We start from the raw sequence: 57,671 nt of genomic DNA, 5'->3' as shown, positions 1-57,671 counted from the left end.
CCTCGATCAGGCCGTCGCGTGTCAGGATCTCAAGGGCACGCCGCAAAGTCGTCCGACTCACGAGAAACTCGTCGGCGAGGATTCTTTCGGACGGGAGCTTGTCCGTCCACTCACCGGTCTCGATCCGTTCGCGGATCAATTCGGAGAGCTGGGCGAACTTGGATTGCGGCAGGGCGGGCATCCGGAGAAGGGAATGGGAAGTCTCGTGATCCGGCACACGGTGGCAGATCGTTGACGCTGCGGAGACGGCGGATTCTTGGTCTGGAAAACAGACCAGCCGCCGTGGGGCGGGCCCTCGATGTGCGGCAGATCCGGGCCTAGGAAACTGGTTGGTGAATCATACCGGTTGCGTGGGCGGCGGGAATCAGGCATATGCGGAAGCATGTCGGAGCATTGGATGCCGGAGCGGGGGAGTTTGGTGGCGGAGTGCGTGCGGGTCATGCAGCTGCGCATCGAGGCCGGCGAGTGGCCGCAGCATCTTCCGGGCGAGCGGAGGTTGGCGGAGCTTCTGCAGGTCGGACGCGACACGGTCCGGCTGACGCTTTCGGAACTGGAGGCCGGCGGATGGATCGAGCCTGCCGCGGCGGGCTGCCGGCGGAAAATCGGAGGCGATCGGAAGTCGGAGGAGGCAGGGCGTTCGGAGCGGTTGCGAATCGGAATGCTGTCGCCGTTTCGCCTCGAGCGACTGAGCCAACCGATGCTGCTCGAAGTCGACCACATCCGTCGCGCGCTCGCGGAAAAGGGCGGGAGCTTCGAAGTGATCGCACCCGGTTGGTTCGAGTCGAAGCAACCTTCGAAACGCATTGCCGACTTCATCGCATCCGAGCGTCGGAGCGCATGGATCCTCCATCGCTCGAGCCTGCCGGTGCAGCGATGGTTTGCCGAACAGCGCATCCCGTGTCTGGTGCGGGGTACGCCTCACGAGGGAATCACGCTGCCGTTCCTGGACGTCGATTGGAAAGCCACCGCACGACACGCCGCCGGCATTCTTTGGCGGCTCGGTCACCGGAAGGTCGGCATTCTTTCCCCGCCGGACCAGCTGCGCGGGGTGGATGCGGCGTTGCGGGGATTGCGTGAGTTGACCGACGACGGATTCGAAGTGGTCGAGTTTGTCGAAGACGGAACCACCGCGGGCGTCGAGAAGGTGTTCCGTCGCGCGATGGGGTTGAAGGTGCGGCCGACGGCCATGGTCACCAACCGGCCGCGGCAGGCGGCGACCTTGCTCAGTTGTGCGGCTCGGGTCGGACTGCGGGTGCCGGAGGATCTCAGTCTCGTCTCGCTCGCCCGTGAACCTTTCCTCGAGCATCTGGTGCCGGAGATCACCGGCTACCGTTCGGATCCGGCATCGGTCGCCAAGCAGGTCGTTCGTCGACTCGAGCAGATCGTCGCGGGCAATGTCGCACCCGGAGGCGACCCGTGGCTGATGCCCGAAGTCGTGAAGGGGGCTTCGGTCGTGCCTCCTCCCTGAAAAGGAAAACCCGATGGAGTCGAAACTCCACCGGGTCCACTGCCTTATCGGTGACTAGCCGATCAAGGGGTTTGCGTGGCCGTCGCGCGCAGGAAGAGGCGCGTGGTCGGTCCACCGGAAATGGTGGCCGTCACCTCAACGGTGTCGTTGAGCGGTGCGGCTTGGTCGTCGGTGACGACCGTTGCGATGGTGACCGTGACGCCATTGCTGTCGGTGTCGCCGGATCCGTTCCAGCTCTGCAGGTCGGAGGACCACTCGTAGCCACCGGTGACATCGCTGGCGGGGTCGTTGGTCTGGGTGTGGGTCGCGGTCAGGCTGTTGGCCGTCGATCCGGTCACCGTCAGGCCGGCGTTGAACTCGTCCGGCGCGGTGCCGAGGAAGTTCTCAACGCCGTTGCCGATGCCGTCGCCATCCGGGTCGGCATCGAAGCCGATGATCAGGGGGTCGGCCTCTCCGGGGAAGAAGCCGTCGATCCAGTTCGCGTAGTTGTCGGGCGATCCGGGCGTGTAGACCAGCTCCACCGAAAGCGAGTCACCGCTGAGCTGGGCCGCCCACGATCCGGCACTGCCGGTGGCGCTGGCGAACGCGCTGTCGTCGATCGCGATGCCTGCCGGGTCGAACACCGTGATCGGTGCGGCCGACGTGGCGATCGTGAAGGTGGCGGGAGCCTCGCTGAAGTTCACGACCGACAGAGGGGAGATCACGATCGTGTTCGGGTTGGTGTCGGTGCCCTCGAAGTCGATCGAGGCTGCCGTGAAGGTGTCGTAGCCCGCGCCGGCCGACCCGGTGAAGTCGCTGATCTCCCATGTGTAGCTGGAGTCGGCGACGAAGATCACCTCGTCACCGAAGGCCAGCGTGCCGACCGAAGCGCCGGGAGCGAGATTGCCGTAGACGAGTGTGGAGAGGGACACCGTGCCGGTGCCGCCGAGTGTGCCTTCCGGATTCACGTCCACGAACGAGTTCGGGAGCGTGCCGTTGACCAGCAGCGTTCCGCTCTCGATGTCGGTGGTGCCGTCGTAGGTCTTCGTGTTGTCGGCGATGGTGACCACCTGGGTCGAGGTGTCACCGCGGTTGGCGGTGGATGGCATACCGATCCGAACAGCTCCGATGCCGCTGATGGCCGAGTCGATCGTGTGGGCGTCGGTGCGGGAGAAGGTGAGGATGCCGTCATTGACCACCGTCGTGGTGCCGAGCGAGCCGAAGCTGTCGGCATCGAGTCCGGTGCCCGACACGTCCACTTCGCCGGGAACGCCGCCGATTCGGACCGGTGCGCCGACATCGATGGTCAGGGTTCCGGTGAGGGTCACGTCGTTGGTGATGACGAACCCGCGGTTCGCATCATTCATCGCCGAGGTGGCGTCCTGGAAGGTCAGATTGCCCGCACCGGAGATCGGTCCCTGGAGTTTCAACGAGCGGTCCGCGCCGGCCGAGCGGTTGATGATGGCGTTGGCGGAGCCGACGGCCACGATCGGATTGGTCCACGTCCAGTTGCCCTCGATCGGGGAAAGCGCACCGCTGCTGCCGCCGTCACCGAGGATCAGCGAGCCCGTGCCGCGACCGGTCGCGCCGTTGCGGATGGACTGAAGTTCGGAGCCGTTGACGATGGTGATGTCGCCCGAGAACCCGGCCCAGGTGTCGGCCGAGTTGAAGTCGAGACCTCCGCCCGGGTAGATCCACAGCAGTCCGCCACCATCGAGAACGATGTCGCCGTCACCGGAAACGTCGCGCAGCTTCTGGGTTGCTTTGTAGTCGAGGTCGTCGGAGCGGGAGATGGTGAGGGAGCTTCCTGTGGCGAGGGTGACAGGGCCTTCGCCAATTTCGCCCGCGGTCGCACCGTCACCGGCAGTGATTGTTCCACCCTCGATCGAGGTTCCGCCAACATAGCCACAATTGGACGCGAGAGTCAGGGAGCCTGGTCCTTGCTTCGTCAGGGTGGCGATACCACCGACCGGGTCACCGCTCAGGGTGTAAGCCAGCGCATCGTTGTTCACGGTCACGGAGTTCGGGCTGACGCTGCCCGAAACCACGACAGCTCCGGTGGCGCCGGTGTCGTCGAACGTGACGTTGTCATCGTCGGTGAATGTCGAAGGAGTGGTATCGGGAAGCTCCCAGTTCACCGTCGTGTCGATGTCCCACGCCGAGCCGTTCGCTCCCGTCCATGTAAGGTCCTGGGTCACCGGATCAGCCACCTCGAGCGTGACTTCGTTCCAAACAGTCGATCCTTGGGAAGGGCTGCCGGTCGCGCCCCACACCACGCGGTCCTGTGTGCCCGTGCCTGAGGTCGCGACCACCCTGTTGCCACCCAAGCTGTCGGTAAGCGTCGCGACACCGCCGGAGTAGGTCAGGGTAAAGGTGATGTAGTTGGCCAATGGAGAGCCGGTGCCGAGTTCTTCGCTCAGTTGGCTACCCGCCACTGTGATTGCGTGGGATGTGGTGCCGTCGTTGATGAAGATATCGTCATTGGCATCCACCGTGAGCAGCAGGATGAACCGGAGGCCGCTGGCCAGTTCGATCCACATTGCGTTGTTCGCCTGACGACCGTTGTTCGGAGCGGCATAGTAGTTGTCCACGCCGCCACCGGCCTTGCTGGCTGCATCGGCATTGACGGCGACCGTCCAGCTTGCGGTCCAATCACGGACCTGCATGGCGGATGCGCCGCTTCCCGGAATGGCAGCTTGGTAGAATGCGGTTGTTCCTCCTCCGGTCGAGCCGTCGGTGATGCGCCAGCCACCCAGGGTGGAATCTCCCCCGTAGACAAAGTTGTTTGTGGTCGCCCCGAAGTAGGTCCAGCCCTGCGCGGTCGGGTCCGCTGCGCCGGTGGTTCCCGCGGTAGGAGTGACACCCGAAAGATAGGTCACAAGAGTTTCCCCGCTGGCCGGGACCGCCAGTAGGATGAGGGTGGGTAGTAGGAGCTTTTTCATCGTTACGGACGAAGAATCGTCCGGCTCACTCCAATCCACAACCGGTAGCAGCTGGATGGGTTGGCAAACCAGTTTGGCAACCGGTTTAGCGAAGCGCCCGAACCCTGACGAAGCGTCTTGGATCACCCGTGAGGGGAATGCTCGTCGCAGTCAGGTTCGACGTCGCTTGAATCCGCTCGAAACCTGCGACGTCCTGCCATGCGCCGAGCGTGGTGCTTTCCTCAATGGCATAGGAACGACCGGGAACGCTGTGCCACTCGAGGTCGATACTCCCGCCCACTCCGTAGGACGAAAGCGCGAAAAACGATGAGGCATCGAGGGGGTGGGTGCCGGCTTCGTGTTCGAAGGCATTGGTCTGTCCGTCGCCATCGGGATCGAGTAGCGAGTCGTCGGTCGCCGGGTCGAGTCCCATGAGGATTTCCCAAGAGTCCGGCATGCTGTCACCATCGCTGTCGGTCGCGGGATCCAGCAGCCACGCTTCCTCGACACGGGCGAAGGTGATGCGGGTGTAGTTGTCCTTCTCGAACAGGATTCCGATCGAGCGATCGGGAAGGATGCAAAGCGACGAGTAGGCGGAGGATCCGCCGTAGAGCAGTCGCGACACCGGCCACGAGTCGCCGCCATCGGCGGAAATACGGAGAGTATAGTTGATGCGCGAGCTTGAACTGCCCGGGTTTCCGAACAGCACCCATTCGGACGGGTCGCCCCGGTGGGTGCTGGTCCACTGGATCACGCTGCCCTGACAGACAGGGTCCGGAACGGAGGGGAGCCGGAAAAGGCTTTCCCACGAGCCGTCGCGCATGGGCGTCGCACCACCGGGTTGATAGCGGATCCATGCACGCTGGCCGTTCGATCCCGCGGGGGTGCGCATGGAAAAAAGGAGTCGTCCGTCGTCGAGTTCGCAGACGGTGTTCTCGTTGGTCTGTGGCGAGCTGGTTGGCACGCCCGAGCCGAAGTCCCAGGTGGCGCCGTGGTCGGTGCTGAAGACCGAACAGACGCGGACCGTCCCGGAGGCGTCGCGGTACTGGGAAGGGAAGACGAGCGTGCCATCGCGCATGGCGAGGCCGTGCCCGGGGCCTTGGAAAATGAGACGCCAGTTCGGGTCATCTTTCACGGGGACCGTGATGTTGATCGGCGCCGACCAGGTCGCGCCTCCATCGGTCGATTTGGTGAGAACGTATTGTCCGGTGTCGGCCGGATCGGTGCCCGGCCCGGAGCCGTTGTAGCCGTTGTTTCCGAACGACCACAATGCGGCAACCCACAGGGTGTCGGTGATCGGGTCCCAGAGAATGCACGGGTCGCCAACGCCGTTTCCTGCGGAACCGGGGACGCTGGAATCATAGTCGAGGATCACCTGTGAAGCTGACCAGGTCGCGCCGCCGTCCGTGCTGCGGGCGTAGCCGACATCGACGTCGGCCGGCAGATCCGAGCCACCCGCGTAGCGATGATCGTAAACGGAGTGCAGAACCCCGTCGCCGTCGCAGACGATACCCGGGATCCGGTAGGTGTTCACTCCACCTTCACCGCTGGTGCGGACGTCGGAGAAGAGCGGAACAAGGGCGAGCGTGAGTTCTCCGGCGGGGTCGGCGTTTGTCGGAACCAGCGTGCCGGCGTTGCTTCCGGAAAAGGTGAGATTGATTACGGAGGCATCGAGAGTGGTGCCGAGCGCGGCGTAGCGTTTTGGTGTGACCGCGATGCGGACGGTTTGCAGTTCGTCCGCGAGGACGAGTGACGGCGAGAATGTCAGGAGGTCGGTGGCCGGCTCGGAGATCGTGCCGAGCAAGGTGCCATCCTCGCCGACCAGCGATACATCCGTGACCGACTCGCGAGTGCCGGGGCTCAGCTGAATCTCGACTTGCTCTAGCGTGGTCGAGGCTGCGAGGTCGTTTCCGATTTCGATCTCCAGCAGGTCGTGTTGGCCGAATCGTGCCACATCGCGCGGGTTCTGGCTCACCGAGGCGGAGAACGGAGGGCCGGCAATCTCGCCCCAGCCGGTATCCCAATCGGTGGTGAGTTCCGCGATCGCTGCGGCGTCGAGTGCGGTGTTGAAGATCACGACCTCGGCGATGTCGGTGGACTTCCGCGTGAAAGGGGAGCCGCCGTTCGATCCGAGAATGAAGCCGCCGAGATTCGCGCTCTGGGAATCGTTCAGGGTGGCGACTTGGGCACCGTCGATCCAGTGCGTGATGTCGGTGCCGCCCGATCCGTCGGAATCGTAGGTGAAGACGTGTTGCTGCCAGACGCCGGTGTCGCGGGCGACGGAAGTTTCCTCCGCGCCGTTCCACGCCATGCCGGAAGTCGAGCAGCCGACTTGCCAGTTCCCGGCGTCGACCTTTGCCCGTGTCTTCCCGGTTCCTGTGCTTCCGTCGAAGAGAAAGCCACCATCTTCGGACGTGACGCGACAGAGGATGGCCACGCTGCGTGGACCCGCGATCGTGCCAAACTCCGTCGAGGAATTTGCCCAAAGGTCGTTGGTTCCGTCGAAACGCAGGGCCTCGCGTGGTCCGCCTGCACCGCTGGTGACGGGGCGGGGCGCCGGAGGAAGCCCGACCGTGCGTGCGAGATCCCGGTTGCCGGAACCGTTGCGCAGGTTGCCAAGACGGGCGACCGTTCCATTACCTGCAAACTCCCGCCCATGATCGGCGACGAACCAGGCGTGAACATTCGCCCATGCCGGCAGCGGTGCCGGCAGCACTCCCATGTCGAACGCCTCCGCGGCCGTACGCGCGCCGATGAGGAGGAGGCTATCGGCATCGTAGTGAATCTCGAGGCCGTCGATGTTGTGAGTGCTCGCTCCCGATGCGCTTGCGAAACCGATGTCGCTTCGGGATGCGGCCAATGAGGCGAGGAGAGAGCGGGTCGTGTCACGATCGCTGCCGCTTCCGGCGATTTCCCCGATGATGCCGGTCAGGGTCGAAGCGCCGGAGATGTCGGTCTTCAGATTGTCCAGCAGGTCCGAGAATCGCGCGTCGGCGGCCGCTGCCTCGCTGCTGTCGTTGTCTTCGCCCTGCAGGTAGATCAGCGAGCGGAAGGTGAGGCCCTCAAAGTCGCCGGGCGGCGAAGACGATGCGGCGGTCGCGACCGAGACGAGCCCATCGTAAGCCGTGCCTGCGGGGTCGCCCTGGATCCAGAGCGTGTTGCCGCCACTGGCGACCGCGGATTTCACGATGCCGAACTCGCGGGCTCCCGCATCCCAGAGCATCCGGGCGAAGCCGATTTCAGGACCGAACGATCCGTCCGGGGCGTTGGAGAGGGTGCTCCATCCGGACCCATCGTGAAACCAGACACCTCCACTTTGCTCCGCCGGGTGGGATCCGACGGGTGTGGAGTTCAGAACCGTCGTCGATGGGCTGCCCAGTGCATTGCCGGCGCCCGCGATCAGGAAGACCGGGAGATTCGAGGTCAGGGTGTCCGCGACCAGCGGGTCGGTGCCGTTCTGGAACTCCTCGAGGTTGCCCGAGCCGTCGTCATCGGGGTCGCCGTAAGGGTCGGTGCCGGTGAGGTTGGAGAAATACTGATACTCCCAAGCGTCGGGCATACCATTGCCATCCGTGTCGACTCCGGCCGGCAGCCACGTCCCCGGAGTAAAACTGACATGGTCGATGGTCGTATCGAAGCCGTTGCCGAAGGTCCCGCTCGTGTAGTCGCCGAGGATCAGACGGTTGTCCGTGGCGGTTTGGTCGTAGTCCACGCCTTCCAGCGGGGTAAGGCGTACGTTGTCGTGAAAGACATGGTACTTCGCCGCATCGGCATCGTGGATCACGCGGAATGCGTGGAAGGCACCATCGATGTTGTTCTGCGCGACGTTGAAGGTCTCGCCTCCGTTGTCCTGGGTGCGATCACCGTGGATCTCGATGATGATCCGCTTCGACCCGGTTCCGAGCCAGAGCGCGAAACCGTTGGCGTTCGAGTTGAAGTTGAGTCGCGCTTCGAAAGTCCATGATCCCGCGGCGGCGGCCGACCACCCGGCGTTGGTGCCTTCGATCCAGCGGCCGTTGGTCGATGGGTGGATGATGCGGAGGTCGGTGGCGGTTGGGAGCGACTCGGTCAGGGTGCCGGTCCGCGACCAGTTGTTGACGTAGCCGCTTCCGTCCCAGATTTCGTTCCCCTCGAAGGTGGTGTCAAAAGCCGACGAGTCCCGCTCGAGGTGCGGCGGGAGCGCGCTGGCGGATGGCATCGGGCTTTCGATCACACCGAGCGCGGCCGCGATTCGATCGCCCACATGAACTTCGCCGGCGGCATTCGGATGGACGTTGTCGTAGGTCATGGTCACCGGGTCGAAACCGGTGCTCGCGTCGATGATCCACACGGGTGATGTCGCCGAGGATGCGTTCTTGGTGTCGGCAAGCGACTGGAGTTGTCCGTTCACCGCATCGACTCCATCGCGCATGGCCTGGGTCTGGTTGGTGTGGAGCAGTTGATGGATGAAAATCCGAACATTCGGATTCGCCGACCGGAGCTGGTCGACCAGCGTGCCGATGTCGGCGATCACTTGGACCGCGGATGACGGGTCGTCGCCGAGATCATTGATGCCGATCATGATCGAGACCGTGTCGGGCGTGTAGGTCGTGCCGGTGTTTCCTGTTCCCGTCGCGGTCGGGTCGGGGTAGGCGACCGTGAGGTCGGGTCCGCTGATGCCGTAAGTCTGCGGCGCTGCCTGGCCGGTCCAGTTGAGCAGCGTTCCCTCGCCCCGGTTGTTCGAACGGCGGTTGGCGGGTAGCCGGATGCGGCCGTTGATCCACGACGCGCGCCAGCCGTAGTGGCCGTCGTGGACGTTCTCGAAGGTCTGGCCGTTGACGTCGGGGGTGGTGAGCGTGGGGGTCGTCTGCGGCCCGGTCACGGACCCGGTGAACCGGTAGCCGGTCGCGGCATCGATCGGCACGCCCTTTTCCGCCAACCTCTTGAAGACCAGATAGCGGTAGCTTGGGTGGTCGCCGTTGCCGCCCTGCGTGATCGAGTCGCCGATGAAGGTGAGTTTCCCGTAGCGCCGATCCACTGTGCCGTTGTCGAGGAATGCCTGGGCGAAACGCTCGCCGATCCGGAGTTTCGCGGCCTTGTTGAAATGCAGGCCGTCGGTGACTTCGGCCTGAAGATCCAGATTGGGGAAGAAGTCGATGTAGGAGGTTGCGGTCGCGATCGCCTCGTGGCGCGCGCGGACGGTGTCCCGGGTGCCTCCGGATGCGGCGATGCCGCCGATCACCGCACGCATGCTTGCGGCGTTCGGAAGGTCGGTCCGGAGGTTGTCGACGAGTTCCTTGAAGCGGGTGCCCGCGACGTCCGCCTCGCTGGCGTTGTCGCTTTCCCCCTGCAGGTAGAGCAGGCCGGCGATCTCGAAGGTGTGTCCTTCGCCGCTCAGTGCGGAGGTCGCGGTGCCGACCGTGCTGACGACATGGGAGTACATGTGGCCCGTCGCGGCCTTCGACCAGTTGGTGTTTCCGCCGCCGCCGCGGGACGCCTTGATGATCGCGACATTCTCCACTCCGGCCCGGACAAGCGTGCGTCCGAACCCGATCTCCGGTCCCCAGTGAGTGCTACTGCCCGGATAGTAGCCGCCTTGCTGCGACTGAAGATCTGAGAACATTCCGCCGGAGTCACCCAGTGAGGTCGAGGCATCGGCAACGTTGTGCCAGAAGAACCGCAGCCGCGAATCGGCAGGGTCGGTGCCGGGAGTGACGTCGGCTTCCGACCCGTTGGTCGTGCCGAGGGAGTTAGATTGGCCGGTGAGAACGAAGACGCGATAGTGCTCAGCCCGGACGGCAGAACAGACGGTCAGGCAAACGGCAAGGGTGAGGGCGGCGAGTGGAGCCGGTCGGCGCAAGCGCATGTTGAAGAGTCGCATCGCTCTCAGGTCTCCGCCAGTGACGGGCGCCGGTTGGTTTTCCAGACCGGACGCCGTTCAGCGCCGGCGCCGGAGAAGGGCAAGCACGCCGATGGCACCCAAGAGGATAATTCCGGGCTCCGGAACCGGCGCGGCTGCGGTGCCCGCATCGTAGCGGATGTAGTCGACTTCCCAGTCGCCGGCGATGCCGCCGGAGAAGTCACCCATGAACCAACTGCCGCCCGTGTTGAAGCTTCCGTTGCCTCCCGCGAAGCCCGTCGAGAGATCCGTATTGAGAAGGGTGTCGTCAATCCACACGAAGTAGCTGTCGGACCCCTCGTAGGCGATCCGCATCGTGTGGAACTCGCCGTCGGCGAAATTGATCCCGAGGAGATAGTCGGTATTGGTGGGCGAAGTCCGGTAGCTGACCCGGTCATCCTCGAAGTTCACCCGGACGGACTGGCTCGCGCCCGGGTTCTGCATCGCGACGCCGAACCAGCCGTCCGCGCCCTGCGTGCCCCCTGTCTTGCGCACGCTGACTTCGACCGTCCACGGACTGTTGGCGTTGGCGAGGGTGTTGCGGGTGATGCTTCCGCCGTAGTCGGTCCTGAAGAGAGTTTCGGGGGTGCCTGCCGACTGGTTGGAAACCGCCACTCCACCAGAATACGTCTGCGGGATCGTCAGTCCGTTGGCGGTCGCGTTGAACCAGTCGCCGGTGGAGTTGCCGTCGAGATCCTGCCCCGACGGGTTGGTGGACATCTCGTAGAGGTATCCGAAGTCTCCGGAATCCTTCGTGACGGTGATCGCGCCCTTGGCTACGGGGGAAGCGGTCGCCAAGAGAATGGAGCCCAGCACCGGAAGATTACGAAACCTCATCAATCGCAATCTGAGAAATAGCCTGGCCGCCGGTCATCCTTGCATTGATGGTCGGTTGATCCAACCAGTTTGGCGGTGCTTGCTGTTCCGCTTCAGGCTGTGTGGATTGGCTCCATGCCTCACAAGCTCGGTCTTTTTCTAGCGGCATTCCTAGTTTTGCCCGTTTCCGCTTTGGAATTCGGCCGGCCCTTCGGCTCCCACATGGTGCTCCCGATGGAGAGGCCGTTCGAGGTTTGGGGAGATGCGGAGCCGGGAGCGGACGTCACGGTGGCTTTGGGAAAGAACGAGATTTCGGGGAAGGCGGGTGACCAAGGCAAGTGGCGGGTCACGATGCCGTCGCTTCCGGCCAGTGATGCGGCTGCCGTTCTCAAGGTCACCTCCGGGGGCGAATCGGTGGCTCTCGAAGACATCCTCGTAGGTCAGGTATGGCTGTGCTCCGGCCAGTCGAACATGGATTTTCCGCTGGGCCGTGCGGTGGGCGGCGCGGAGGAAGCGAAGACGGCAGGGGAGGTCCCGACGATCCGTCTGCTCAACCTGACCGCGGTTCCGACGGGTGGTCGTGCGTATACCGATGCCGAGGTGGATCGCCTGACCCCCGGGCGTTGCTTTCAAGGCGAGTGGAAGGTTGCGACGGAAGCTTCGGCTCGCGAGTTTTCGGCGGTCGGCTGGTGGGCGGGAAAGGTGATCCATGCCACCGCCGGTGTGCCGGTCGGGCTGATCGACAATTCGGTGGGCGGAAGTGGCGCGGAGGCGTGGCTGCCGACAGAGACGCTCGAAGCCCGCAACGAGTATGCGGAACTACTGAAACCGTCGTGGATCGAGTCGGAGAGGATCGGCGCATGGGCACGGGGGCGGGCCCAACTCAATCTCGCGGGCCGGGACGCGAAGCATCCTTTCACCCCGGGATTCCTCTACGAAAGCGGTGTCCGTTGGTGGCGCGGTTTTCCCTTCACCGGGGTGCTCTGGTATCAGGGCGAGACCAATGCGGCGGTCCACGACGATGCGTGGAACGAACGTCTGATCACGGATCTGGTCGAAGGCTGGCGCGCGCAACTCGGACAAGCGGAATTGCCCTTTCACATGGTCCAGTTGCCGCGGATCGGGGGCAACGACCCGAGCCGCAAGTGGTGGCCGGAGTTTCGCGGAGTCCAGTCCCGGGCCGCTGCGAAGATGGACCATGTGGAGTTGATCGAGACCAAGGATCTCGGTTGGGATAGCCCGGATGTGCATCCGCCCGACAAGAAACCCGTCGGCCAGCGGCTCGGACGGTCGGCTGCCGGACTGGATGGATGAGCAAACCAGTGGGTTGATGAACGGAAGCGGGCAGGCCCGATCGTTTAGTCGGCGCATGAAGTTTGTGAAATGGATCTGGCTGTCCCTGTCGTGGGCGGCATTGGGTGCGGAGTCCTTCGAGGATCTGCCGGCGGGTGGCTTCGAACGTCTCGAATCGGAGGTCGGAATTTGGTCGGCAGCGCAAGGTCAGGCTGAGGTTCACTCCGGGCACGCCAAGGCGGGGAACCGTTCCTTGCGTCTGGTGGGAGGGGGTGAGCAGGCGATGGAACTGTCGCTCGCCTCTCCACTCGCGAAGCGCGCACGGCTTTCGTTCTGGTCGGAGAGATGGACGGCACATGCTCCGTTCCAGTTCCGGATCGATGCGGCGGGGACCGACGGACGGTTCGTCGAAATCTGGAACGGCGACGCTGTGGTGAAGGTGGGTGGTTTCCACACACGGGTCGAAGTGCCGCTGGCCGCGGGAACCGCCACGTTGCGGTTCCGGTGCACGGCGCCGGAGAAGTCGGGCGTGATGCTGGATCTGATCGACGTGACGGAGGAGAAGCCGATGCGCGTCAAGGAGGTGAGCGTTTCCCAACCGGTTGTTCCGGTGCTCAGGGGCAAGAACATCAACCCGGTGCTCGGATTGAAGATCGTGACCGAGGGCGCCCTGGAGCCGCTGAATCTTGAGGCGGTCGAGGTGAGCCTGCAGGGCACGAGCCGGTTGGAGGATGTCGCTGCTGTGGAGCTTTTGCGCGGGCAGGAGGACCCGACCGGTGGATTCGGCGAACGGTTCGGTGGCGAGGTTACGGGTGAAACCGTGGCCTTCTCCGGAGGACGGGCGCTTCAGGCGGGCGACAACTGGTTCTGGGTTTCGGTGCGCCTCAAGGAGGAGGCGGACATCGATGGGTGTGTCGATGCGTCGGTCGCCCGAATCAAGGCGTCGGGGGAGGTGACGGAGGTGGTCGCGGGTTCGGCTCCGGGATCCCAGCGAATCGGGGTGGCGCTGCGACAGCGTGGTGATGACGGATCGAAAGCCTACCGGATCCCCGGCATGGTGGAGACCAACGATGGTTCGCTGATCGCGGTTTATGACATCCGCTATGATAACGCCGGCGATCTTCCCGGGAACATCGACGTGGGCGTTTCACGATCGACCGATGGAGGTGCGAACTGGGAGCCGATGCGGGTTGGAATCGACATGGGCAAGGGTGGAGGTGACGGCGTCGGTGATCCCTGCGTCTTCGTGGACCGCAAAACAGGAAGGATCTGGATTGCGGCATTGTGGAGTCACGGCAACCGGGCATGGAACGGCTCGGGGCCCGGGCTCGAACCGTCCCAGACGGGCCAGCTCGTGCTGGTCCATAGCGACGACGACGGCAAGACTTGGTCGAAGCCGAGGAACATCACCAAAGAGGTGAAGAATCCGGACTGGCGGCTCCTGCTCGACGGTCCGGGGACCGGAATCACGATGGCCGACGGCACCTTGGTGTTTCCGGCACAGTATCGGGCGGGCGACGGTCTGCCATGGTCGACCCTAATCTGGTCGAAGGACCGCGGCGAGACGTGGCACATCGGCACCGGTGTGAAGGACAACACCACCGAAGCCCAACTGGTTGAGGTCGAGGAAGGCGTGCTGATGATCAACTGCCGCGACAACCGCGGTGGCGCCCGGACCGTGGCCACCACGCGTGATCTCGGCAAAACGTGGGAGTTTCACCCGACGGACCGGAAGGCGCTGCCCGAGAGCGTCTGCATGGCGAGCCTGCTGAAGTGGGATGTGCCCGGTGTCGGCGAGCGGCTCTTCTTCTCAAATCCGGCGACCACCCGAGGTCGGCACACGATGACCGTGAAGGTGTCCGACGACAAGGGGATGAGCTGGCCGGAGCAGTTCCATGCTTTGTACGACATTCGTAGTGGTTCGGGCTACTCCTGCCTGGCTCCGGTCGGTGAGGGTCACTTGGGAGTGCTCTACGAAGGGCCTGCGGAAATCTACTTCCTCCGACTGCCGGTGAAGGAGTTGCTCGAAGGCGATCCGGTTGACGCATTTGATCCCGGAAGCGGCGCACGGCGGGATTCTCCGGTGCCGCTGGTCCCGTTTCCCCGCGAAGTCGAGTGGGGCGAGGGTGCGATCGAGGGGAGTGGATGGAGGGTGCAGGTCGTCGGCGATCCAGGCGTAGCGAAGCGGAAGTTGGACGCGCTGCCCGAGGGTGATCTTGACCTGAGGATTTCGATTGGCCCGGTCGCGGGAGGTCCCGAGGCGTATGCGTTGTCGGTCGCCGGTGATGGCGTGCGGATCCAAGGGGCGAGCGATCTGGGTGTGCTTCGTGGTCTTGCGACCCTTGAGCAACTTGCCGCGGAAGGCAGCGTGCCGCTGGTCACGATTCACGACTGGCCGGCGTTTCCGGTGCGCGGCTTCATGCACGACGTCGGGCGCAACTTTCAGGAGATCGAAACGGTCGAGCGCTTCGTCGAGACGATGGCCGGACTCAAGCTCAACGTCTTCCACTGGCACCTGACCGATTACCCGGGGTATCGGATCGAGTCGAAGCGTCATCCCGAACTCAACAAGAAGTCCTCGTATCGGGAAACCCGCCAGCCGGGGAGGTTCTACACCTTCGAGGAAATCCGCGGACTGTTTCGCAAGGCACACTCGCTGGGTGTCGAGGTGCTTCCCGAAATCGACATGCCCGGGCACAGCGAATATTTCGGCAAGGCGTTCGGGTTCGGCATGCAGGACCCTCGCGGGACGGAGATCTGCGCGGATCTTCTCGACGAGTTCTGCGACGAGGTGATCAAGCCGCTGCGGGAAGAAGGAATCGCGGTGCCACGTTTTCATCTCGGCTCCGATGAAGTGGGTATCACCAACAAGGCTTTCCTGCCGAAGATGGTCGAGACCTTGAGAGGGCACGATCTCGATGTGGTCGTATGGCGCCCGGGTGCATTGCCGGATAAGAATTGCATCACCCAGCTGTGGGCGAAGGGCCGCCCAGTGTCAGGGGTGCGCTTCATCGACTCGGCGGTGAACTACGTGAACCACATGGACTTCCTCGACGGGCCGCCGCATGCGTTCTTCTGGCAGCCGTGCTGGAGGCCGGAAGGCGACGGCCAGGCGCTGGGTTCGATCCTTTGCCACTGGCCGGACATCAACACCGGGGGCGAAGAAAATGTTTACCGTCAGAGCCCGGTGGTGCCGGCGATGGTTGCCGGCGCGGAACGCTTTTGGCGTGGGCTGCCCGAGGCCCATCCGGATCTCTGGGCCCGGCTGCCGGCTCCGGGTGATCCGCGCGTCGAGGCTTTCCGGCTTTTCGAGCGGGACTTGGTCGCGCTTGGTGCTCGTCTCGGCGAGCAATGGCCTTTCCCGTATCTCGCGCAGACTCCGTTGCGCTGGCGGGTGATCGGACCTTTCCCGCATGGTGGCGATACGGCCAAGTCTTTCCCTCCGGAGAAGATGGAGCGCGTCGAGTCGGTCGAGCTCGGCGGCACGCAGTTCGAGCCGGTCGAAGTGGTGGGTGCGACGATTCACTTCCGGCACTTCTTCGGAACCGGCGGGGTGCTGGAAGGCAATCCGCAGGAGGGAACGGCTTACGCCGAGACGCGCATCTGGTCCGACGAAGCGATGGATCTTGCGTGCTGGATCGGTTTCAACACGCCATCGACATCCGACCGGCGCTGCGGTCCGACGGTCGAGGGCAAGTGGAGTCACGAGGACGGGATGGTCTGGGTGAATGGCAACGCGCTGGCGCCCCCCGAGTGGAAGAACCCTTCCTACAAGCCGAAGCAAACGTGGGCCGACGAGGTGCCTTTCGTGGACGAAGCCTATGCCTATCGGGAGCCGACGATGGTCCCTCTGCAGAAGGGCTGGAACCGGATCCTGGTCAAGGCTCCGAGGAAGCGCGACGGCTGGAAGTGGATGTTCACCTTCCTGCCGCTCGAACCGGTCAAGGTGGAGCCATGAAGCCGGCGCGTTTCGGTCTCGATCCGGGTCCGTGGGACGAGCCGCGACGGTGGCTTGTCCTCGCGCCGCATCCGGATGACTTCGAGGTCGTGGCGGTGACGATGCGTCTTCTTGCCGAGCGCGGATGCGATCTGTTCCTCGAAGTTCTCAGTGGGGGAGCCAGCGGTGTTGAGGATGTTTTTGCGGAGAGTTGGGAAGAAAAGACGGCAGCCCGCGAGTCCGAGCAGAAGGCGTCCTGCGAGCGCTTTGGCCTGCCGTTGGAACGTCTAAAGTTTCATCGGCTCCCGGAGGACGAGGCGGGCTACATCCGTGATGATGAAGCGAACGATGCCGCGATCCGGAAGATCCTGGATCGGGTGGGTCCGGAGGCGGTGGTACTGCCGCATGGTAGAGACAGCAATGCCGACCACCGCCGGGTATTCCGCTGCTTCGAGCGGTGGCGGGGCGAGCAGCAGAAGAAGCCGCTTGCGTTACTCGTCCGCGACCCGAAGACCTTTGGGATGCGCTTGGATCTGGTGACGGAATTCGATGACGAAGCCGCCGAGTGGAAGGCGGAGCTTCTGAGATGCCATCATTCCCAGCACGAGCGCAATTTGCGATCAAGGGGCATCGGTTTCGACGAACGCATCCTCGCGACCAACCGCGAGATCGGGGCGGAAGTCGGTGCGGCCTACGCCGAGGGGTTTGAGGTGATGGGGGGCTAAAGCAGGATGTCCTTCACCGGTTTGACCGGTTCCACGCCGGTCAGGCGCAGGTCGAGGCCCTGGTGCTTGATCGCGAGGCGTTGGTGGTCGAGGCCCATCAGGTGCAGTAGCGTCGCGTTCAGTTCGTGGATGTGCACGGGGTTCTCGGTGACGTTGTAGCTGAAGTCGTCGGTCTCGCCGTAAACGATGCCCGGCTTCACGCCGCCGCCTGCCATCCAGATGGTGAAGCATCGCGGGTGATGATCTCGTCCGTAGTCATCCTTGGTCAGCTTGCCCTGGCAGTAGATGGTGCGGCCGAATTCACCGCCCCAGATGACGAGCGTGTCGTCGAGCATGCCCCGCTGTTTGAGATCCTGAACGAGCGCGTAGCTCGCCTGATCGACGTCGCCGCATTGCAGCGGGAGGTCACGGGAGATGTTGAAGTGCTGGTCCCAGCCGCGGTGGAAGACCTGCGTGAACCGCACGCCTTTTTCGGCGAGTCGCCGGGCCATCAGCGCGCAGTAGGCGAAGGTCCCGGGTTGCTTTGACGCGGGGCCGTAGGCTTCGAAGGTCGACTCGGGTTCCTTTGATAGGTCGGCGAGTTCCGGCACCGAGGTCTGCATGCGGTAGGCCATTTCATACTGCGCGATCCGCGCCTGGATCTCGGGGTCGCCAAAGTGCTCGAAGTTCTTGGCGTTGATCTGGTTCAGCGTGTCGAGCATCCGGCGCCGGGTGGCCGGATCGATGCCGTCGGGATTGTTGAGGAACAGGACCGGGTCGCCGGCGGATCGCAGGAGCACGCCCTGATGTTTCGACGGAAGCGGGCCGGAGCCCCAGAGGCGGCTGTAGATCGCCTGGGCGTCGCGCTTGGCCGACCACGTCGCGTTGAGCACGACAAACGAGGGCAGGTTGTCGTTCAGGCTTCCCAAGCCATAGCTCAGCCACGACCCCAGACTCGGGCGTCCCGGAAGCTGGTTGCCGGTGCAGATGTAGGTGATCGCCGGGTCGTGGTTGATCGCCTCGGTGTGCATCGATTTGATGATGCACAGGTCCTTCGCCATCTTCCGGGTGTAAGGGAGAAGCTCGCTGATCGTCGCGCCGCCATCGTTGTTGTCGACGGTCTCGAAGGCATACTTGGTCGGCGCGATCGGAAAGCGCTTCTGCCCCGATGTCATCGTGGTGATCCGCTGCCCGTTGCGGATGCTGTCGGGCAGGTCCTTGTCGAACCATTCGGCCATCTTCGGTTTGTGGTCGAAAAGGTCCTGCTGCGACGGCGCGCCGGACATGAACAGGTAGATGGCGCGCTTGGCCTTCGGTGCGACGGCGCGAAAGGCGGGCGGGATTTCGCCGGCTGCGATGGCGTCGCGGGTGAGCAACGAGGAAAGCGCCGCGCTGCCGAGTCCGAGCCCGCTGGTCTTGAAAAAGTGCCGGCGGGTTTGGAAGGCGAGGCTGTCTGAAACGGGGTGATCCATGGGATTCAGTTCTTGGTGACGAACTCGTCGAGGTTCAGGACCATGCTCGCGACCATCGTCCATGCGGCGAGGCGTTCGGGCTGGTCGGATGCGGATGGCGAGTCGCCGATGGAGATCAGCTTCTTCGCCTCATCGGGTTTGGTCCGGTAGTGGGCGAGATGTTCCTTGAAGGAATCAACGGTCAGGCTGGCTTCATCGGCCGATGGCGATCGCGAAAGGGCGTGCTCGAACAGCGCTCCGACGATCTCGTCGTCAGACAGGTCGATAAATCGCTCCGCGAAATAGCGGGCGGCTTCCACGAACTGCGGGTCATTCATGAACATCAGCGCGTGCAGCGGCGTGTTGGTGCGTTCGCGACGCACCACGCAGGCCTCGCGTGATGGCGCGTCGATCATCTGGGGCGGGGGAGACGTGCGTTTCCAAAAGGTGTAGAGGCTGCGGCGGTGGACCTTATCCGGGCCCTTGTCGGCGACAAACTTCACGGTGTTCGATGATTGGTAGCCGACCGCCTTCCACAGGCCGTCGGGCTGCGGCGGTTTCACACCCGGTCCTCCGACTTTCGGCACAAGCAGGCCACTGACGGCAAGCGCCTGGTCGCGCAGGACCTCGCCATCGAGCCGGAAGCGCGGGCCTCGCGAGAGCAGCCGGTTGTCCGGATCCCGTTTGTAGTCCTCCGGCGACGCGACGGATGTCTGCTGGTAGGTCTTCGAAAGCACGATGAGCTTCATCAGACGCTTCACGTCCCAGCCGGACTCCCGGAACTCGACCGCGAGCCAGTCGAGGAGCTCGGGGTGGCTCGGCCACTCGCCTTGGGAGCCGAAGTCGCCGGCGGTTTTGACCAGTCCGATGCCGAACAGTTGCTGCCAGAGTCGGTTAACCGCCACGCGCGCGGCCAGCGGGTGATCCTTCGAGGTCAGCCAGCGCGCGATTCCCAGTCGGTCGTTGGGAGCGGTCTCCGGAAGCGGAGGTAGGAAAGATGGCAGCGCCCTTGGAACCGGGTCGCCAGTCGGACGGTCATACTCGCCGCGGTCCAGCACGCGGGACGGACGCGGCTGCGCCTTTTCCTTCCAGATCAACGTGGAGGGGAAGTTCTTCTCGATGTTGGTGATTTCCTGCTCGTGACCGCTGACTGCTGCCCGAAGAGGCGCCAAGGCTTCACGAGCCTTCAGGTCGACATCGGCGATGTAGTGCCGCAGCAGACGGTCCTTCTCGTCGCTCGTGACCTTCGGGCCATCCTTGCGGAGGATCTTCTCCAGATCGGCGGGGAGTCCGGACTTCTTCTTCGCCCGTTCGTCGTGAACCCACTTGTTGAACGAAGTGTAACCGGACCCGATCGAACGCATGCCGGCCGCGTCCCAGTAGGCCGTGCCTCCGAACTGAGTGAACGCCACTCCGTTGATCTTGTCTCCAGGCTTCAGCCCGACCTCCGACGCGTCGACTTCGAGACGCACCCATTCGCCTGACTTCGGCAGGTCGCCTTTCTTCAGCCGACTCGGCGTGCCGTTCTTTCCCCAATCGATCTTGTCCGCTCCCCAATAGGCGCGGTGCTCCCATTTGCCGGAGTTGAACTGCAGCATGATCTGCTCGGGCGCGTTCTTGCCGATGAAAACGTGGGCGAAGAACGTGGCGTCCTCGCCGACCATGTAGGGCTCCTTCTTTCCTTCGAAGTAGTGCTGCACGGTCCCTTCGCCTGACTGAGAGCGTGCCTTGCCTCCGCTCAGCACCGCCTGCCCTTCGACGGACGTGACCCAGTTCCAGCCACCCTGTTTGTTGGCGTCCTTCGGCAAGGCGTCATCGATCCAGGTGACTTCGACCGGACCAGCATGATCCGGAGTCTTAGGTTCTTGGTAGTCGTAACTGGCGATCGAGTCGTCCAGCGCCTTCCGGGCTTGCTCAAGGGCGTGCTTCGAGGCGGTCAGTTTCGCCTCATCATCGGGACCGGGCACGCGGATGACCGGGGCGTGGTCCTTCTTGTTGCCGTCCATAGGGTCGGCATCGAGGCTGTTGAAGTAGGCGAAGAGCTGGTAGTATTCGCGCTGGGTCAGCGGATCGAACTTGTGGTCGTGGCAAGCGGCACAGCCGGTGGTCAGGCCAAGCATCACCGTGCCGAAAGTCGACACACGGTCCGCGACGTTACGCACCAGCACCTCCTCCTTGATCGATCCACCTTCCGCGGTCGTGACGTGCGCGCGGTTGTAGCCGGTGGCCACAAGTTGACTGACGGTCGGGTTCTCGAGCAGGTCACCCGCCAGTTGTTCGGTGAGGAAGTCGTCCCACGGTTTGTTCTCGTTGAAGGCGCGGACGATCCAGTCGCGGTAGGGCCAGAACTCGCGGTAGTTGTCGAGGTGCAGACCGTGGGTGTCGCCGTAGCGGACGGCATCCAGCCAGTAGCGGCCCATGTGTTCGCCGTAGTGCGGGCTGGCGAGCAGCCGGTCGACGACGCGCTCGACCGCATCAGGAGACTCGTCGGCGACAAAGGCCTCGAGTTCCTCAGGTGTCGGGGGGAGGCCGGTAAGATCAAGCGAGAGCCGGCGGAGCAGGATGTGCTTCTCTGCCGGCTTCGATCGGGAAAGCGCGTTCGCATCGAGCTGCTTGCCGACCAGCTCATCGATGCCCGCCGAACCCGCCGCGGCTTGGGGCCGGACGGGCGGGATGAAGGCCCAGTGATCCTGATACTCCGCGCCGCCCTCGATCCAGCGGCTGAGCAGATCGATCTCCTCCTTCGTCAGATCCTTGCCGGTCTCCGGGGGAGGCATGATTTCCTCCTCGTCGTCGGTCGTGACCCGATACCAGAACTCGCTCTTCTTCAGCGACCCCGGGACGATCGCGTTCTTGTAGGCGTTGTCGCGCTCGTCGAGCCGGAGCTTCGCCTCGCGCGTCTTTTCGTCGGGACCGTGGCAGTGGAAACACTTCTCGGAGAGGATCGGTCGGATGTCCCGATTGAACTCGATGGCGTCATCTCCCGAAGCGCTCGCCGCGAGGGCAAGCAAGGCAAGGGCGGTGGTGCGGGCTGGCGGTCCGGCTCGTCGTTCCATGGGTCTCCTGTCATACTGCAGGATCCGCCGAAATCAGTCGTGCAAATTCGACCGGCGAGCGTCAGCGCCAGGCTCGGATTCCGGAACCCCAAGATTCGAACCCGCGCGACTCGCGGGTGAAATCCGTGTGTTGTCCAAGGCCGCATGTCGCGCGCCGTCCCACTGTTGCCTTGGACTCGCCGCGGGCTGGGTCCTAGGGTGCCGGTCCCATGAGGGTCATGAGACGGGTTTCAGCTGCGAGCGGGTCAAGGATGCTGACTGCCTTGGGAACCGCCGGGTGGATGTTGCTGATGTCGGGTTTCGCATCGGCAGGAGATTTCGGGGTGACGGAGGAAAACGAGCGCTACACGGTCGATACCGGAGCCGGGCTCGTCTTCCGGGTGCTGCGGAGCAACGGCGACATCGACTCGATCCGCTGGAAGGGGATGGAGCTTCGGGGACGGAAGACGTCCCACATCGCCTCGGGTCTTGGGTCGAAGGGCACCATGGTCGAGCTGAGCAGGAAGGACGACATGGCCGTGATCACGCTCAAGACCGACTCGACCAACGGCGTGGTCGAGGACCTGACGCATTACTACATCGTCCGCAAGGGCGAGAACACGATCTACATGGCGACCCATGCCGAGAAGCAGCCGCGCGTCGGGGAGCTTCGCTGGATCGCGCGGCTCAAGCGCGAACCGTTCAGCCGGATCCCGGAGCCGTCGGATGTTGCGGGGAATACCGGGGCGGTTGAATCGCAGGATGTCTTCCGGATGCCCGACCGCACGACGCGTAGCAAGTACTACGGCAACCAGCAGGCGAAGGATCTTTCGATCCGCGGAGTCGGAGGCGAGGGCATCGGCGCGTTTATCGTGTATGGAAACCGCGAAAGTTCATCGGGCGGCCCGTTCTTCCGCGACATCCAGAACCAGAGCGGGAGCGAGCTCGAGGTCTACAACTACATGAACTCCGGCCACCTGCAGACGGAGCCGAGACGCTCCGGTGTGCTCTACGGACCCTACGCGCTGTGTTTCACCGACGGAAGCGCGCCGGAGTATCCTGACATGGATTTTGTCTCGAAGCTGAACCTCAAGGGCATGGTGCCATCGGATCAGCGGGGAGCGGTGCACGTAGAGGACATCGATGGGATGGACGAACGCTTCCCCTACATGGTGGCCTTCTCGAATGCCGACGCGCAGTACTGGGCCGAAGTTCGGAAGGGTGAGGCGATGTGCGAGGGCATGAAGCCGGGCAAGTACGAGATGGTGATCTTCAAGGGCGAACTCGTGGTGCATCGCGATGAGATCGTGGTCAGCGCGAAGGGAACGCTCGTGATTCCGAGTATCCGGATCGATGAGGATCCGTCTACCGATGAGCCGGTCTGGCGGATCGGCGACTGGGATGGCACGCCGCTCGAGTTCCGCAACGGCTCGAAGCTCTCGCTGATGCATCCTTCCGATCCGAGAATGGAGGATTGGATGGAGGACAATTTCACGGTGGGGGAGGACAAGGCCGCGAACTTCCCCGCCTGTCAGTGGGCGAAGGTCAACGGGTCGAGGGAGATCCACTTCAAGTTGAGCGCCGATCAGCTGAAGGCGCACACCATTCGGATCGGGATTACGACTGCCCACAGTGGTGGCCGGCCGAAGATTCACGTCAATGACTGGTCGGCTCGGAATCCCGGCCCTTCATCCCAACCGCAGTCGCGGGGCATGACCATCGGCTCTTACCGGGGCAACAACGTGACTTACCGTTTCGACGTCCCGGCGGAGGCCTTCGTCGAGGGAATCAACACGGTCACGATCTGGCCGATCAGCGGTCAGCAGGCGCGCGATTTCCTCAGCCCGGGCTACGCGTTCGACTGTCTCGACATGCTGCCGGCCGGCACCGCGAACTGACTGGCAGAGCCGGGCACCATTCGGGCGCCGTTCCGAAAGTTCGGAATGATGAATCCGAATCATTCCGCCCGTCGTTCAAGTGGGGAGGCGGGTGAGTGATCTCAGCCCTCGGCGTGTCGCAAAAGTATGGGACAAAATGCAGCGGTTCTGGTGATATTCACCCATTTTCTTCGGGTCGTAAGCTGGCGTCTTAAGATGGCGGACAGCCGCTCCGGGAATCTTCCGCCAAGCTTGATCGAGACCTGGTATGCGTGGGTTTACGTAATGGAATGCTCTGGAAATAAGGGATTTAGGGCTTGTGGTCAGAATGCACGGAAAATTCGGATCCCGGTGGCGCGTCGGGAGAATCCCAGGTTGGTCGAAAGCATCTTCAAACCGTTCGTCCGGATTGGAGTCCAAGTTTTGTCGTAAAATTACACAATTACTTCGCGATGATACATGCACGCCACGCAATCGTGGGCTACCTATATATCACAAGCTTGTCTCATGCCCTCTTAACCCAGGAGCGCGCAACAAGCCCCCAGTCATAACCCATCAGAAACCCATGAATGCTACGAGACCCCGCTTGGGGACGTGTGCCTTGCTGGCCGATCGTCCCTTCATTGCAACCTTCGCCGCCGCCAGCGTGGCCGCGATCACTTCACTCCAGGCCCAGACGACCTGGGATGGTGATACCAGCACCGACTGGGCAGACGCTGCGAACTGGAACAACGGTGTGCCTGCACCGAATGGTGACATTCTTCTCGTTCCGGGCGTGACCTTCCAGCCGACCTTCTCGGGCGGTTCTCTGGACACGATTGGGGCGCTCTTTACCGGGGCCAACACGACTTCCAATGTTGCGCTGACCGTTACCGGCGGTTCGCTCATCACAGGGCAGCATATCGTTGCTCCCGATGGCGGAACCACCGGCAACTTGGTGACCCTGAACGGGGCGGGTGCTCTCATCGGCTCCAAATATTGGTTCATCGTCGGTCGCGATGGGGGCAGCGGAACCTTCACCCTGACGGATGGCACGATGAATGCCGCCACCCGCTTTGACCACGCGGTGCTCGGCAACACGAACGGTTCCGTAGGGGTCGTGAACATTGACGGTGGATTCTTCAACGTAGGCGGTGACGGCAGCGAACGGCAGCCCGCCGCGCAAGCCGAGCTTTGGGTTGGCCAAGGCGGAATGGGAACAGTCAACCAGACCGCTGGCGTGACAACCTCGAGAGCCTACTTTGTGGTCGGTCGCGACGGAACGGGTAACGGAACCTATAACCTCAGCGGCGGAACCGTGAATGCCGCCACCGTTCAGGGATTTGCGGTCATCGGCTCGTTCAACGGCGCGGTCGGAGACGTGAATGTCAGCGGCACAGGTGATTTCAATGCCCCCCGCGGACTCTATGTCGCCGAGAACGGCAGCACCGCGACGCTCGATATCACGGGTGGCACCGTGGACGTGACCGGACCGATCAATGGTGCGGGAACGGTCGGTCTCGACATCGCGCGGGCCGGCAACAACACCAACGTAGCCAACGGAACGGTCACGGTTGAGACCGGCGGCACGCTGAACGTCGAGAACGACCTTCGGATCTGCTTCGCCGGCGCTGCGGGCTCCCAAGGCGCGCTCAACGTCGACGGCGGGGTGGTGAACGTCGCCTCGACGCTTCTTCGATGGTTGATTGTCGGTCAGTACGACGCCAGCGACCCGACCGTCAGTGTCACCGGTGGCGGCACGATCAATCTGAATGCCGGTTCGGATATCCAGATGGGGATCAACAACAACACCGGCAACCGGGAAGTGACCGTCAACGGTGCCGGAAGCGCCATTCTCGGTAGCCCGCCTGCCAGCGGAAGTGCTTCTAACCTCGTCATGGGTGCGGCCAACAACGGTGGCAGCGACACGCTGAACCTAGAGAACGGCGGCCTGCTTCAGATCAATGCGATCTTCACCAATTCCAACACGAATTCCGCGGTCATCAACTTCGACGGCGGGATCCTGAAGGCGGTTGCGAGTGACGGCAACTGGATCAACCTCGCCGGAACCGGAACCCGGGCGGTGAACATTCTCAGCGGTGGCGCGTCATTTGATACGGGCGCGTTCAACGTGACGATCCACAATCCTCTTCTGGAGGACAGCATTTCCTTGAATGGGGGTGTGACCAAGACCGGATCGGGAACCCTGACCTTGCTTGGCGACAGCACCTTCACCGGGCCGACCTTGGTTTCGGAGGGAACACTCGCCCTCGGCGGTGCTGGCGGCGTCGTTGATTCGAGCGGGCTCACCATCGCCGACGGTGCCGGGTTCAATGTTGCCGCGAAGACTTCGGATCCTGTCGTTGAAACCCTGACCTTCCAAGGTGATGCCCAGCTCACCTTGCAGGCTGCCGGCGATTCGATGGATCAGGTGGTCGTTGCCAACACCGCGATCACGACCACGCCGGCCAACGGAGTGGTGACGGTCAACGTGACCAACACCGCCGGTATCTGGACCGGAGATCCGAGCGGTTGGGAATACCCGATCATCGACCACGGCGGATTCTATGGCGGAACCGTCGCGACCGACTTCGCGGTTGGCACCCTTTCTCCGCCTCTCGCAGGTGGCCAGACCGCCGAGATTCAGGACAACGGCTTCGAGATCGTGCTGGTGGTCACCGGCGATCCGCTCTCGTGGACCGGCATGACCGACGCCAATTGGGACACCGCGTCGGTCAACTGGGCGAACACCGGCGGAGACACGACCTTCTCCGCAGGCCAGTCCGTTCTGTTTGAAGACGGTGCGGGCTTCTTCAACGTGAATCTTGCCGAGAACGTCGAGCCCGGACTGGTCCAGTTCAGCAACTTCAACGACGACTACACGATCTCCAGCAGCGGCGGCTTCGGTATCAACGGCAGCGCTTCGGTTTCGATCGACAACGGCGGGACGGTCACGCTTACGACCGACAACGCCTACACCGGCGCCACGAGTGTCACGGATGGTATCCTCGTGATTTCCGGAACCGGATCGATCGCGGACAGTTCGTCGATCATGATCGGGGACTTCGGTGAACTGGTGTTCGATCTGACCGGCAGCGATGAATACGCCAACCCGATCCAGGGCACCGGTCCGGTCACCAAGGATGGAACGGGCACACTGACCCTCTCGGGTGCCAATACCTTCGCGGGCGACTTCACGCTCGAAGCCGGCCAGCTCAATCTCAACAGCGCCGGAGCCCTCGGTACCACGGATGACGCCTTCGATGCCTTCATCATCAACGGTGGGGTTATCGACAACACCAGCGGTGGTCCGGTCTTCCTTGCTCCGAACAAGCCGGTCACCCTCAACGCGAACCTTTCGTTCCTGGGTACCAACGACCTGTTCCTGACCAACGGTGCCGTGACCCTCACCGACACCCGGTCGGTTAACGTTCCTGCCGGAAGCAACTTCGGGATGGGTGCGCCGAACGACGGTGGCGCGGGCTACGACTTCCTCAAGACCGGCGACGGCACGCTGGTTCTCAACGGTGGCAATATCGCCGGAGACCTCGACGTCCAGGGCGGCGTCGTCGCCCTCAATCAGGACTTCCTCGGCCGTGCTCCGGTCGGAACCGGTATCCTTGAGAACTCGGGCGGTGTGGGAACGAAGTGGACCTTCTGGAACCTCGCGACAGCCGAGACTTCAGGGTTGAACATCCGGGACAACGACGGATCGCACGACTTCCAGCTCGGAATCGTGAAGCGCGGCATCGGCTCGCTGACTCTGACCAACGCGCTCAATGACACGACGGCCCAACTGCAGGTCGAGAACGGATCCCTGATCCTGCAGGACGGTTCCTACAAGAGGCAGGCCGGCGACGGTTCGACGCTCGTGGGGGCTCAGGCAGTCATCGGCTTCGACGGAGGAGCGAATGGCGTTCTTGAGATCAACGGAGCGGCCGTGAACTACAACAGCGCGGCCAACGGTGCGTTCCTGGCTTACCACTCGACGCTCGACATCGGACGCAGCGGCACCGGTGCCGGAGCGGTCCACTTGAATTCGGGATCACTCGATGTGTTCCGTCAGCTCGCCGTCGGCCGTGCGAACGGCGCCTTCGCCGCCTACAGCCAAACGGGCGGCACCGCGAACATCGGAGGCTTCCTTGCCGTTGGCCTTGGTCCTTCGCAGGGCGTGGTCAATCTTTCCGGAACCGCCGCATACAACCAAGCGGGTCCGGTGACGCTCGGTGCCGCCGGTGGCAGCGTCGGCGTGATGTCACTGAGCGGCAGCGCCGTTTACAATCACACCAGCACGGGTGACCTCGGAATGTGGATTGGTGAGAACGGAGCCGGCGTGCTCACGGTCTCCGACAGCGCGAGCCTGACGATTGTCGCGGCGAACGACGGCCTGCAACTGGCGCGTGGAGGCGCAGGTGCCGGCGTGGTCAACCTGCGCGGCGGCAACGTGACGACCAAGGCGGTTTACAAGGGCGGTGGCAGTGCGACGCTGAACTTCAACGGGGGTTCCCTCACGGCGAACGCGGCGAACGCCAACTTCCTCACGGGCCTCACCGCAGCCTACGTTCACTCGGGTGGCGGCGTGATCTCCAACGGTGGCAACAACATCACCGTCGGTCAGTCCCTGCTTGCTCCGACCGGTGGTGGCGTGAGTGCTGCCGGCCTCAGCTTCAGCGGTGGCGGGTGCATCGATACGCCGGTGGTCACGATTTCCGGTGACGGTGTCGGTGCGACGGCGGTCGCGGTGCTCGATGGCAGCGGAAACCTGACCGGAATCACCATCACCAATCCGGGGATCGGCTACACGACCGCCAGCGTCAGCTTGTCGGGAGGTGGTATCGGAAATACCGCCGCAGTTACCGGCACTCCGACCATCGTAGCCAACACCAGTGGCGGTATGACCCTGACCGGGGCCGGCGTGACCACGATGGGTGGCGTCAATACCTACACGGGCAACACGACCGTGGATACCGGATCCAACCTCGTTCTCGGTGCAGCGGGACAGTTGGTCTTCGCGCCGATGGCTGACACGGTAACCAACAAGGTCACCGGTGCAGGCAACGCCCAGTTCGACGGTACCTTCTACCTCGATCTCAGCAACGCCGATCTGACCGATGGCAATACCTGGACGCTGGAGGATGTGGGTTCTCCCCTGTATTCGCTCACTTTCTCGGTGAACAGCAGCCTCGGTGCATTCAGCGAGTCGGCGAATGTGTGGACGCTTACCGACGGTCCCAACACCTGGACGTTTACCGAAGCGACCGGAGTCCTGAGCCTGAGCACCGGTGGACTCGCCGGCTATGACGCTTGGCTCACCAACTATCCGGGCATGACTCTGACCGGTCGTGAGGAGGACAACGATGGCGACGGTATCGCCAACGTGCTCGAGTTCTTCCTCGGTCTCGATCCGACGGTTTCCGACCTCGGCGGTCTGCCGACCGGCACCGTGTCGGGCGGTAACCTCATCCTGGTCTTCAACCGGAGCGATGAAGCCGAAGGCGACACCGTCCAGAACCTCCAATACGGCAGTGACCTGTCGGGTTGGACCACGGTGGCCATTCCGGCCGGAAGCGGCATGGTCGGTGCGGTCACCTTCACGGTTGTGGAGAATGGCGCCGGACCGGACACCATCACGGCCTCGATCCCGACGGGAGGTGCGGTGAGCTTCTTCGCCCGCCTGGACGTCCAATGATTCGGTCGGACTGATTCGATCAAAGTAGCATCCCCCGTCGCCGAGATCCGGCGGCGGGGGATTGTTGCGTGTGGGGGAGGGTTCGCCGGATTGGAAGGACGCGATTTCACGGGTAGCGCCGAAGGTGCGCAGGCGAAGCTGGAATCCACGCAGACGTGCACGCTCGACCAGCTCCGCCTGCGCTCCTTCGGCGCTTCAATTGTGTATTCGTCAAATACCCCCGGGTGAACCCGGGGGCTAGATGCCGGCGCCCCGTCGGGGCTTAAGAAACTCCGGAGGGCTGCATGGGCTGATCAGGGGGGCTCCGGGGCTGGGTGCTGCTCCGCGGCCGGATGCTACTCCGCCGCTTGGCGGTAGGTTTCCCAGAACGCCTTGGACATCTCGTTGATGTGCTCGGCATCAGCCTTGCCGTCGTTCAGGCGGTCCCGCTCGCTTTCGAGAAGTTTTCGCATGCGCTTGAGAACGGGCTGCACTTTTTTCTCTCCGGCGAGATTGCGGGTTTCGCCGGGGTCCGTTTCCAGGTCGAACAGCTGGGTGTGGCTCTCACCGTTCACGCTGTAGCTGATCAGCTTGTGGCGATCATCCCTCACCGCCCGGTGCCATGACATGAAGCCGAAGTAGAGGTGATCCCGATGGCTCGCTTCCGGATCGGCGATGACGGGGTCGAGGCTGCGGAATTGCACGGTGTCCGGGATCTCAACGTCCGCCCTTTCGCAAAGGGTCGGATACACGTCGTAGATGTAGCAGAGTTGCTCACGCCGCTCGCCTTTCGGGATCCCGGGGCCGGCGATGACCAAAGGCACCCGGACGGAGTGCTCGTAAACGCTCTGCTTGCCGGTCAGTCCGTGGCTTCCGAGAGCGAGGCCATTGTCCGAACTGAAGACGACGATGGTGTTGTCCGCTTCGCCGCTCCGCGCCAGGGCTTCGAGGATTCGCCCGATCTGGGCGTCGGTGTGCGTCACGAGGGCGTAGTACTTCGCGAGCCGATCGCGCACTCCGTCCTCGGTGAGCGGACGCTTCATCAGTTTCTCGTCGCGGATGTCATGGACGCCCGCGTCGAAGGGATGCTCGGGCAGGTAATTGGCGGGGAGTTTCATGTCCTCTCCTGCGTAGAGCTTCATGAATTCCTCCGGGCAGTTGAGGGGGTCATGAGGCGTCATGAAGGAGACGTAGGCGAAGAAGGGTGGGTCGCCGTCGTTGCGCTTTTCCAGAAATTCGACTGCGGCCTCGGCAAACAGGTCAGCGTTGAACGTGCCGTCCGGCTTTTGCTTCTCCTTTGCAGGTGGATCGGCGTCCCAATCGATCGAGAACAACGGCGTTTGGTTCTGCCCCCGGTGGCCGCCGCGGTAGTAGAGGTTGTCGCCCGCGTTGAAGGAGCGGAAGAAGTGGTCGTTCTTGCCGAAGCCGGGATCGTTCTTGCCGGCGGCGAAACAGGTGTAGCCGTCCTTCAGGAAGGCCCCCGTCATCGTCGTGTAGCGCTCCGGGATCGCGAAATCCCACGGCCCCTGGCTTTCCAGATTCCAGAGGGTGCGACCGCTGAAAAGGCAGGCGCGCGATGGGGTGCAGACGGCCATCGAGTTCGCGCCCATGATGTAGGCGTTGGTGAAGCTGAGGCCGTTTTCGACAAGGCGGTCGATGTTCGGCGTCTTGATCCGCTCGTTGCCGAGGGCGTGGATGGTGTCGAAGCGCTGGTCGTCGGTGAACAGGAACAGGACGTTCGGACGTGGCTTCGATTCCGCGGCGGCAGCCGAGAGCAGACAGGCGATGAGGGCGAATCGGACGGTCATCTGCCGACAGGGAACGTGGAAAGCCCGGGAAGGCTGTCAGCCGGATGGATGCGCCTGCTTCTGGACGATGAGATACAGGTGCTTCTCCGGGAATTGGTCGTATTCGAGGTGCCGGCACACACAGCCGCAGTCCGAGACGGCTTCGAGTAGGGCCGGAATGCCGGGAGCCGCGGTGTACATCGGCTCCCCCATGCACGGGTTGTCGGTGTCGCTCGGTTCATCGAGTCCGCCGCTGGTGAAGATGCAGATGCCTCCGGGACTCAGGGCGTTGAAGAGTTTTCGGAGGACGGGCTCCTGTTCGTCCATGGGCACATGCCAGATGCTGTCCCACGCGGAGACGAAGTCGTAGAGGCCCGGCGGCGTCCACTTGCAGATGTCGGCATGGTGGAAGGTGAGATCGGGGTGTCGCCTCCGTGCAAGCGCGAGCATTTCGGTGGAGATGTCGAGTGCTTCGGTGTCGAAGCCCTCGGACAGCAGCAGGTCGACGATCCGTCCGCTGCTGCCGCAGCCGATGTCGATGGCCCGCCCGCGGTGGTCGAGGAATGCCAAGGCACGCCGGTGTTGGGCGATGCCGTTCTCGCGATGGAACAAGTCGCCATCCCAGTGGCTCGCGAGCCTGTCGTAGCTCGCCGCGACGTCTTCGGGCTTCATCGGTCCGAAGGCTGGACGGCGGGGCGGTGGCTGGCAAGACCGCTCGACCGGACTCTTAGGGCTCGACCACGTTGAGCTGGAAGAAGCGCGCAGGGTCGCTGCCGATCGGAAGAGCGATGGTCTCAAGCCGGTCGCTCGTTTCGTAGATCGACGTGTTCTCCGGAACGTTCCAGCTTTCCCAATCGACGAGGTTGGTACTGGTCCGGATGTCGTAGATCCGGAAGGCCTTGCGGTTGAAACTCAGTGAGCCATCCGCCGCCTGAACCACCGGAGCATCCGAGGCGGACAGGGGGTTCGTGCCGAGAACGAACTCGTCGTAGTTGCTACGGCCGTCGCCGTCGCCGTCGTCATTGCGTCCGCCGATGCCGGGGAAGTTGATCGCCCAGTCGTCATAAAGCACATGGCTTGGCAACTCGCTCTGGATCCATTGGGTCAGGAGGTCGATGCCCACTTCGTCGTGCTCGGAGGTCGCGAGCGGCGGCATCCGGGTGAAGCCATTGGTCTCGGCGACCCGGTTGAGCACGATGCTGTGGAAGGTGTCGCCCGGGACGACATACTTGTTGAACGGGTCGCCGCCATTGTTGACGGCGGTTCCGTGGATCAATCCGGTTTGTTCCAAGGTCAGGCTCTCGCGGCCGTCCCAGAATCCCGCGACCGACCCGCCGAGCTGGTGGCAGTAGGCGCAGTTGACGTCGAGGTAGGAACGCACCCGCTGCTCGAGCGGATACTGGGTTTCCTCCGGCGTGACGTGGAAGGGCAGGGTGTCCACCGGATCCGGTGAGTTGTCGAGGTAGCCGGCGGAAGACAGCGTCACGATCTGGTTCCCCAGCATGCCATGGATGTCGGCGATCCGGTTGAGCTGCCGTGTGTTGAAGGACAGCGGGCGGTCGTCGTGACAGGTCAGGCAGCTCGTGCGGCCCGGGATTTCCCAGCGCTGGGTGTGAGGCGTGCCGTGATCGTCGATCGCGAGATCGAACGAAGTGCCGGCGTCTTCCACGAGATAGGCTTCGGTCCCGGCGTCGTTCCAGCGGTAGCTGACGCCATAGACTCCGTCGTCGGTCTTCACGAGCACGCGCGTCTCGATCCGCTTGTTCGTACCCGGATCATCTCGGCTCAGGGCGAGATCGAAGTGCTTCACCCAGACCGCGCCGGTCGGGTAGTCCCATGGGCCTTCCTTCTGCCAGGTCATCCTGCTGGTGCCGTCGGGGATGGCGAACCAGCGGGTCTTGTCGGCGTGGTCGCTCCAGAACTTGAGGTTCGGCAGGTAGGGGACGAGCCCCGGGGAGGGCGAAAGGTCGCTGAGGTCGGCGAAGAGGCCGGTTTCGCTGAGCGTCTGCGGGAATCCGCTGGCAAGGTCGCTGCTCTTCGTCAGGCGCATGATCTTGCCGGTCAGGTAGGCACAGAAAAGCAGGTCCTGATTGTAGGGGTCGAGGCCTTGGGAGGAGATCACGCCGTAGGCCCCGGGCAGGCCGGTCAGACGGGTGGTCGCGCCGGTGCCGGTCTCCATTTCCCAGACGTGTCCCGAGACCGAGTCGCTGAAGATGTAGCGTCCCACGAGCTCGGGGAAACGGGTGCCGCGATAGACGTAGCCGCCGACGACCGAGTTGCCCTTGAAGCTGGCGTCGCCGCCGGCGATGCCGGTGTGGACGTATTCGTAGACCGGATCGGTGCTGGAGAATCCGGGCGGCGGTGAACCGAGCACGGTGCCGAAGTCGTGGGCGCCCTCGCGGTAGGCCCAGCCGTAGTTCACGCCCTTCTCGACGAGGTTGATCTCCTCGTAGGTGTTCTGTCCGACGTCGCCGGCCCAGAGGTCGCCGGTCGCGGGGTCAAATGACATCCGCCACACGTGGCGCAGGCCGGTGGCCCAGAACTCGGTGCGGACCGCGTTAAGGTCGGCGACCGCGATGCCGTTGTAGGCTCCGTCCCACGTTCCTCCGAGCGAGGTGTGGATGAACGGGTTGTCGGCCGGGATCGAGAATCGCGCGATGCCGCCATCGGTCGGAATCGACGCGTGCGGGTTCGGCTCGAGGTTGCCCGGGAGCTTGTCGACATCGATGCGGAACACCCCGCAAAAGAAATCCCCGTCGACCTTCTGGCTGTTTTGCTGGCCGCGGTTTGAGTTCTCCTCGTCGCCGGCGGCGTAGTAAAGATAGCCGTCGGGTCCGAAATGGAGGTCGCCACCATCGTGGTTCGAACCTTCGTCGAGTTGCTCGATCAGGACCGACTCGGAAGCGGGGTCGGCGACATCTGGATCACCGGTGCTCACTTCGAATCGCGAGACGCGTTGGTAGTAGGAGCCGCCGTTGATGCGAACCGTGTAGGCGACGTAGAAGTAGCCATTGGTTGCGTAGTCCGGATGGAAGGCGAGCCCGAGCAATCCGTGCTCGGCATTGGCGCCATCCTCGATCGTCTCAGTGGGTGTGCGGCCGGCGACCACCGCCTGCAGGTCGAGGAAGGTGTTCTGTGTCGGGCTGGCCGAGGTGACATCCGGCACGTGCTTGATCTTGGCCATCCGTTCGCAAACGAACATTCGCTTGTCATTGCCCGGGATCAAGCTGATGCAGAGCGGTTCGTTGAAAGTGAGTCCCGGAAGCGCATCGACCAGTTCCCACGAGGTCGGCGGCGGTGCGTCGGGCATCGCCAGCGACGGGTTGGCGATCTTCAGCTCCGAAGTGATCGTGAAGTCGACCGTTGCAGGTGCCGACGTGCCGCCGATACCGCTCACTTCGTAGATCAGGCTGTCGGTCGCCGTCGCGCTGCCATCGTGGGCGTAAAGGATGCTGCCGTCGGCCTGAACCGTAACGGTTCCCGCTGCAGGAGGAGAGAGGATCGAAACGGTGGATCCAAGCGGGCCGCCCGTGTCATTGGCGAGGATGTCGACGAGCACCTTCTGACCGAAGTTGAGGGTGGCGGAGTCGTTGATCGCGACCGGGGGAGGGAAAACGGCATCGGGGCCGTTCGTCTCCGAGGTATTGACCTCTTTCTGGGTGATCGCCCGGTCGTAAACGCGGAGCTCGTTGATTGCCATGTGGGAGTTCGAGTCGCCCGACCAGTTCGAGCGCCCGATCCAGTTGTTCACGTCCTCCATGTCCTTGAGGCGGAATGGCACCGAGATGGTGGTTTGCAGGACGCCGTCGCGGTACCACTTCACTTCGCATCCGGTGGTCCCGCTCCCACCCGCGCCGTTCTCGACCGTCATGACGATGTGGTATTCCTGACCGGTCGAGGTGGATGCCGAGAGGTTGGAGTTCCATCCGGTCTCACCTCCCGCGTTCAGCTTCGCCGCCAACCGGTGCTCACCCAGCGTGCCGCCGGCGTTCAGCGAGAGGAAGAGGTTGTCGCTGGCTTCGAAGGCCGCGGGGGCGACCGGTCCGTCAATGATCTCGCCAGGTTCCGCGCCGGTGCCGTGGGTCACGGTGCAATTGCCGAAGTCGAGGATCCGCTGCCACCAGTTGGAGGACAGGGGGGTGAGCCAGAGCTCGACCGTCATGTCATTGAAGCCGGAGACAAAGTGGTCGGGCAACTCGAGGTAGGCGGAGATGTTCTCGCCGGTTTGTTGGCCGTTGGTGAGTCCCGCGCCGATGACCAGTTGGCTGCCGTCGAGTTGGGCGCCGTTGCCTCGGACCGTCGCGACCTCGCCGGTTGCCGCATCGATGAACTCGGTATCGGGCAGGGCGGGTTCGACAGGCGTGTTGAAGTCCCAGCGCCGCGCCGGAACGGGTGCGGGTGCGGGCGGTTCGGGAGGTCCCGCAGTCGGGTCGGCTCCCGCCAGAAAACTGGCGACCGTCTCGGCGGGGGCGAGCGCGCGTCGATGGATGCGGAGTTCGTTGAGGGCGAGGTTCGAGTTCGAGTCACCGGAATACATCGAACGTCCGATCCAGTTGTTCACGTCCTGGATGTCCTGAATCAGGAACGGGAAGTCGTCGGTATTCTGGAGGATGCCGTCGCGGTACCAGCTTGCGCGGCAGCCGCTGGCACCGAATTCACCGATTCCATCCTCGATCACGAGAACGTAGTGATACTCGGTCCCGGCTGTGGTGACGGCGGGTGAGAAGGTGTAGATCGGGCCACCATCGTTGAACTCTCCCTCAAGCTGCTGGGAGTTCATGTTGCCGCCGTCGTTCAGCGACAGGCTCAGGTTATCGTAGCCGCTGGTCCCGCCGGGTGCGGTGGGTCCGTCGATGATCTCTCCCGGTTCCGCGCCCAGTCCCGAACTGCCGGTGCAGCGGCCGAAGTCGAACAGGCGCTGCCAGTTGTTCGAAGACAGGGGGGTGACCCAGGCTTCGAAGGTCACGCCCGGCGTTGCGGAAACGATTCCGTTGGGCAGGTCGAGGTAGGCGGAGATGGTCGAACCCGGCTGGTTGCCGTCGGTGGTTCCAGGAAGCGTCAGTTCGGTTTGGGTCAAGGTGGCTCCTTGGCCTCTCACGGTGGCGATTTCGGAGCCGATGGTGTCGACAAACTCGGCGCCGCTCGCGAGCTCTGAATTCTCCCCGTCGTCGAAGATCCACAGGTTGTCGGGAGCGGGGGCGGAGACCGGTGTGGTGGAAAGAGAATCCGGGCCGGCGTTGATGCTGGCGAGCAGTTCCGATTGCGTGAGTGCGTGGTCGTAAATACGGAACTCGTCGTAGGAGGCGTTGGCGAGGGTGTCGCCGGTCCACTGGGATCGTCCGAGCCAGTTGTTTACGTCTTCCAGTTCGTTCAGGTGGAAATCGACATCCGCCGAGGCGATCTCGACTCCGCCGCGGAACCACCGGACACGGCCACCCGACCCGCCGAAGTTTCCGACCCCGTCTTCGAAGGTCATCGCGTAGTGGTGCCGAATGCCTGACGTCGTGGCGTGATTGGTATCGGTCATCACGCCCGTGGTTGTCGCGATGAACGCGTCCATCCGCTGCTCGTTCAGACTGCCGGCCCGGCAGAAGGTCAGGTAGAGGGTGTCCTCCGCACCGGTGGTACCCGGAATCTGGCCCTGGCCTGGATTGTCGATGATTTCACCGTCCTCGCCATTGCCGAACCCGGAGCCGGCAACGCGTCCGAAGTCGAAGATCCGCGCGAAATTTGCGAACCCCTCCGGCGTTGCCCAGACCTCCACGGTCAGGTTCGTTTTCGAAGAAATGATGCCGTTCGGGAGATCGACGTAGCCGGACAGGAAATTGGTCGAGTGATTGCCGTTCGACGTGCCGGTCAGGCGCAGCGTCGTGCCATCGAAGGTTGAGTCCTGTCCCTTCACAAAAGCGGACCAACCCGACTCGCTGTCGATCATTTCGTAATTGTTCGGAGCCCCGCCGGGGGCTTCGTTGAACGACCAGCGGTGGACGAGGGCGGCATGGACGGGCAATACCGCCAGTCCGAGGGCGATCGATAGCGGTGCCACGTGGCGAGCGCCGGGCTTCGTGGATCCAGTCATGGGTGCAAGGGGCCCGGCACCCCAGCCCGGGCAGGCTGCAGGAGACGGGAAGATTTGGGTTTGAAATGGCAGTAACCCACGATGAAGCAGGAGCGCCCGAGTTCTAGGAGGAATTCGCATAGTTTGTGGCGAATTCCGACAGGAGGTGGATTTGGCGGGCGAACCCGTTCCTCCATCAGGGCTTGAGAGATCAGGGCGAATCGGCGAGTAAGGGAGCAGCATGAGAAACCTTTGTCTTTCCCTCACTATCGGAGCCCTCGGAGCCGGATGCCTGATCGCGGCCGATTGGCCCGCGTGGCGCGGACCGAACCAGAATGGATCGGTCGAGATCGACAGCGCCCCGTCGAAGTTCGCGGGAGACAAAGGCGTGCTCTGGAAGGCCGAGCTTCCGGGGCGGGCGTGCTCGACTCCGATCGTCGCCAAGGAGCGGATTTTCGTCAGTGCCCCGATCGACGGGAAGGACGGTTTGGTCGCTTTCGACATGCAGGGGAAGGAGCTGTGGCGGACTTCGCTCGGCAAAATCCGCCCTGGCCGTGGCCAGCGCGTCGGCAGCTCCGCGAATTCCTCCCCGGTCACCGATGGAGAGTCGGTCTTCGCCTACTTCAAGTCGGGCGAGCTGGCGGCCTTCGACTTCGAGGGCAAGCTGCTGTGGAAGACGAACCTCTTCGAACGTTTTGGCGAGGACAAGCTGTGGTGGGATGTCGGCACCTCGCCGGTGCTCGCCGGCGGCCGGGTGGTGGTTTCGGTCATGCAGACGGACGGCAATTCCTACATGGTGTCGTTCGACAAGAAGTCGGGAGAGGTCGCGTGGAAGGTCGACCGTGAATTCGATACCGCGAAGGAATCGGGGGACTCCTACACGACGCCACTGGTGCTCGATCTCGATGGCAAGGAAACGATCGTGAACTGGGGTGCGGATCACCTGACCGGCCACGCGGCGGACGACGGCTCGCTGCTCTGGACCTGTGGTGGATTCAACCCGGAGAAGGTCGGCATGTGGCGGGTGATCGCCTCGGCGGTCGCGACCGACGGGATCGCGGTGGTGCCCTACGCGCGTGGCGGGCAGCTCGCCGGTGTGAAACTCGGCGGATCGGGAGACATTACCGACTCGGCTTTCCTCTGGAAAAAGAAGGACCTCGGAACCGACGCCGCTTCTCCGGCGGCTCACGACGGCAAGGTCTACCTGTTGACCGACAGTGGCAAGGATCGCGGCCAGATCACCTGCCTCGACGCCAAGTCCGGCGACGTGCTGTGGGAATCGAAACTGCCGAAGGGTGCGCAGATCTATTACTCGTCACCGGTGCTTGCCGGGAACGTCCTCTATTGCGTTCGCGAGGATGGTGTCCTGTTTGCCGCGAAGGTGACGGACGAGGGCCTTGAAGATATCGTCGAGGTTGAGACCGGCCAGAGCGTGATCGCGTCGCCGGTCGTCCTCGACGGGAAGCTCCTGATCCGGGGTGACCGCAGCTTGATTTGCTACGGAAATCCCTGAGTTTGCGGGTGTTTTCACTCCGCTGAAATTTCGATTCCGGGCGGCAATTTCCCTATTGCCATCCGCAGGGCATGACCCTAGCTTTCGCCCCGCCGCAGGCACCGGAGCCCCTTAGTGTAATTGGTAACACACCTGATTTTGGTTCAGTATTTCCAGGTTCGAGTCCTGGGGGGGCTGCCACTCCGGAAAGCGTTCCGTTCCGGAAACTGATTCCTCGGCCGCCTCAGTAGCCCGTCAGGTGCGAGAGCTTGTCCCTGAGCGTGGTCCGGGCGCGGAACAGCAGGCTCTTCACGGACGAGACGGATGTCCCGAGTACTTCGGCGATCTCTTCGTAAGCCAGCGATTCGTACGAGTAGAGAATGACAGCCGTTCGCTGGGCCTCCGGCAGGGAAGCGATCACCGTGTCGATCTCCTCATGCATCTCGGAGCGCTCGGCCTCCGCATCCGGCTCCGCCCGCGAGTCACCGGCAGGCTCGTAGCCGCGGTCCTCCTGACGCTCATCGACCGAGATTTCCTTCCGTCGCGAACGACGGCGCGATTCGTTGTAAACGAGGTTGCGCGCGATGGTGAACAGGTAGGTCGTGAACTTCGCTTCCGGGCGCCAGCGCTTGGCGTGCTTCCAGATCCGCAGGAAGACCTGCTGGGCAAGGTCCTCTGCTTCGATCGGATCGCGGAGCATCTTCGCGATGGTGCCGACCACGGCATTCTGGTGGCGCTCGACCAAGGCACGGAACGCCTGTTCGTCGCCCCTGCCGATACGCTCCATGAGCGCCACATCCACCGCGTTGTCGTCGTCGGTGGTAGGCGCTGGGGGTGTATCGGGCATGGTGAGAAACCGGACGGGCGTTGCGATCGCGCTCATGCTCCACGTTTGGAACCGGCGGGCGAGAAGGAAGTTGCGGCCGGAACGCAAGCCACGATGCGGACTTGCGGCGGCTCGCGGCCCGGAGCATCAATGCCGCGACAATGTCCGATTTTTTCGATTCCCAAGTTCCTTCAACCGAGCATTTGCGGGCAAAGGCCAAGCGGAGGATGCCCGGTTTTGCCTTCGACTATCTGGAGGGAGGCTGCTTTTCCGAGGTCAATCTGAAGCGGAATACCGACGAGATCCGGGAGGTCCAGCTGAAGCCGGTCTATCTGAACGACTACCCGGGTTCGGACCTCAAGACCGAGCTGTTCGGAGAGACCTATGACGCGCCGTTCGGGATCGCCCCGATCGGGCTGCAGGGGCTGATGTGGCCGAAGTGCTGCGAGTTTCTGGCGGAGGCTGCGGCGGCCCACAATATTCCGTTCGTTCTGAGCACGGTGGGTACCGCCAGCATCGAGGAGGTCGCCGAGATCACCGGCGGGAAGGCGTGGTTCCAGCTCTACCACCCGGCCGAGGATGACCTTCGCGACAAGCTCCTGGAGCGCGCTGCTGCTGCCGGGTGTCCGGTGCTCGTGATTCTGGCGGATACGCCGACCTTCGCCTATCGGCCGAAGGAGATCCGCAACGGACTTTCCATTCCGCCGCAGATGTCGCTGCGCAACGTGTTCCAGATGTGCACGCATCCGACGTGGTCATTCTCCCAGCTCGGAGCCGGCATTCCGGAATTCAAAACGATGAAGCCGTACATCCCCAAGGGGCTGAACATGAAGCACCTCGGTCTCTTCATGAACAAGACCTTCTCGGGCCGGCTCAATGAGAAGAAGATCAGCGCGATCCGCGAGCGATGGAAGGGCAAGCTCGTGATCAAGGGCATCGTCAACGAGGAGGACGCCGAGAAGGCGATCGGACTCGGCGTCGACGGAATGATCGTCTCGAACCACGGCGGTCGTCAGCTCGACTCCGGTCAGTCGACCATCAAGCCGCTCACCGCCCTGGCCGAGAAGTTCGGGGAGCGGACGACGATGATGATCGACAGCGGTCTGCGGGCCGGGCCCGATGTCGCGTCGGCGCTGGCCAGCGGAGCCAAGTTCGCGTTCATGGGGCGCACCTTCATGTATGGAATCGGAGCGCTGGGCCGCAATGGCGGTCACCACACCATCAACATGCTCAAGCGACAGCTCCAGCAGGTGATGGAGCAGGTCGGCTGCGCGAAGGTCGCGGACTTCCCGAAGTTTCTCCTGAAGGAGTGACGGGCGGGACGGCTGGGAAGCCGTCCTGCATCAGAAGAAAGTTCCTGGGGCGGCGGAGCGGGGGCGCTCCGCCCTACCTTCAGAGGGAGAAGGTGTCTTCGTTCGGTTCCTTGCCGAGGGAAGATTGGACCTCGCCGTTGGCGGCGAGGTGGTTCAGGCAGTGGTAGACGTCTTCGGGATCGGCATCGATCTCGTAGGCGATGTCGCCGGCGGTCTTGGCGTCGGCCGTGATCCGGCTGCGGACGCCGTTGAGAACATCCAGGAAATCGGCAGCCGCCTTCTTGCCGGCTTCGACACCCGGCTGGTGGTAGGCGTTGATGTTGACCAGTGACGCGTAGAACGACACGGCACGCTCGAAGAGGCCGATCAGCAGGCCGAGTTGGAACGGGTTGACCTCGGGGATCGAGAGGGTGATCGATCCGCGGCCTGACTGGTAGAGGGCCTTGCGGGTGCCGCGGAGGAAACCCTGCAGGTAGTCGGCGGAGGTGCTGCCGGGCTCGACCTCGATGGTGTCGCCGTCGCGGCCCTTGCGGACTTCGATGAAGGTGGCGAAGAAGTTCGGGACGCCGTCCCGGAGTTGCTGGACGTATGCGTGTTGGTCGGTCGAACCTTTGTTGCCGTAAACTGCGATGCCTTGGTTCACCTTGTTGCCGTCGAGGTCGAGTTCCTTGCCGAGCGACTCCATCACGAGTTGCTGCAAGTACTTCGAAAATAGTACCAGAGAGTCCTTGTAGGGAAGGACGACCATGTCCTTCTCGCCTTTGCCGTTGCCCGCGGCATACCAGCACAGCGCGAGCCGCATCGCCGCGTTGGTCGAGGCATCGGTCTTGCGGGTCTCCGCGTCCATGGCTGCGGCGCCTTCGAGGAACGGGTCGATATCCAGTCCCTGCAGCGAGGCCGGGACGAGTCCGACGGTCGACATCACCGAGGTGCGGCCACCGACCCAGTCCTCCATCGGGAAGCGGGTGATGAAACCGTGCTCGTCGGCGAACTTGTCGAGCTTCGACCCGGTGCCGGTGACGGCTACGGCGTGTTTGCCGAAGTCGAGGCCGGCGGCGTCGTAGGCGGCCTTCGCTTCGACCATGCCGTTGCGGGTCTCCGGCGTGCCTCCGGATTTCGAGATCACCAAAACGAGGGTGGTCGCGAGGCCTTCCTTGCCGATCGATGCGAGCGTCCGGTCGATTCCGGCGGGGTCGGTGTTGTCGAAGAACAGGATGGGAAGCCTCGCTTGGTCGCCGATTGCGTCGTTGACCAGCTGCGGGCCGAGGGCCGAGCCGCCGATGCCGATCAGGAGGATCCTGCGGAACTGGCCGCCGCCCGGAGGAGCGACCCGTCCGGTGTGGACCTGCTCGGCGAACTCCTTGAGGGCGGTCAGTGGCTCGGTGATCTGGGCGCGCAGTTCGTCGTTCGGGGCAAGGGAGGGCTGGCGGAGCCAGTAGTGTCCGACCATCCGTCCTTCATCCGGATTGGCGATGGCCCCGGATTCCAGTGCTTTCATGTCGTCGAACGCTTTTGCCACCTTGGGCTCCATTTCGGCGAGGAAGGACGCGTCGAGGTCCATCAACGACGAGTCGAGGGAGAATCCGAGTTCGGGATAGCGGATGACGGAGGCGGAGTAGGTATCGAAGGACATGATCGGGATGGTGAGGGGGGCGGGGAGGGGACTTAGGCGAGCGGGAGGCGATGGGCAAGTGGCGGGAGTGTCGTGATCCGCCGGATTACTGCTGCCGCGGATGAATTGGCCTCATTCATACTGGACGATCGACTCGATCCGGTGGTCTCCGAGCTTGTCCCGGCCTGACAGGCCGTTGAGTTCGATCAGGAACGAGACCGCGACGAGATCGGCGCCGAGGCCGTCGAGCAGCTGGACCGCGGCGGAGGCGGTGCCGCCCGTGGCGAGGAGGTCGTCGACTAGCAGCACCTTCTCGCCGGGATTGACGGCGTCCTCGTGGATCTCCACCTCGGCCTCGCCGTATTCCAGCGTGTAGGACAGTCCCCGGGTGTTCCACGGCAGCTTGCCCTTTTTGCGGACCGGGACGAACCCGGCGCCGAGCCGGTCGGCCACCGCGGCGGCGAAGATGAACCCCCGGGCGTCGATGCCCACGATTTTGTCGATGGCCGTGCCGCCGGCGGTGTCGCAGAGCAGCGTGATCGAGTCCTTGAAAAGTCCCGGATCCGCGAGCACCGGCGTGATGTCGCGAAAGACGATGCCGGGCTGGGGGAAATTCGGAATGTCGCGGATCGCGGAGCGGATCGATTGGGCGGAAGCCATGGGCGGAGGCTGGAGCAATCGGCGGGCCCGGCCAAGCGTGATCCGCTGGACCGCTTTGCTGCTGACAGGGGCCGCCGGGCGTGTAGCCTTGGGCTCGTTCACCCCTGTTCCCCCGAAAATGCCGGATGACACCCCAAGGCCGGATCCGGACGAAGATCTCGTGACGCGCGCCCAAGAGGGCGACACGCGTGCGTTTGACGCGTTGATCCTGAAGTATGGCGAAAAGCTGTACGGCCTGATCTACAACATGACTTCCAACAAGGAGGATACCCACGACCTCCTGCAGGACGTCTTTGCCCGGGCCTATCATTCGCTGCCGAAATTCAAGGGAAAGTCCACGTTCTACACTTGGATTTACCAGATCGCGGTCAACATGACCCTCAACTTCCTCAAAAAACGGAAGCGGCGCACGGGGCTGAGTCTGAACGAGATGGATTCGTCGGTTCACCAGGATCCGGCACTGGTGGATACGGGTCGGGATGCCGACCCGGAGCGGCAGGCGAATGTCCACGAACTGCAGAAAAGATTGAACGAAGCGATGCAGAGCCTGTCTGAATCCCACAGAACGGTGGTGACACTGTTCGACGTGCAGGGCCTGCCACACGCCGAGATCGCGAAGATCCTGAAGGTTTCGGTGGGGACGGTCCGATCACGTCTCCATTATGCCCACCAGCACCTTCAGACCTACTTGCAAGACTTCTGGGAACAGAGATTTTAAAAAATCCTTGCATTTTGGTTAAAAGTTTAGATTCTTTAACTATTCGCCGCCGTGAAAATCAGCGACCAAGAGATCGGAAACCTACTTGCTCTCAAGCGCCACGAAGGGCCGCCTGAGAGTTACATGGAGGATTTCCTTCGCGAGTTCCACCAACGCCGCCGTGAAGAGGCGGTTCGGGGGAGCCGGGTTTCGGTCCTGTGGCAGCGCTTCACCGACTGGCTGTCCGAGCCGGGTCTGGCGAAGTGGGCCTACGGTGCCGGAGTAGCCTACGCCGCAGTGCTCGCCATCGTGATTTCGATGCCCCGCGGTCAGGAAGTGGAGTCCATCGTTCCGGAAGCCGTTGACCATCGTGTGGTCGCCCCGGTCGAGAATGTGGCTCCGACCCAGCTCGACGAGCTTGATCTCCGTCCGTCTTCCGAAGGGAAGATCGGAGAGCAGGAGTTCTAAGAGCGGCGCTTTCGGATGTCCCCCCTCGGGAAAACCCGGCGTGCCGTCGCCGCGGGCGTCTTCTTTGGATGCATCGCCGTCTGCCTTGGCGGTGACATGTTGCAGACCCGCTTCGGCTCCGAGTCGCCATCCGCCGCTGCGTTCGTGATTCAGGGTGGCCATGAAGCGATCGGTCTCGCGGTGGCCGGGAAAGATCCGAAGCAAGTGCAGCTTGTGGGAGCCCCGAGCCCCATCACGCAAACCGTGGTCGATCCGGTTTCACGACTTGTGGTTTTCCGTTCGAGCGCGCCGCTGGGAACGGGTTGGAATCTTTCCCGTCAGGCTCCCGCGGGCGGTGTGCTCAAGCTTCCCGGTGCGGCTGGCAGCCTGAGAATTGAGGCGCAGGTTGAGGAAATCGGGGGTCGTTTCCTGCCGTTTACCCTGCTGCGTCTCGGTCACGGCGATGGTCCGGCTCCTCAGCCGGGCACTCCTCTTCTCGATGCTTCGGGCTTGGTTGCGGCGGTCGCTCACCGGCCTGCGGACGAGGACTCGATCTATGCGATTCCCGCCGAGGTTCTGAATCATGTGCTGGAGAGCGCCCGCACCGGCTCCGTCACCCGTGGATGGGTCGGTCTGACGCTGCAGCCGGGCGCCGATCCGCCAGAGATTGGCCGGGTGGTAGCGGATTCGCCGGCAGGTAGGGCCGGTGTGAAGGCCGGCGATGTGTTGTTGGAAATCAACCGGCGTCGGATTCGCGACTACGGAGACGCGGTGAACGCCTTCTACCTTCTTCGCCCGGAGGTGTCGGTCCAAGTCAAGGTGCGACGTGGCACGGTCGACGTGGTGATGGAAGTCACGCCGGGCAGGAGCCGGGATTGACCGGCTTCAGATGTAGTACATCGGCTCGCCTCCGCGTTCGGCGAGCTGTTTGAGGGGAATGGCGGCAAGCTGTTCGCGAGTGGCGGTGGTCACGGACTCCCACGCGCGCTTCACAGCCGCTCCGCAATCGCCTTCCGGCTGCGTCGATGTCGCGAGCAGCGACGGTTCGACCGCCTCGACGATGTCGAGCAGCGAGATCGCATCCGGTTGTCGGCCGAGCAGATATCCGCCGCCCTTGCCGCGGCGGCTCTCAATCAGTTGGCCCCGCCGGAGGTCATTGAGTATCTGTACCAGAAAATTGGCGGACACGGCTTCCCGTTGCGCAAGCTCCTCAAGGCGTGTAATCGTGCGCCCGTCATGGCGGCGGGCGAGCTGCGCCATCGCGCGGCACGCATACTCGAGCTTCTGGGAGATACGCATGGATTCAAAGCAGCACAGCGAAGACGCTCGGGAAAGGGCGAAGGATGTCCGTATCTGCCGGTCGGCATCGGTCGATGTCGCGGAGGTATGGGAGCGGATCCGGGATGCCGCGGCCAAGGTGCACGACGAAGAGCACGGATTGCGGATGCTGGTGAAAGGGGTGATTCTCGATCAGCCGTGCCTTGGTTCGGCGGTTGGAGTGCGTCTGGCGCGGAAGCTCGCCCGGGAGGACATGACCCGGGAGGAGCTGAATCCGCTGCTGGCGGGCATTTTGCGGGAGGACGAATCGCTGGTCCGGAGTATCGCCCGTGATCTCTGCGCGATCGTCGAACGGGATCCGGCCTGCGATACGCCGTTGCAGCCGCTGCTCTTCTTCAAGGGGTTCATGGCGATCTCGACCTATCGCATTTCGCACCATCTGTGGTCGAGGGACCGCCGCGATCTCGCGTTGTATTTCCAAAGTCTCGCCAGTGAGGTGTTCGGCGTGGATATCCATCCGGCAGCCCGGATCGGGTGCGGAATCCTGCTCGACCACGCGACCAGCTTCGTCGTCGGGGAAACCGCGATCGTGGAAGACGATGTCTCGATTCTGCACGAGGTGACGCTCGGGGGCACCGGCAAGCAGACCGGCAACCGGCATCCGGTGGTCCGATCCGGCGTGCTTCTTGGAGCCGGCGCGAAAATCCTGGGACGCGTCGAGATCGGAGAAGGAGCAAAAGTCGGCGCGGGCAGCGTTGTACTTGCGGATGTGCCTCCCCATACCACGGTTGCCGGCGTTCCGGCGCAGATTGTCGGCGAGGCCGGCGAGGATTCGCCGGCGCTCGAAATGGACCAGAGCCTGCTCTGCCGGCGGGCGCAGGAAAGGAGCTCCTGATGGCGCTCGCCAAATCGCCCGTTAGGTGCTTGAATCCCAGCAATTCATGAGTGTTTTCCGAGGCCTTCCGCTGCTTGCCGCACTGCTCTTGTTGGGTGGTTGTGACGAGGCCGGAAAGCTGTTTGGGGGCGGTGGTGGAAAGATCGCCTCATCAACTCCCGCTCCCGGCGGCGACGTTGATCCGGCGTTGGCCTCCCAAGTCCAGCGGTCGGCCGATGGAGTCACGTTCCGACGGGACCTGGATTACCCGAGCCAGATTGATGGTCGGCTCAACATCACGCGGAAGTTCGACAATTTCCGGAAGGTCGAGACTTCCGCCCTCGGCAAGGAGATCAGCGTTCTCAATCACAAGATCGAAACAGAGGTCACCTTCGTGAAGGAGCCCGGCAGTTACCGGATGACGTTGGTGAAATCGAGCCGGAGGATCATTGAGGAGAAGGACAAGGAGCATCTGCAACAGGCTCCCGACGCGACACCGAATTCGGCGGCCGACGTGCAGGGGGGACGCGAACTGGAGGGCGAGAGTCTGGAATTCCTGCTGACCACGGATGGCTGGAAGCCGAGTTCGATGGGGCAGGAGGCGAATTTCAAGAAGGTGGTCTGGGCTGACGCGCTCAAGGATCAGGTGGCGATGATGATGGTGGAGTCCGGTGCCCATCCTCGTGTGCAGTGGTTCTCGTCCTCGCGGAAGTGGAAGCCCGGCGATCGCATCGTGCTAACCGGAAGTTCGGTCAAGGTGCTCGATCCCTACAACGTGGTGGGTCGCGTGGAGCTCGTTTTCGAAGGTGAGGAAGCGGTGGGAGGTCACCCCTGCGGCGTCTTTTCCGTGGTCGGCGAACTCAGTCTCGACGACCAGGCGGGTCTCGACGGTCGTAAGGTCGATTCCGAGATCACCATCACGCAGGGCCGGATCTGGGCCTCGCTGCTCTATCCTCTCCTGATGCGGGAGGAATACGAGTCAGTCCAGACGGTCGACTCCGACGGCGGCAGTGGTCCGCGCGCGCGGATGCAGGGGAGCGTTTCGGAGATCCGGTCCCGGGTCTGGGCACCGAGGGAGTAGTGGCCGGCAGTTCCCGAATCCGCTCAGAATTCCCGCGGATTCCCTCACGCCGTTGACCGCAGCGATCATCCGAACTATTTCCCCCGCATGGATCTGACCACGACTGCTTACGGCACCTGGAGCGGGGGACGCTTCATGCACTTCGGCGAGACGCTGAGCGAGGAGCGCTACATGGAGTGCATCCGCACGGCCTATGAGGCGGGCTTCCGCACCTTCGTGACCTCCGACGTGTACGGAAACGGCAAGGCCGACGAACTTCTCGGCGAGGCACTCGTTGGGATCGATCGGGACAGCTACTGTCTTGTTGGGACACTCGGGCACGATTTCTACCAAGGTCAGCGTCAGGGGAACCGCGGCTATCCGCGCTTCACCGACCCGGAACTGCGTGGTCCCGAAGGCTACAAGGCCTACCTGCGGATGGCCTGTGAGAAGTCGCTCGAGCGTTGCCGGACCAACCACTTCGATCTCGTGATGCTCCACAATCCCGATGAGGCGGGCTACACCAGTCCGGCGGTGTGGGAAGGCATGAACGCGTTGAAGGAAGAAGGTCTGAGCGATCGGCTCGGCATCGCACCCGGCCCGGCCAACGGCTTCACGCTGGATGTGATCCACTGCCTCGAAAACTTCGGTGACCTGATCGACTGGGCGATGCTCATCCTGAATCCGCTCGAACCATGGCCGGTAGGACTGGCGCTACCCGCTTGTGAAAAGCACGGGGTCAAGGTGCTGACGCGGGTGGTCGACTTCGGTGGGTTGTTCTTCGGCGACATGAAGCCGGGTCACGAGTTCAAGCCGGGCGATCATCGGGCGTATCGTCCCGAAGGTTGGGTCGAGCACGGTCTTGAGAAGATCGAAAAGATGAAGCCGATCGCCGAGCGTCACGGCCTGAGCATGGTCGAGTTCGCCGCAATTTGGAACCTTAGCCAGAAACCCGTCGAGTGCGTCGTGCCGACCTTCATTCAGGAGGCGGGCGACGATGCGCGTCCGATCGAAGACCGGATTCGCGAGTTCGCGGTGATGCCCGACGTCCGGCTTTCTCCAGAAGAAGTCGAGGAGGTGAAGGCGATCGGTGACAACACCGGCTGCATGATGCTGAAGGGTGCCAGCAAGCGCCACGAAGTCAGCGAGCGTCCGGACGAATGGCCGATGCGCGAGGACCTGCTTGAGCTTGCCGGACGCTACGGGCTCGGGGAGGAGTGGTAGCGGTTCTGTTCGGAGGATCGACGCTTCTGTCGATCAAGACCTCTGCCCATCGACAGGAATGTCGATGCCCCGGAAAGGCTTAGCCTTCCGCCAGGTGGCGGACGCAGAACTGTGACCAGGTTTCGAGTCGGTCGAACATCGGGCCATTGAGTTCCTCGAGCTCGGTGAAGGTCAGGTCGGCGAGAGCATCCTCGTTGGAGTGGATGGCGTCGGACTCGATTTCGATCAGGTGGACGACCCCCAAGTGGACTTGCCCGACCGGGTTGGTGTCGTCATTGAGCAACGCGATGATCCGGTTGGTGTGCGGGACATCGAAGCGCAGTTCCTCTTCGAGTTCCCGCTCGACGGCGGCCTGGTAGGCGTCGGGGCCGGTCTTGCCGCCACCGGTGTCGACCGGGTTGATGTGGCCGCCGACGCCGACCGAGCGCAGCGCGTGGAGGCGGCTTTCGCCCCCGGACTTGCCGCGGGTGTAATTGAGGACCCGCGTCCCACAGCGGATCACGCAGTAGGGAATCAGCTGCTTGTGGGTCGGATCGTCCTCGGCGGCCGCCCGATCCATGAAGAAGTGGCTGGTCGGATCGAGCAAGCGGGCGATGGCCCCATCGAGACCTTCGGTCCGGATTCCTTCGAAGGCTCCGAGTTCATCGAACAGGGAGCGGGGTACGACGAGAACCTCTTCACCGGCATATTTGGACATGCCGCGGAAACTGCGGTTCCAAGTCCGGAATGACAAACGGCAAATGCCGAAAGGTCCGTCAGTGATCCAGCTTGAGCTTCTTCAGCTTCGGCTCGATCACCATTCGGCAGTAGCCGTTCTTCGACTTGTTCTCGGCATAGAAATCCTGGTGGTAGTTCTCGGCCGGATAGAAGGTCGAGTCCTTGGTGATCTCGGTGACGATCGGGTCCTCAAAGTCGCTGGCGGCCGCCTTCTTCGAAGCCTCGGCAATCTTCTTCTGCTCGTCCGTATGGTAGAAAATCGCGGAACGGTACTGGGTGCCGACGTCCGCGCCCTGACGGTTCAGCGTGGTCGGATCGTGTAGCTGCCAGAACCAGGCGATCACCTTTTCGGTCGAGATCTTCTTCGGATCGTAGACGACCTGCACCACTTCGGCGTGGCCGGTAGTGCCATTGCAGACCTGCTCGTAGGTCGGATTGGCAACGGTCCCACCCATGTAGCCGGAAACGGCGGCGTGGACACCGTCAAGCTGGGCATAGACGGCTTCGACGCACCAGAAGCAACCGGCTCCGAGAGTGATGACTTCGGCTCCTTCGGGAACCTTGGGGGCCTCTGCGGGCTTCTTTTCTTCTTCGGACATGGCGTTGCAGGAACTGAACACGAACAGGGTGAGAAGGGAAACAAGCGCTTTCATGGGAGTGGGAGTTTCGGGGGTTCGCCCCTATTCCGATTTGCTGGGGAACTTAGCCGGGATCCGGCAGACGTAAAGTCGCCTCGGTTTTTCTTTCGGACCCCGGGGAGGCCTCGCTATGACAGGCACCGTGGATGGATTGGCAATCGAGATCAAGCGGCTGCGCAAGCGCTACGGGCGTTTCGAGGCGCTGAAGGGTGTCGAACTCTCGGTCCGCGAGGGGTGCGTGTTCGGGCTGCTCGGTCCCAACGGCGCCGGCAAGAGCACCTTGATCAAGTCACTGCTGACCATCGTGCGGCCCACCGAGTGCCGCGGGCGGTTGCTGGGGGAGAGGATCGGTCACCGACGTACTTTGGCGAAGGTCGGCTATCTGCCCGAGCATGCCCGGTTTCCCGATTACCTGACCGGCCGCCAGATCGTCGAATACTCGGCTGGGCTGGCGAAAGTCCCCGGCAAGCTCGCGCGTCAGCGCACCGGAGAACTTCTGGAAACCGTCGGGATGAGCGACTGGGCGGACCGCAAGAACGGGACCTACTCGAAGGGCATGCGCCAGCGGGTCGGACTCGCGCAGGCTCTTGTGAACGACCCCGCCATCGTGTTTCTCGACGAGCCGACGGACGGGGTCGATCCGCCGGGTCGGGTGGAGATCCGCAAGGTGATCGAACGGATGCGCGACGAGGGCCGGACGGTGTTCGTCAACAGCCACCTTCTCGGCGAAGTGGAGCAGATCGCTGACGAGGTCGCGATCATGGCGGCGGGTAGGATCGTCAAGTCCGGCACGACCGACGAGCTGACCCATCGGGCGCGGACTTTCGAGGTCCGGTCCCTCGGGCCGGTTCCGTTCGACCTGAAGGATCGCTTCGAGGCGGACGGGGCAACGGTGGCAGGCGACCGGGTAACCGTAGCCGCGGACGATGCCCGGGGCGTTCAGTCCGTCATCGACGCCCTCCGCGCCGCCGATGTCCCGGTGCGGGAGGTGAAGGAGTCGAGGTCGTCGCTCGAGGAGGTCTTCATGGAGACGGTGAAGTTCGAAGGGAGGCAGGCGCCATGAGAGTGATGCTGGCTGTATTCTCCGACTCGGTCCGCTTGCTACGGGCGAGAAAGTTGTTCGGGATCTCGATGGCGATCTCGCTGATGGTCGCGCTTTTCTATGCCTCGATCGGTTTCGATGAGAACGGCATCACGTTTTTCTTCGGCCTGAAGAAGTTCGAGGAGCCGGCCTTCGCCGCGGGCACCAACGAGTCGGTGGCTTTTTACATCCTGCTGTTCACCGACGTCATCGTGCGTTTTTGGCTGGCTTGGGTGGTGGTCTTGCTCGGTCTCATTTCGGCCGTGTCGATTTTTCCCGACTTTCTCGCCGAGGGATCGATCGGCACGACACTGTCGAAGCCGGTCAGCCGGGTCGGCATCTTCCTGCTCAAGTATCTGTTCGCACTCGGGTTCGTTGCGGTCCAGGTGGCGATCTTCTCGCTGGTGGTGTTCTTCGCGCTCGGACTGAGGATTGCCGAATGGAACCTCGGGGTTTTCTGGGCGGTGCCGCTGGTGACCTTCATTTTCAGTCTGATCTACTGCGTATCCGTGCTCCTGGCGGTGTGGACGCGCTCGACGGCCTTTGCCCTGCTCGGCGGACTGGGGATCTGGGGCGTGTCCCTCCTGATGGGGTGGGCCGAGGATGTATCCTACAAGATGGGTGTCATGTTCCCCGAGATGGGGGCCGAGATCAGTCTGGAGTCGGGGCAGGTCACCGACGCCGACGAGGGTGCGGGCGAGGGTGCGCGTAGTTGGAACGAGACGTTCAAGGCGATCGGCACCCCGTTTCCGAAGACCCGCGAATGCACCATCTACATGAAGAAGCTGATCCGCTTCGAGGAACGGCCGTCGCTTCTCTCCGGAGTTACCTTCGACATGCTCTTGGCCGGCATGTCGGGCGACCCGATGGCTCGCCAGGTCACCGAGAAATACGAGCAAAGGCACTCGCTGTGGTACATTTTCGGCACCTCGGCGGTCTTCGAGGCGGTCGTTCTCGGGCTCGCGCTGTTCTCCTTCTGCAGGAAGGATTTCTGATTGGAGCGCCGGTCAGACCGGTGCGAGCACAATCACGGTGCGAGCCGGAGTGTAGACGCTCAGTTTGCTGTCGGCATCGACGCTGTGGATGCACGAGGTGTCGACTCGGTCGTGGCCGCCGGTTTCAGGGTCATCGCTTGAGAGGACGATCCTGTAGTCTCCCGAGCCACTTACGTGGAACTTGTAGTCGGGAACCGAGCGGTCGGTTGACCAGTTGAAGACGAAGATCAGAGGGCCGCGTGACACGCAGAGCACCTTGTTGGTGCTGTCGAGATTGAGGAGTTCGGCAGCCTCGTTGCCCGGCAGTCCGTAGTCCCTGCCGAGTTGCAGCATCTTGCGGTCGAAGGCGGCGAGGAACTTGTACTTCAGTGCCGGGTTGTCGACCAGCGACCATTGCCGGCGGCAGTAGTGGTAGGACCAGTCGTTGCCCTCCCGTGGGAAGTCGAGCCACTCCGGGTGGCCGAACTCGTTGCCCATGAAGTTCAGCCAGCCTTCGCCGGCTAGAGCGAAGGTCACGAGCCGGATCATCTTGTGCAGGGCGATTCCTCGCTCGATGACGGGATGGGGGTCTTCGACTCCCATGTGCCAGTACATCTCCTTGTCCATGAGCCAGAAGGCCACGGTCTTGTCGCCGACCAATGCCTGGTCGTGGCTTTCGGCGTAAGCGATGTTGGCCTCCCCGTAGCGGCGGTTGATCAGGGTTCCCCACATCTCATCGAGGTTCCAATCCTCGTCACGGGTGTGCTTGAGCAGCTTGATCCAGTAGTCGGGCACACCCATCGCCAGCCGGTGGGTGAATCCCACGCCGCCTTCCTCGATTGGGCGGCAGAGGCCCGGCATCCCGGACATGTCTTCGGCGATCAGCAGGCAGCCGGGTTGCAGTTCGCGGGCCAGTGAGGTGGCTTGCTGGAGATAGAGGATCGCGTCGTTGTCGACGTCGTGGACGAAGTATTTGTCGTAGTGGTCGAAGGCGGTCGATCCGCGGTGCCAGTAGAGCATCGAGGTGACGCCATCGAAGCGGAAGCCGTCGAAGTGGAATTCCTCGATCCAATAGCGGATGTTCGAAAGCAGGAAGCAGCGGACTTCGGGGCGGCCGTAGTCGAAGCACTTCGAGTCCCACTGCGGGTGTTCGCCGCGTCCGTCGGCGTGGAAGTAGAGATTGCCCGAGCCGTCGAGGTCATTGAGGCCCTCGGCGAGGTTCTTCACCGAATGAGAGTGCACGATGTCGAGCAGCACCGCCAGCCCGAGGCCGTGGGCGGTGTCGACGAGGTATTTCAGGTCTTCCGGAGTGCCGAAGCGGGACGAGGGCGCGAAGAAGTTCGAGACGTGGTAGCCGAACGAGCCGTAGTAGGGGTGCTCCTGAACGGCCATCAGCTGGACCGTGTTGTAGCCGCCCTTGGCGATACGCGGCAGCACGGTGTTGGCAAACTCGCGGTAGCTGTGGATGCGGGGTTCTTCGCCCGACATGCCGACGTGGGCTTCGTAGATCAGCGGGACCTTGACCGATGACGGATCGAACCGGTTCTTCCACTGGTAGCTTTCGTCGGGCTGCCAGACTTGGGCGGCGAAATCGTGGGACGTGGGGTCCTGCACCGCCCTCAGGGCACAGGCTGGAATACGGTCACGGGTCGTGCCGTCCGCTCCGGTGATGCGGAGCTTGTATTTCTGCCCGTGGCGGACCGAATCCGCAGGGAGCTTCGCCGACCAGATGCCGTTGGATCCCTTGGTTAGCGGGGAAGCCTCGCCATCCCAGTCGTTGAAGTCGCTGACCAAGCTGACCGCTTGGGCCGCCGGGAGCCACTCGCGGACCAGCCACGTGCCGTCGGGCTGGAGGTGGAGGCCGGTGAGCAGATGGCCATTGGCGTAGCCGGCGATCTTGCCGTTGGCGTCGGCGATGTGGGGCAGCGAGTCGTAGAACCGCTGGCGCCGGGCGAGGATGTGAGGGGTCTGTGGCTCCAGCCACGGATCGTTCTTCACCAACACGGGAGTCTCGCTCATGGCAACACCATGAGCAGCTTCCGGGCCGACGCAAAGAGTGGAGTCGGTCAGGATGGGAGGTGAAGCTAAGGGAAACGGCTGCCACCGGTTGGCTTTCGCTATTCGGTGGGGGCAGGAACCTCCTTGGTGAACAAGTCCTTGAGGTAATCGGCCGACAGGATTTCGGGGGTAATGATCGGCTCCTTGCCGGGAACGTAGAGAACGTTCACCGGGATTGCACTGCGGCCGAGCTCTTCCAGCTTAGCGTCAATCTCCGGGTTGGCTTTGGTCTTGTCCGCCTTGAGCGCGACAATCCCACGCTCTTTCATCAGTGTCGCGACTTCCTCAGGATAGGCCCGCTTCTTGTTCACCTGACACGTGGCGCACCATTGTGCGGTGAAATCGACATAAACCGGTTGCCCGTCCGCGAGCAGTTCCTCGACCTTGTCGCTGCTCCACGTGTCCCAGGTGATCGATGACTCAGCCGGAGGCTTGCATGCGATGAATCCAAAGACCGCAAACACCACAACCAGCGCTTTGGCGGCCCAACGGACCGCAGGGCTCTTGGCCGGCGTATCCCAGCGACCGAAAATCCAGCCTGCGATCGCGATTAGCGTAAGTCCCACGACGACGTTGAGCATGTTGCCCAATCCGATCTGGGCGGTGTAGACCCAGAGAAGGAATCCCGCTGTCGCGAAAAGCAGGAATGACATCGCCTGCTTGAAGGATTCCATCCAAGGACCGGGCCGCGGGAGCATCTCTACCAACTTGGGGAAAATCGACAGGATAAGGTAGGGTAGGGAGAGCCCCAGGGCCATGAAGGTGAAGGCGAGGAAGAACTGAAGGGCGGGGAGTGCGATCGCCGCCCCGATCGCCGCGCCGAGGAATGGAGCGGAGCAGGGTGTGGCGACCACCGTGGCGAGGATGCCGGAGAAGAACGAGCCACTCAGCCCCTGCTTGGATTGGAGGGATCCTCCAAATCCGGTCGCGGATGCTCCGATCTCGAAGACTCCGTACATGCTCAGTCCGAGAACGAACATCAGGAGCATCAGGACGAGGATGGTCCATGGATTCTGCAACTGATAACCCCAGCCGATCTCCTGTCCCGGCGCAGCGCCGGCACGCAGGGCGAATAGGATGCCGCTGAGGATCCAGAAGGAAACGAGCACGCCCAATGTGAAGGCGAGGCCGTGGAAAATGATCTTTTTCCGGTCCTCGCCCGCCTGTTGGACGAAGCCCATGATCTTGAGCCCGATGACCGGGAAGACGCAGGGCATGAGGTTGAGGATCAGGCCGCCGATGAGCATGCCGCCCAAGATGGGGAGCAGTTGCGAGAACGATACAGGCGGTGCCGGCGCTTTGCCGAACTTCGTGAATGGAATGGCGACCGCAGGTCCGTCCTTCAAGAGGAGGATGCCACTGATTCCATCGCCTTCGATTGGGACAGGCTTGTCGGCGATGTCGATGGCCTGCTTCAGCGGGAGGGAAATGGTCCCGTCCTCAACTGACGCTGCGGTGAAATCAACGGGGGCAACGAACGGTTGGTCAGGTGCGAACGCGATGTTGCCCTTGATCGCTTCGGCCGTCTGACCCGAGATCTGGAGTGTCACCTCCTTGCCTTGGCGTATGACAAGCACATCACCCGCTGCCCCCGGAAAAGAAGAACCGCTCGACGCCGCAAGAGCTTGGGGGAGTGCGGCCCGGGCTTCGGAGAAGAGTCCCGCCTGACCCGGATCAGTCACGGCCTGTTCACCCACGGGAAGCTCGAGGCTGAGGGATTCCTCGTCGTTGATGCACTTGCCGGGCTGGCAATACTGCCATGTCGCCTCGGCTCCCAAAGTGACGTTGGTTCCCGGCTTGAGGTCGGCCGGTGGAGTGATCTCGGCGAGCAGGGTTGGGCCTTCGGCGTAACCGATGCTGGTTCCGAAGTCGGAAGCGAACAGCTCGGGTGTGGGCCACTGCAATGCGGCCGCCTTGAAACCGTCAGGCAGGTTCCACGTGATCTCCGGAGGGAGTTCGATGCCGCCCGAGTTCTTGTAGTAGCTGTGCCAGCCTTCCGGGTGGGAAAGATGGATCGCTACGGTAAATGGCGTACCGGGAGAAATGGCCGACTGCTCGGAGGTGATGGTGCCCTTGCCGATTTCCTTCGGGTCTGAGGCGTCCAGCGAGAACGGCTCGACTTGGGCGCTGCCCGCGATGGCGGTCGCGGCGTAGAAGATCGGGATCAGGCGGTTCAGGGGCTTCATGAGTCTTGGGATTGTGAGGGCGAAGCGGCGGGAATCATCCGAAAACCTTTCAAAGGGGCTCGGAAACGAGCCTTTCGGCGCAGTTTCGGATCAAGTCCGGCCCTTGGAAAATGAAGGCCGAGTAGATCTGGACGAGGGAAGCTCCCGCCCGGAGTTTCGATACCGCATCGCCGGGTGATGAGACGCCGCCGGCGCCGATGATCGGGACCTGTCCGCCGAGTTCCGTGGCGAACGCGCGGATCACTTCGTTGCTGCGCTCAAGCAGCACACGGCCGGACAGGCCGCCCGCCTCATCGGCGAGGCGATGCCCTGCGACGGCGTCGCGCGTGATGGTCGTGTTGGTGGCGATGAGTCCGTCGAGACCGCCATCGAGAAACACCCGCGACAATCCGGTGATGTGCTCCGGGTCGAGGTCCGGCGCCACTTTGAAAAGCAGCGGCACCCGTCTGCCGTGTTGTTGCTCGAGCTTCGCCTGCTCCGCTTTGAGGGTTTCCAGAAGTTTCGCCGAAGCCTCTTCTCCCTGGAGGTCGCGCAAGCCCGGGGTGTTGGGGGAGGAAAGGTTCACCACGATGTAGTCGGCGACCGGGTAGGCCTCCCGCAGGCAGATGAGGTAGTCATCGGCCGCACGCTCGTTGGGCGTGTCCTTGTTCTTGCCGATGTTGAACCCGATCACGCCTTCGAAGCGACGCGACGCCCGGACATTGCGCACGCCTTCTTCGATCCCCGGGTTGTTGAATCCCATGCGGTTGATGATCGACTCGTGTTCGACGAGCCGGAACAGCCGGGGCTTCGGGTTTCCCGCCTGTGGGCGTGGGGTGATCGTGCCGATCTCGATGAAACCGAATCCGAGGCGGCCGAGCGCATCGATCGTGTTTCCTTCCTTGTCGAGGCCGGCGGCCAGTCCGATCCGGTTGGGAAATCTCAGGCCCATCACCTCGACAGGGGCGATGCACTCCGGCTGCGGGTAGAGCAGGGGAAGGATGCCGGCCCGCTCGGCGGCACGGAGGGCGCGCAGGCTCAAATGGTGTGCATTTTCCGCATCGAGTCGAAACAGCAGGGAACGGGCGAGGGAGTAGGCGGCGGACACGGGGGGAGATTGTACATCCTTGGCCGGGGGTCCAACGCTGAACATCCGCTCAGATGATCTCGGCAGCGATGGCATCGACCAGAGGGAGACCCTCGGGGGTCAGAACGAGACGGCCGTTCTTCAGGCTGGCGAGACCGCTGTCGACGACCCGCGACGGGTCGGTCTCCTCAAGCAGCTCGGCCGGAACTCCCTCCGAGGTGCGGAGCAGCAGCGCGATGCGCTCGATGCGGAGTTGGGCCGGAGTGAGCGCTTCGGACTCGGTGGCGGCGTTGCCGACGGTTTCGATCATCTTCACGTAGCGCTCGGTGTCGGGCACGTTGCGGGTGCGGATGCCTGATACGGTCGAAACGGCGGACGGCCCGAGTCCGAGGTAGTCTTCGCCGTTCCAATAGCCGTGATTGTGGGACGAGCGTTGCCCGGGGCGGGCGTAGTTCGATGTCTCGTAGTGCTCGAAGCCGGCGGCGGTCAGCATCTCGCGTGCGAGGAGGAACTGATCAGCATCGCGATCCTCATCGGCGTCGAGTTCACCCTTGGCGAGCATTTCGAAGAAGTCGGTGTCCTCCTCGTAGGTCAGGTTGTAGGCGGACACGTGGTCG

General features: G+C 63.1%; 35 protein-coding genes and 1 tRNA gene (2 of these 36 cut by a window edge). 17 read left to right on the top strand and 19 right to left on the bottom strand.

All coding sequences use genetic code 11. From position 1 onward, the window contains the following. Positions 1 to 181 carry the 5' end (the start) of a GntR family transcriptional regulator gene (locus HAHE_RS00390; protein ID WP_338687550.1) on the bottom strand. It extends 905 nt beyond the left edge of the window, so 181 of the gene's 1,086 nt are visible here — the first part of the coding sequence; the start codon lies at positions 179 to 181; its stop codon lies beyond the left edge, outside the window. A gap of 201 nt (positions 182 to 382) precedes the next feature. Between HAHE_RS00390 and HAHE_RS00385 the strand changes: the two genes are divergently transcribed. After that, positions 383 to 1,468, top strand: a complete 1,086-nt coding sequence (locus HAHE_RS00385; RefSeq protein WP_338687548.1) for a substrate-binding domain-containing protein — start codon at positions 383 to 385, stop codon at positions 1,466 to 1,468. Positions 1,469 to 1,530: 62 nt separating this feature from the next. On the opposite strand, the gene HAHE_RS00380 is transcribed toward HAHE_RS00385, so the two are convergent. The 3 genes from HAHE_RS00380 to HAHE_RS00370 form a co-directional block, all read right to left on the bottom strand. Next, a complete protein-coding gene (locus HAHE_RS00380; protein ID WP_338687547.1) occupies positions 1,531 to 4,389 on the bottom strand; it encodes a hypothetical protein in 2,859 nt (952 codons plus the stop codon). A gap of 85 nt (positions 4,390 to 4,474) precedes the next feature. Continuing rightward, a complete protein-coding gene (locus tag HAHE_RS00375; protein ID WP_338687545.1) occupies positions 4,475 to 10,228 on the bottom strand; it encodes a sialate O-acetylesterase in 5,754 nt (1,917 codons plus the stop codon). 57 nt (positions 10,229 to 10,285) lie between these two features. Next, positions 10,286 to 11,083: a PEP-CTERM sorting domain-containing protein gene (locus HAHE_RS00370; protein WP_338687543.1), complete on the bottom strand. Its 798-nt coding sequence runs from the start codon at positions 11,081 to 11,083 to the stop codon at positions 10,286 to 10,288. 213 nt (positions 11,084 to 11,296) lie between these two features. Between HAHE_RS00370 and HAHE_RS00365 the strand changes: the two genes are divergently transcribed. The 3 genes from HAHE_RS00365 to HAHE_RS00355 are packed head-to-tail and all read left to right on the top strand — an operon-like array spanning position 11,297 to position 17,017. After that, positions 11,297 to 12,376, top strand: a complete 1,080-nt coding sequence (locus HAHE_RS00365; protein ID WP_338687541.1) for a sialate O-acetylesterase — start codon at positions 11,297 to 11,299, stop codon at positions 12,374 to 12,376. A 55-nt stretch (positions 12,377 to 12,431) separates the two neighbouring features. Then, positions 12,432 to 16,313, top strand: a complete 3,882-nt coding sequence (locus tag HAHE_RS00360; protein WP_338687540.1) for a family 20 glycosylhydrolase — start codon at positions 12,432 to 12,434, stop codon at positions 16,311 to 16,313. Next, positions 16,310 to 17,017 (top strand): PIG-L deacetylase family protein, encoded by a 708-nt coding sequence (locus HAHE_RS00355; RefSeq protein ID WP_338687538.1) that lies wholly within the window; start codon positions 16,310 to 16,312, stop codon positions 17,015 to 17,017. The genes HAHE_RS00360 and HAHE_RS00355 overlap by 4 nt, the downstream gene beginning before the upstream one ends. Here the strand turns inward: HAHE_RS00355 and HAHE_RS00350 are convergent. After that, positions 17,014 to 18,468 (bottom strand): DUF1501 domain-containing protein, encoded by a 1,455-nt coding sequence (locus HAHE_RS00350; protein WP_338687536.1) that lies wholly within the window; start codon positions 18,466 to 18,468, stop codon positions 17,014 to 17,016. The two genes, HAHE_RS00355 and HAHE_RS00350, sit on opposite strands and share 4 nt — an antisense overlap. A gap of 5 nt (positions 18,469 to 18,473) precedes the next feature. After that, a complete protein-coding gene (locus tag HAHE_RS00345) occupies positions 18,474 to 21,503 on the bottom strand; it encodes a PSD1 and planctomycete cytochrome C domain-containing protein (RefSeq protein WP_338687535.1) in 3,030 nt (1,009 codons plus the stop codon). A gap of 218 nt (positions 21,504 to 21,721) precedes the next feature. On the opposite strand from HAHE_RS00345, the gene HAHE_RS00340 reads away from it, so the two are divergent. Together HAHE_RS00340 and HAHE_RS00335 are read left to right on the top strand one after the other, a co-directional pair. Continuing rightward, positions 21,722 to 23,380, top strand: a complete 1,659-nt coding sequence (locus HAHE_RS00340; protein WP_338687534.1) for a rhamnogalacturonan lyase B N-terminal domain-containing protein — start codon at positions 21,722 to 21,724, stop codon at positions 23,378 to 23,380. A gap of 544 nt (positions 23,381 to 23,924) precedes the next feature. Then, positions 23,925 to 29,027: a beta strand repeat-containing protein gene (locus tag HAHE_RS00335; protein ID WP_338687533.1), complete on the top strand. Its 5,103-nt coding sequence runs from the start codon at positions 23,925 to 23,927 to the stop codon at positions 29,025 to 29,027. 335 nt (positions 29,028 to 29,362) lie between these two features. On the opposite strand, the gene HAHE_RS00330 is transcribed toward HAHE_RS00335, so the two are convergent. Genes HAHE_RS00330 through HAHE_RS00320 form a run of 3 tightly spaced genes read right to left on the bottom strand, consistent with a single transcriptional unit; the run spans position 29,363 to position 36,872 of the window. Further along, positions 29,363 to 30,814 (bottom strand): sulfatase-like hydrolase/transferase, encoded by a 1,452-nt coding sequence (locus tag HAHE_RS00330; protein ID WP_338687532.1) that lies wholly within the window; start codon positions 30,812 to 30,814, stop codon positions 29,363 to 29,365. A gap of 36 nt (positions 30,815 to 30,850) precedes the next feature. Continuing rightward, positions 30,851 to 31,465, bottom strand: a complete 615-nt coding sequence (locus tag HAHE_RS00325; RefSeq protein ID WP_338687531.1) for a class I SAM-dependent methyltransferase — start codon at positions 31,463 to 31,465, stop codon at positions 30,851 to 30,853. Between the two features lie 55 nt (positions 31,466 to 31,520). Then, positions 31,521 to 36,872 (bottom strand): LamG-like jellyroll fold domain-containing protein, encoded by a 5,352-nt coding sequence (locus tag HAHE_RS00320; protein WP_338687530.1) that lies wholly within the window; start codon positions 36,870 to 36,872, stop codon positions 31,521 to 31,523. A gap of 220 nt (positions 36,873 to 37,092) precedes the next feature. Here HAHE_RS00320 and HAHE_RS00315 point away from each other — a divergent pair, with 220 nt between their 5' ends. Next, entirely contained in the window at positions 37,093 to 38,364 is a 1,272-nt protein-coding gene (locus tag HAHE_RS00315; protein WP_338687529.1) for a PQQ-binding-like beta-propeller repeat protein, read from the top strand. 105 nt (positions 38,365 to 38,469) lie between these two features. Then, positions 38,470 to 38,544, top strand: a tRNA-Gln gene (locus HAHE_RS00310). 43 nt (positions 38,545 to 38,587) lie between these two features. On the opposite strand, the gene HAHE_RS00305 is transcribed toward HAHE_RS00310, so the two are convergent. Beyond that, a complete protein-coding gene (locus tag HAHE_RS00305) occupies positions 38,588 to 39,190 on the bottom strand; it encodes an RNA polymerase sigma factor (RefSeq protein ID WP_338687528.1) in 603 nt (200 codons plus the stop codon). 140 nt (positions 39,191 to 39,330) lie between these two features. On the opposite strand from HAHE_RS00305, the gene HAHE_RS00300 reads away from it, so the two are divergent. Continuing rightward, the gene (locus HAHE_RS00300) at positions 39,331 to 40,482 is read left to right on the top strand and encodes an alpha-hydroxy acid oxidase (RefSeq protein ID WP_338687527.1); all 1,152 of its coding nucleotides are present in this window, start codon (positions 39,331 to 39,333) and stop codon (positions 40,480 to 40,482) included. Positions 40,483 to 40,561: 79 nt separating this feature from the next. Here the strand turns inward: HAHE_RS00300 and HAHE_RS00295 are convergent, their stop codons facing one another. Together HAHE_RS00295 and HAHE_RS00290 are read right to left on the bottom strand one after the other, a co-directional pair. Beyond that, complete coding sequence (locus HAHE_RS00295; RefSeq protein WP_338687526.1) at positions 40,562 to 42,115, bottom strand: glucose-6-phosphate isomerase; 1,554 nt, start codon at positions 42,113 to 42,115, stop codon at positions 40,562 to 40,564. A 111-nt stretch (positions 42,116 to 42,226) separates the two neighbouring features. Further along, on the bottom strand, positions 42,227 to 42,754 hold the full coding sequence (locus tag HAHE_RS00290) for an adenine phosphoribosyltransferase (RefSeq protein WP_338687525.1): 528 nt from the start codon (positions 42,752 to 42,754) through the stop codon (positions 42,227 to 42,229). Positions 42,755 to 42,791: 37 nt separating this feature from the next. On the opposite strand from HAHE_RS00290, the gene HAHE_RS00285 reads away from it, so the two are divergent. The 3 genes from HAHE_RS00285 (at position 42,792) to HAHE_RS00275 (ending at position 44,777) form a co-directional block, all read left to right on the top strand. Next, complete coding sequence (locus HAHE_RS00285) at positions 42,792 to 43,472, top strand: sigma-70 family RNA polymerase sigma factor (protein WP_338687524.1); 681 nt, start codon at positions 42,792 to 42,794, stop codon at positions 43,470 to 43,472. Positions 43,473 to 43,523: 51 nt separating this feature from the next. Further along, on the top strand, positions 43,524 to 43,919 hold the full coding sequence (locus HAHE_RS00280) for a hypothetical protein (protein WP_338687523.1): 396 nt from the start codon (positions 43,524 to 43,526) through the stop codon (positions 43,917 to 43,919). A 96-nt stretch (positions 43,920 to 44,015) separates the two neighbouring features. Then, entirely contained in the window at positions 44,016 to 44,777 is a 762-nt protein-coding gene (locus tag HAHE_RS00275; RefSeq protein ID WP_338687522.1) for a PDZ domain-containing protein, read from the top strand. 6 nt (positions 44,778 to 44,783) lie between these two features. Here HAHE_RS00275 and HAHE_RS00270 read toward each other — a convergent pair whose 3' ends face one another. Continuing rightward, positions 44,784 to 45,197, bottom strand: coding sequence for an Rrf2 family transcriptional regulator (locus HAHE_RS00270; RefSeq protein ID WP_338687521.1), 414 nt, complete (start codon positions 45,195 to 45,197; stop codon positions 44,784 to 44,786). Here HAHE_RS00270 and cysE point away from each other — a divergent pair. The 3 genes from cysE to HAHE_RS00255 all read left to right on the top strand — a co-directional run bounded on the left by cysE (position 45,196) and on the right by HAHE_RS00255 (position 48,334). Further along, positions 45,196 to 46,071, top strand: a complete 876-nt coding sequence (gene cysE / locus HAHE_RS00265; protein ID WP_338687520.1) for a serine O-acetyltransferase — start codon at positions 45,196 to 45,198, stop codon at positions 46,069 to 46,071. The two genes, HAHE_RS00270 and cysE, sit on opposite strands and share 2 nt — an antisense overlap. 46 nt (positions 46,072 to 46,117) lie before the next feature. Continuing rightward, complete coding sequence (locus HAHE_RS00260) at positions 46,118 to 47,131, top strand: hypothetical protein (protein WP_338687518.1); 1,014 nt, start codon at positions 46,118 to 46,120, stop codon at positions 47,129 to 47,131. Positions 47,132 to 47,218: 87 nt separating this feature from the next. After that, entirely contained in the window at positions 47,219 to 48,334 is a 1,116-nt protein-coding gene (locus HAHE_RS00255) for an aldo/keto reductase (protein ID WP_338687516.1), read from the top strand. Positions 48,335 to 48,413: 79 nt separating this feature from the next. Here HAHE_RS00255 and HAHE_RS00250 read toward each other — a convergent pair whose 3' ends face one another. Together HAHE_RS00250 and msrA are read right to left on the bottom strand one after the other, a co-directional pair. Further along, on the bottom strand, positions 48,414 to 49,031 hold the full coding sequence (locus tag HAHE_RS00250) for a hypothetical protein (RefSeq protein ID WP_338687514.1): 618 nt from the start codon (positions 49,029 to 49,031) through the stop codon (positions 48,414 to 48,416). A 58-nt stretch (positions 49,032 to 49,089) separates the two neighbouring features. Continuing rightward, on the bottom strand, positions 49,090 to 49,704 hold the full coding sequence (gene msrA, locus HAHE_RS00245) for a peptide-methionine (S)-S-oxide reductase MsrA (RefSeq protein WP_338687512.1): 615 nt from the start codon (positions 49,702 to 49,704) through the stop codon (positions 49,090 to 49,092). A gap of 115 nt (positions 49,705 to 49,819) precedes the next feature. Here msrA and HAHE_RS00240 point away from each other — a divergent pair, with 115 nt between their 5' ends. Beyond that, the gene (locus HAHE_RS00240) at positions 49,820 to 50,752 is read left to right on the top strand and encodes an ABC transporter ATP-binding protein (protein ID WP_338687510.1); all 933 of its coding nucleotides are present in this window, start codon (positions 49,820 to 49,822) and stop codon (positions 50,750 to 50,752) included. Further along, positions 50,749 to 51,765, top strand: coding sequence for a hypothetical protein (locus HAHE_RS00235; protein WP_338687508.1), 1,017 nt, complete (start codon positions 50,749 to 50,751; stop codon positions 51,763 to 51,765). The genes HAHE_RS00240 and HAHE_RS00235 overlap by 4 nt, the downstream gene beginning before the upstream one ends. Positions 51,766 to 51,777: 12 nt before the next feature. Here HAHE_RS00235 and HAHE_RS00230 read toward each other — a convergent pair whose 3' ends face one another. The 4 genes from HAHE_RS00230 to hemW form a co-directional block, all read right to left on the bottom strand. After that, positions 51,778 to 53,763, bottom strand: a complete 1,986-nt coding sequence (locus tag HAHE_RS00230) for an alpha-amylase family glycosyl hydrolase (protein ID WP_338687506.1) — start codon at positions 53,761 to 53,763, stop codon at positions 51,778 to 51,780. Positions 53,764 to 53,861: 98 nt separating this feature from the next. Next, positions 53,862 to 55,988: a protein-disulfide reductase DsbD family protein gene (locus tag HAHE_RS00225; protein WP_338687504.1), complete on the bottom strand. Its 2,127-nt coding sequence runs from the start codon at positions 55,986 to 55,988 to the stop codon at positions 53,862 to 53,864. A gap of 49 nt (positions 55,989 to 56,037) precedes the next feature. Next, positions 56,038 to 57,120, bottom strand: a complete 1,083-nt coding sequence (locus HAHE_RS00220; RefSeq protein ID WP_425510997.1) for a quinone-dependent dihydroorotate dehydrogenase — start codon at positions 57,118 to 57,120, stop codon at positions 56,038 to 56,040. Positions 57,121 to 57,124: 4 nt separating this feature from the next. Beyond that, on the bottom strand, positions 57,125 to 57,671 hold the 3' portion of the coding sequence (gene hemW / locus HAHE_RS00215; RefSeq protein ID WP_338687502.1) for a radical SAM family heme chaperone HemW. Its footprint extends 539 nt past the window's final position; the window shows 547 of its 1,086 coding nt (coding positions 540-1,086); its start codon lies off the right edge, out of view — the gene reads right to left on this strand; the stop codon is at positions 57,125 to 57,127.

The organism is Haloferula helveola, from assembly GCF_037076345.1.
In the GTDB taxonomy this organism is placed as follows: Bacteria; Verrucomicrobiota; Verrucomicrobiia; order Verrucomicrobiales; family Akkermansiaceae; genus Haloferula; species Haloferula helveola.
This window is presented reverse-complemented; position numbering and strand designations above follow the sequence as displayed.

Bases quoted from the DNA above. Each gene is read 5' to 3' on its own strand.
- HAHE_RS00385 (WP_338687548.1), top strand. From the start codon at position 383: ATGTCGGAGCATTGGATGCCGGAGCGGGGGAGTTTGGTGGCGGAGTGC.
- HAHE_RS00380 (WP_338687547.1), bottom strand. From the start codon at position 4,389: ATGAAAAAGCTCCTACTACCCACCCTCATCCTACTGGCGGTCCCGGCC.
- HAHE_RS00375 (WP_338687545.1), bottom strand. From the start codon at position 10,228: ATGCGACTCTTCAACATGCGCTTGCGCCGACCGGCTCCACTCGCCGCC.
- HAHE_RS00370 (WP_338687543.1), bottom strand. From the start codon at position 11,083: ATGAGGTTTCGTAATCTTCCGGTGCTGGGCTCCATTCTCTTGGCGACC.
- HAHE_RS00365 (WP_338687541.1), top strand. From the start codon at position 11,297: ATGGAGAGGCCGTTCGAGGTTTGGGGAGATGCGGAGCCGGGAGCGGAC.
- HAHE_RS00360 (WP_338687540.1), top strand. From the start codon at position 12,432: ATGAAGTTTGTGAAATGGATCTGGCTGTCCCTGTCGTGGGCGGCATTG.
- HAHE_RS00355 (WP_338687538.1), top strand. From the start codon at position 16,310: ATGAAGCCGGCGCGTTTCGGTCTCGATCCGGGTCCGTGGGACGAGCCG.
- HAHE_RS00350 (WP_338687536.1), bottom strand. From the start codon at position 18,468: ATGGATCACCCCGTTTCAGACAGCCTCGCCTTCCAAACCCGCCGGCAC.
- HAHE_RS00345 (WP_338687535.1), bottom strand. From the start codon at position 21,503: ATGGAACGACGAGCCGGACCGCCAGCCCGCACCACCGCCCTTGCCTTG.
- HAHE_RS00340 (WP_338687534.1), top strand. From the start codon at position 21,722: ATGAGACGGGTTTCAGCTGCGAGCGGGTCAAGGATGCTGACTGCCTTG.
- HAHE_RS00335 (WP_338687533.1), top strand. From the start codon at position 23,925: ATGAATGCTACGAGACCCCGCTTGGGGACGTGTGCCTTGCTGGCCGAT.
- HAHE_RS00330 (WP_338687532.1), bottom strand. From the start codon at position 30,814: ATGACCGTCCGATTCGCCCTCATCGCCTGTCTGCTCTCGGCTGCCGCC.
- HAHE_RS00325 (WP_338687531.1), bottom strand. From the start codon at position 31,465: ATGAAGCCCGAAGACGTCGCGGCGAGCTACGACAGGCTCGCGAGCCAC.
- HAHE_RS00320 (WP_338687530.1), bottom strand. From the start codon at position 36,872: ATGACTGGATCCACGAAGCCCGGCGCTCGCCACGTGGCACCGCTATCG.
- HAHE_RS00315 (WP_338687529.1), top strand. From the start codon at position 37,093: ATGAGAAACCTTTGTCTTTCCCTCACTATCGGAGCCCTCGGAGCCGGA.
- HAHE_RS00305 (WP_338687528.1), bottom strand. From the start codon at position 39,190: ATGCCCGATACACCCCCAGCGCCTACCACCGACGACGACAACGCGGTG.
- HAHE_RS00300 (WP_338687527.1), top strand. From the start codon at position 39,331: ATGTCCGATTTTTTCGATTCCCAAGTTCCTTCAACCGAGCATTTGCGG.
- HAHE_RS00295 (WP_338687526.1), bottom strand. From the start codon at position 42,115: ATGTCCTTCGATACCTACTCCGCCTCCGTCATCCGCTATCCCGAACTC.
- HAHE_RS00290 (WP_338687525.1), bottom strand. From the start codon at position 42,754: ATGGCTTCCGCCCAATCGATCCGCTCCGCGATCCGCGACATTCCGAAT.
- HAHE_RS00275 (WP_338687522.1), top strand. From the start codon at position 44,016: ATGTTGCAGACCCGCTTCGGCTCCGAGTCGCCATCCGCCGCTGCGTTC.
- cysE (WP_338687520.1), top strand. From the start codon at position 45,196: ATGGATTCAAAGCAGCACAGCGAAGACGCTCGGGAAAGGGCGAAGGAT.
- HAHE_RS00270 (WP_338687521.1), bottom strand. From the start codon at position 45,197: ATGCGTATCTCCCAGAAGCTCGAGTATGCGTGCCGCGCGATGGCGCAG.
- HAHE_RS00260 (WP_338687518.1), top strand. From the start codon at position 46,118: ATGAGTGTTTTCCGAGGCCTTCCGCTGCTTGCCGCACTGCTCTTGTTG.
- HAHE_RS00255 (WP_338687516.1), top strand. From the start codon at position 47,219: ATGGATCTGACCACGACTGCTTACGGCACCTGGAGCGGGGGACGCTTC.
- HAHE_RS00250 (WP_338687514.1), bottom strand. From the start codon at position 49,031: ATGTCCAAATATGCCGGTGAAGAGGTTCTCGTCGTACCCCGCTCCCTG.
- msrA (WP_338687512.1), bottom strand. From the start codon at position 49,704: ATGAAAGCGCTTGTTTCCCTTCTCACCCTGTTCGTGTTCAGTTCCTGC.
- HAHE_RS00240 (WP_338687510.1), top strand. From the start codon at position 49,820: ATGACAGGCACCGTGGATGGATTGGCAATCGAGATCAAGCGGCTGCGC.
- HAHE_RS00235 (WP_338687508.1), top strand. From the start codon at position 50,749: ATGAGAGTGATGCTGGCTGTATTCTCCGACTCGGTCCGCTTGCTACGG.
- HAHE_RS00230 (WP_338687506.1), bottom strand. From the start codon at position 53,763: ATGAGCGAGACTCCCGTGTTGGTGAAGAACGATCCGTGGCTGGAGCCA.
- HAHE_RS00225 (WP_338687504.1), bottom strand. From the start codon at position 55,988: ATGAAGCCCCTGAACCGCCTGATCCCGATCTTCTACGCCGCGACCGCC.
- HAHE_RS00220 (WP_425510997.1), bottom strand. From the start codon at position 57,120: ATGTTCAGCGTTGGACCCCCGGCCAAGGATGTACAATCTCCCCCCGTG.